A 56,941-nucleotide genomic window follows, 5' to 3' on the forward strand; every position below is an offset into this window, starting at 1 on the left:
GAGGTCTTCCCATGATCAACGTGACCAATCGTACCAATATTAACATGCGGTTTTGTTCGTTCAAACTTGCTCTTCGCCATTGCTATTAATCTCTTGTTTTATTCCCTAATTTTTATTAGCACCTAGGGACAGTTCTGCAAAACTTAAGTCTGACCAGACTGTAAACAGCCCAATCACCACAACTCTTAGACGGAAAACCCCACCAAATCTATAAATGGAATATCCTCCATCATACCTATTTGCCCAATCATCAACAACCATTTGGAGCGGGTAGCGGGAATCGAACCCGCATATTCAGCTTGGAAGGCTGCTGCTCTACCATTGAGCTATACCCGCATGACCCACGTACTAACTCTCCTTCGATGAATGGTGGAGGGGGTTGGATTCGAACCAACGTAGCATACGCAACGGATTTACAGTCCGCCCCCTTTAACCACTCGGGCACCCCTCCATTACACCGATAAAGTCGCGCAATGAGACATCACGACAACCATCTTGAATACCCATTCAATTCAATCTGATTGCGAAGTGGTTATGACGATTACTATTGTATCTGTCAACAGAATAAATACAATTCTGTACAAATTTCCTGCTCATAATTTTAAATTATAGATTTTTTCTCTCTATTTTTCTTATTAACACGTTATAAAGAAGCTATGAAAGAAAAAACATCACAAAATTCTCATTATGCTCGTTTGCGTCGCCGATATCGCGATACAAAAGGCTCTCCTTCTCGATCTTTTACACACCCAAAGAAGAAAGCTGCTTCTTTACAGCAAGAGATCATCCATCTTTATGGCATTCATTCTGTTCAGGCTGCTTTAGAAAACCCAAAAAGAATTTTAAAATGTCTTTACGTTACACAAAATGCCTTAAAACGATTAAATATATCCGAATCAGATTATCCTTGCTCTGTTACATTATGCACCCCCAAATATCTTGATTCGCTTGTTGGAAATGAGGCTGTTCATCAAGGTATTGTTTTGGAAACTCTCCCCCTCAAACCATGCAAACTGTCGGAACTAACCAATACTGATCTGGTCATTGTCATGGATCAAATTACCGATCCACATAATGTTGGTGCTATTATGCGCTCTGCAGTTGCATTGAAAGCTAAAGCACTTATTACAACTTGCCGTCACTCTCCCCACGAAAGCGGTGTTCTTGCGAAAGCGGCATCTGGAGCTCTGGAAATGATTCATTATATTACCGTACGAAACCTTGCTGAAGCTCTTCAAGAACTTCATCAAACAGGTTTTACAAGCTTTGGTCTCGATTCAGAAGGTGACCAACCTCTAGAAACAGCATTAACAGGGAATAAAATTGCTCTTGTTTTAGGAGCAGAAGGTAAAGGTTTACGTAAAAAAACACGCGAAACCGTTTGCGCTTTAACACGCCTTGACATGCCTGGAAATATTAAATCATTAAATGTTTCAAATGCAGCAACAATAGCTCTTTATGTGGCACATCAATATCTTAGATTCTAGTTTTTAATTTTTTGTGAAACATCAAAAAAACCAACCAACAAAAAACCCGCAAAAAACCCGCCAATATGAGCTTCCCATGCTATTGAGATGCCATTTTCTTCAAACAAAATAGAAGAAATACCTATGATCAAATCAGTCGTCAGCCATACACTCATATAAACAAGAACCCCCTTAGAACACAGAGCTTTTTTGACAGATAATAAAGATCCCAAAAGTTTTTCGTTCTGCACATTGACAGCTAGATTACCACTAGGAAAACCGTAACGTGCAATAGCCCCCATCATTCCAGATACGGCACCTGACGCCCCAATAAGTGATATGGTACTTTCTTGATGAAATGTAAAATAAGTCAAAACAGAAATAACTGCCGTTAACACCCAAAAAATTAAAAAACGTAAAACACCAAAATGCCTTGCTAAAGGAGAGCCGAAAACCAAAAGCCAAACCATATTAAGAGCAACATGTTTAAAACTACTATGCATAAATGAATAACTCACCATGGTATAACAAAATGCTACAGGATCCCTCTTAAACAATGCTGGTATAAATGAAAAAAACTCAAGGCTTTCAACATAAACCTGATGAGAAAAAAAATACTGAGAAATGCAATAAAGACAAAAACAAAATGCTATCAAAACAACTATAATAAATGGAACATTCAATAAGGGTTCTTTAGGTTGTTTCGGCAACCGGGAAACATCATTATGTTGGTGACTAGAAACTTTCATTGTATGAAATCTCGTATTTTTTAGAAAATGGGTTATTCTTTATACAAAATAAATATACCATTCCCAGTGATGCAGAATCTTCTCAACGCCTCTTCGAAGCCCTTTTTTAAATTTTCAATAGCTCTACATGAAAACACGTGTATTTTATACAAAAGATTTTAAAAAGCATGGATATCAAGAATATGATTTACAAACTTAGTGGTATCCTGCTTACTTAAATGTGAAGTTACCATGCAATATACAAGAACTTACGAATAGACAAACTCACTTATGAGGTGGTGTATAATAAAAATATATAAACATTATTTTCTTACTAGAAATATATTGATTATTGCATTTTTTAACCAAGCTATACTTCGATTGATAAACTTTAAAGAATCTTAAATCTCAATTTTTCCATTAATATGTCCTGCATTACTTCTACGCTTTGAACGAAAAACGACATCTCTATGAGAAAAAATACCAATACAGCGTTCTCTAGATATACTAATTGGTGTTTCATGATGAATTACTTACTTGATAGTCTGTTTCCTTCATACATGCAAAAGCGTCAGTTCATCTCTTTAACAAATATAAACAAGCCTTTCATTTCAACCTTTAACAGATATAATTCAAGAACTGTCTCTTATGAAACACTGAAAAAATATGTTGATTCTAATGATGCATCTTTGAATTTAAACAGTTCATGACAGAATTTTTTATTCCTTTCTTAGACAGTCTTATTGATACATCCGCCACTTGTAACGTGCAAGAGAATAGTCCGGATTAATTTAATATAAAAAATTTAAATGAGGCAATCATAGGAATTTGAACCTTCCTATTAAGTTGCAAAATGATAAAGGACCATTATAAACCAATGAATTATAAATAGATAACACACTAATTATTGAAGAGGACGATCTTGAGAATTCTGTTTGCAATCCTTTAACCACACATCATAAATAGGATGCTCAACAGCGTTCAAACCAGGACTATCTGCAAACATCCATCCTGTAAAAATACGCCGTATTTTTTTATCTAATGTTACTTCATTGACTTCAATAAAACCAGTTGTACGCGTGGGTTCATCTTTAGAGCTCGTATAACACGCACGTGGTGTTACCTGTAATGCGCCGTACTGATAAATTTTACCAAGAGTAACTTCAAAACGTGTGGTCCGTCCCGTGATTTTGTCAAGACCTGCAAAAACAGCAATTCCATTGCTAATACGCTCAGCCCGCACCCCATTATTTAAGGATAAAAACACTAAAATTCCCATAAAAAAAATATATATAAAATGCCTCACCCCTAACAATAAAAAAAATCTCATCATATCAAAATCAATCGCACCTTAAAAAATAATTCTTTTCATAACATAGAGTCAAATAAGACAAAAATACACACGCACATTAAAACATGTTATTTTTTAGGTGACCACGCATCATAATCTTCATGCACACAAGAACGCTCTCCATTGGAGGTGATAGCCCCCTTTGGTCGATAGCTCTCACTTGTTCCTGTCATATTTGCAACATGAGGCTTTTCCCATTCATAAGGATGATAATCCTCTTGTGTTGGTGGACACTCACAGCGATGATGAATCCAGCCGTGCCAACCTGGTGGAATAGTAGAGGCCTCAGAATAGTCTTTATAGATAACCCAACGGTGCGGATAACCATCCTTATGAAGTCCTCCTTCATAATATATATTTCCAAATTGATCTTCCCCTATCCGCTTACCTTTGCGCCATGTGAAAAAACGCGTACCAATGGTATTGCCATTCCACCATGTGAAGATTTGCTTAAAAAAACGAGCCATCTGCTATTCCATTCATTTAGTGCGTTCATGAAATTAATCGTTGGAATAAAATTATTAACGATTGAAATTAGCGAAAAAGTTACTAGTAAATTCAACTACAATTCCAATTGATAGGTTAACGTGCTATCCTTTAATTTCAAGAAGATATCATATGTATGGCTTCTTCTCCACCCCATAAAATTTAATCTATGCCAAGTTTCATCTTAACCAATTCATTAACAGCTTGGGGATTTGCCTTACCACCTGTTGCTTTCATTACCTGTCCAACAAACCAACCAGCTAAAGCAGGTTTGTGCTTTGCTTGCGCAACTTTATCAGAATTATTGGCAACGATCTCATCAACAGCTCTTTCAATAGCCTTTGTATCCGTTACCTGCTTCATATTTCGTTCTTCTACAATTTGGCGTGCATCTCCCCCCTCATTCCAAATAATCTCAAAAAGATCTTTGGCAATTTTTCCAGAAATAACTCCTTCTTTTATAAGATCAATAATGCTTCCCAATTGATTTGGCGATACTGGTGACTCTTCAATCTCACGATTATCTTTATTTAAAGCCCCTAAAAGGTCGTTAATCACCCAATTGGCAACTATTTTTCCATCACGCCCACGCGCTACTTCTTCAAAATAATCAGCAATAGCCTTTTCTGTCACAAGAATGGAAGCATCATACACTGTCAATCCCATTTCCTTAACAAAACGTGCTTTTATAGCGTCAGGCAACTCTGGTAAGTCTGCTGCCAAAGCATCCACAAATGCTTGATCAAATTCTAACGGTAAAAGATCAGGATCAGGAAAATAACGATAGTCATGCGCTTCTTCCTTTGAGCGCATAGAGCGCGTTTCACCTTTAGCGGCATCAAAAAGCCGAGTCTCTTGATCTATGACGCCTCCATCTTCTAAAATTGCAATCTGACGACGCGCTTCATATTCAATTGCTTGACCAATAAAGCGAATAGAATTAACGTTTTTAATTTCACAGCGCGTTCCAAAATCTTCACCAGGACGACGAACAGATACATTGACATCTGCACGCATAGAACCTTCATCCATATTGCCATCGCAAGTGCCCAAATAACGAACAATCGTACGCAATTTTGTCATATAGGCTTTGGCTTCATCTGATGAGCGCATATCAGGCTTGGAAACAATTTCCATAAGAGCAACACCAGAACGATTCAGATCTACAAAAGACATTGTTGGATGTTGATCGTGCATCGATTTTCCAGCATCCTGTTCAAGATGCAACCTCTCAATTCCCACTTCAATATCCTCAAATTGTCCATTCGAATCTGGACCAACAGATATAATAATCTTTCCCTCTCCTACAATGGGATAGCGAAATTGAGAAATCTGATACCCCTGCGGTAAATCTGGATAAAAATAGTTTTTGCGATCAAAAACAGATTTTAAATTAATATGCGCCTTTAATCCTAACCCCATTCGAACCGCTTGACGAACACATTCTTGATTAAGAACAGGCAACATACCTGGCATGGCTGCATCAATAAGTGATACATGATTGTTCGGCTCTGCACCAAATTTGGTTGATGCTCCTGAAAAAAGTTTCGAATTTGATATGATTTGCGCATGAACTTCCATGCCAATGATGACTTCCCAATCACCTGTAACTCCAGAAATAAAACGCTTAGAATCAGGAGTACGCGTATCAATGATGCTCATTGCCAATCCACTACCAATATTTTAAAATTCACTCATGGCTTATCTAAAACCATTCTCTCAGTGCAATCCTAGGATATAAATCTTACAACACAAGCCCGATTTTATCGGGCTTGTGTTGTTTGCATAAATATTAAGCTTTTTTAGGAGCCTTTTTCTTAGCTGGTTTTTTCTCTGTAGACGTTTCTTTCACTGCAGACTTTTTCTTTGCCGGCTTTTCTTCAGGGACATCTGATTCGTCATATTCTTTCATCAACTCTTCAACCGTCACTTCTTTATCTGTGACTTTTATCTGTGCTAATAAATGATCAATGACCTTTTCTTCAAAAATCGGAGCACGTAGATTTTCAATAGCTTCCGGAGTCTTACGGAAAAAATCCATAATCTCTTTCTCTTGTCCAGGATACTGGCGAACCTGATCAAAAACGGCTGCTTTTAGCTCATCTTCACTAACTTTAACACCAACCTTCATTCCAATTTCAGAAAGCACCAAACCAAGACGAACACGACGCTGCGCAAGGACACGATATTCCTCCCGTGCCTTTTCTTCTGTAATACCTTCATCTTCAAAACTGCGCCCAGCCTTTTTCAAATCATCATTAACCTGAGCCCATATATTGTTAAACTCAACCTCTAAAAGTTCTTCAGGAATCTCAAAATTATAATCAGCATCTAAAGCATCAAGAATTTGACGCTTAACTTTTTGACGTGTCACTGAACCATATTGGCTTTCAATCTGCCCACGAACGACCTCACGTAAGCGATCTAGAGACTCTAAACCAACTTTTTGCGCTGCTTCATCATCAATTTTTAATTCATCTGGTTTAAAGACAGCTTTGACAGTAATGTCAAACTCTGCTTCCCGTCCCGCCAAATGTGCCGCACTGTAATTATCAGGAAATTTAACAAAAATCGTTTTTACATCCCCAGCTTTCACACCAACCAATTGCTCTTCAAAACCAGGAATAAATTGTTTTGACCCAAGAATCAGTTGTGCATCACTATCTGCCCCGCCTTCAAATGGAATGCCTTCAAGCTTACCTTGATAATCTATAGTAATACGATCACCTTCTTCAGAATTCCCCTCTTTTAGGGAATAATTACGCGTAGAAGAAAGGACGCGATTGACTTGATCATCAATATCCTGTTCAGGAATAGTTGCAATTTCACGGATAACCTTAATATGTTCAAAATCTTTAATGTCAATTTTTGGTAAAACTTCATACTTTAAACTAAAAGTAAAATCAGCTTTGCCATCTAGAATTTTTTCATCTTCATCTATATCAATTTTTGGCTGCATCGCTGCACGTTCATTGCGGTCTGCTAAAATAGAACGGGGTGCATCACTGAGTATCTCATTGAGAATCTCAGCCATAAAGGATTTACCATACATTTTTCGCAAATGCCCACTAGGCACTTTACCGGGACGAAAACCATTAAGCTTGATTTTTCCCTTGGTATCATCCAATCGTTCATTCAACTTTTCTTCTAAATCTTTCGCTGGAACCACGATCTTAATTTCGCGCTTCAGTCCTTCATTAAGCGTCTCGGTAACCTGCATTAAACACCTTCATTTTTCTAAGGAGAGGGATCAACCCACTCTAATAATCATTACATTCTAACACTTCGAGTGTTACATTTACCATGAAGCGGAATTTCAGACACGTAGAAATCCGTAGCACTTAAGGGATTGCTTTGGTGCGGATGGAGGGACTCGAACCCCCACGGTCTCCCGCCAGAACCTAAATCTGGTGCGTCTACCAATTTCGCCACATCCGCTCAAACTTACAAGCTAATAACCTTATACAAGCGGCGTTTCTATACCATTAATTACAGAAAAAAAGCAAACAAATATATAAAAAAAACAAAATCTATGCTTTTCATACATAACTGCTTACGCTAAAAGTCAATTATGTTAAAGACATTTGATATCCCAATTCATATCATCGGTGGCGGTCTTGCGGGGTGTGAAGCAAGCTGGCAAATCGCTCAGTCAGGAATTTCTGTTGTTTTGCATGAAATGCGACCCGAAAAAAAATCAGATGCCCATAAAACCGATAAATTGGCAGAACTGGTTTGTTCAAATTCGTTTCGTTGCGATGATTCATTAACCAATGCCGTAGGGCTTTTACATGCTGAAATGCGATTAGCAAAATCGTTAATTATGAAAGCTGCTGATGCCAACAAAGTTCCCGCAGGTAGTGCTCTTGCTGTTGACCGTGATGGATTTTCAAAAACCGTTACGACAGCACTTGAAAATCACCCTCTTATAACAATCAAACGTGAAGAAGTTCAAGAAATTCCTAAAGCTTGGAAACATGTTGTCATTGCAACAGGACCCCTTACATCGCCTGCACTTGCTCAAAAATTACAAGCAATAACCGGTATAAAAGCTCTTTCTTTTTTTGATGCAATTGCGCCTATTATCCATACCGACAGTATTGATATCAACATTTGTTGGTATCAGTCTCGCTATGATAAAATTGGTCCTGAGGGAACAGGAAAAGATTATCTTAATTGTCCCCTCAACAAAGAACAATATGAAACATTCGTTGAAGAGTTAAAAAATGCTGAAAAAACAGAGTTTCGTGACTTTGAAAAAACGCCCTATTTTGATGGATGCCTCCCCATTGAAATTATGGCTGAGCGCGGACTTGAAACGTTAAGACATGGTCCTATGAAACCTATGGGCTTAACTAATGCCCATAACCCTACAGTTAAACCCTATGCTGTCGTTCAATTACGCCAAGATAATAAACTTGGAACGCTTTATAATATGGTCGGCTTTCAAACAAAACTGAAATATGGTGAACAAATTCGTATTTTTAGAATGATTCCAGGTCTTGAAAAAGCAGAGTTTGCGCGTCTTGGTGGTCTTCACCGCAATACCTACCTCAACTCGCCAATTATTCTTGATCAAACCCTTCGTTTAAAACAAAAAAAACAACTACGCTTTGCAGGGCAAATTACCGGATGTGAAGGTTATGTAGAATCAGCGGCAATAGGGCTTCTTGCTGGACGTTTTGCTGCTGCCGAATATCATCATATTTCCCCTTGCCTACCCCCACAAACTACAGCATTCGGAGCCCTTTTGAATCATATTACAGGGGGACACATCATAGATGAAAAAGCAGAAACACAATCTTTTCAGCCAATGAATATCAATTTCGGACTCTTTCCGCCTATTGCTTCTATTAAACATTCAGGAAAACGCTTACCAAGTAAAGAAAAAAAATTAGTAAAAAAACAAGCCATAACAGCGAGAGCTCTCAATGATTGTACTCAGTGGTTAGCAAATAAAGAATCAAAGAGCTCCTGTTTATAAAAAACATACGATTCGCCTCTCTCCTACTGAATAGATCTTTATGACTCTCGTGAAAAAATCATTCTAAAGCCTTTTAAAGACTGTCTCCCCCAATCAATAAATACTACCCTACGTTTCATCATTTATTCAATTATGTAGATGCTGTAAAATAACTTTTGGCTATAAAAAAACTTTACCGCTATCAACAATTTAATATGATTTAATGACTAAAAACAAAATAATTATATAAATATATTATGAATAATCAAAATAAATAAATGGAAAATACACAAGTAATACTGTACTATCTTTATTAATAGTTTTTATATTACGTAATGTATATTATTTTATAAGAGTAATTTTTCTGTTTTGTAACTTCCTCCCTCAAAATTTGTGATGTTCTCTCATTTTAACTCTTGTATGATGAAGGAAAAATACTTGCTTGCATATCACAAGTGAAATAAAGATATGGAAAAAATATTTGTAGGATAGAGCTGGAGCTATCTCTCCCCTCTCAAATGCCAAGAAAAATCCCAATATTAAAAACCAAATCTGAATATCATAAGATTCTTTCATTTCAGACTCTCTAATAAATCAATAAAAATTATCCTCTTGGTGCGTCACAAGAAAGGTTGGCGTATAAGAGTAAAAGAATAAAACTATCCCTTATGCACTCGTCTCAGATATCTGGGGCTAGTCGCAACATTATAGGAACTGAGAAAAATAGATAGCACGGTGGCACCAACATGTGCTTTTATTAAGCGTAAATGGTGATATATAATAACTTTTATGGACTTTACAGAGTTTTCCGCTTCATATTATTTACGGATCTTGTTTTGAAATAAATACCGTAACACTTCAGCGTAATAAAAGTTAATATTACATTTTATAAGCCATACCCGCGCTCAATTAATACAGTGCAATATTTTATTGAAAAGACTAAAACAATATATTTCCAGCAATACATGAAAATAAAAAGCATCGCAAGGATCTCAAAGTTTTATGTGAAAAACAAGCATAACACATGTGTTAAAAAAAAACCCGCTTATAAATAAATCGGGTTTTTTTAATGTAGCTTAAATTATTTTTTATTAACTGCTTCTTTAAGGCTTTTTCCTGCAGAAAATTTGGGTACAGAACGTGCTGGAATATCGATTTCAGCACCAGTTGAAGGATTACGCCCCTTTGTTGCAGCACGATGAGAAACTTCAAAAGTGCCAAAACCTGGAAGACGAACATCTCCCCCTGAAGCCAAAGCTTCTGTTACAGAAGCCATAAAAGCATCAACAACAGCACCAGCTTGCGCTTTCGAAACACCTGCCTTTTCAGCAACGGAGCTAACGAATTCACTTTTATTCATAAAATATTTCCTTTCCCTATATTACCTGAACATGACTTAATCATGTTATTGGTCAGTTTATTGAAAAGTACAGCAAACAGAAGTCTTATTTTTATCCAAAACATTGTTTTTTTAGCAATAATCACAGTTATTCACGGAATTTTTCACTTTTTCCAACAAAAAACAGAATAATAACCTCAACAACATCTTCTACCACCTAAAAAATGCCGTTATAAATGAGATAAGTGAATCAGTGCGCAATCTGTATTCCTTCACTATCACTGCTCTCTGACCGGATTGGCACAGCCCCTGTAGAGGGTTCTTTCCATTCAATAGTGTCTGGAAAACGAACCAAAGCGTGTTTCAAAACTTCACTCACATGATTTACCGGAATAATTTCCATATTATTTTTGACATCATCAGGAATATCAACCAAATCTTTTGCATTTTCTTCAGGAATAAGTACTTTTTTTATCCCTCCTCGAAGAGCTGCTAAGAGTTTTTCTTTTAATCCACCAATGGGTAAAACGCGTCCACGTAAAGTAATTTCACCAGTCATTGCAATATCTTTATGCACAGCTACTCCTGTAAGGACCGAAACAATTGCTGTCACCATTGCAATCCCAGCCGATGGGCCATCTTTTGGTGTCGCACCCTCTGGAACATGAACATGGATATCGCGTTTTTCAAAAAGTGGAGGTTCAATACCAAAATCAACAGCACGAGAACGTACATAAGATGCTGCCGCTGAAATGGACTCTTTCATAATATCACGTAAATTTCCAGTTACAGTCATCTTCCCTTTGCCGGGCATCATAACTCCTTCAATAGTCAATAACTCTCCACCGACTTCTGTCCACGCAAGACCTGTTACAACACCAACTTGATTTTCTCCTTCAATCTGATTGTAATGATAACGTTTAACACCCAAGAAATCATGAATATTACTTTCTGTAACTTTTACAGATTTTTGATGTGTTTTGAGAATTTTTGTAACGGATTTGCGGGAAATTTTCATGAGTTCACGTTCAAGGTTACGAACGCCTGCCTCACGTGTATAAAACTGAATAATTGACCTTAGTGCGCCATCAGAAATACTGAGTTCTTTTTTAGATAAACAGTGATCTTTTAGTGCCTTTGGTAAAAGATGCTGTTTAACAATTTCCATTTTCTCACATTCAGTATAACCAGCGATACGAATAATTTCCATACGATCCATTAACGGACCTGGAATATTAAGCGTATTGGCAGTTGTGATAAACATGACATCAGAAAGATCATATTCAACTTCCAAATAGTGATCAATGAATGTACCATTTTGTTCAGGATCAAGAACTTCTAATAAAGCGGATGAAGGATCACCACGAAAATCTTGGCCCATTTTATCAATTTCATCAAGCAAGAAAAGCGGATTAGATTTTTTTGCTTTTTTCATAGACTGGATAATTTTCCCAGGCATCGAGCCAATATATGTTCGGCGATGTCCACGAATTTCTGCTTCATCTCGGACACCTCCCAATGAGATACGAACATACTCACGTCCCGTTGCCTTTGCAATAGAGCGCGCTAATGATGTTTTCCCTACACCTGGAGGACCTAACAAACAAATAATGGGACCTTTTATCTTTGACGCGCGACTTTGTACAGCCAAATATTCAATAATTCGCTCCTTAACTTTTTCAAGACCAAAATGTTCATTATTCATGACCTTTTCAGCAAAATCTAAATTGTTTTTAATCTTAGATTTTTTACCCCAAGGCATTGCTAATAACCAATCAAGATAGTTACGTACAACTGTCGCTTCTGCAGACATAGGAGACATATTCCGTAATTTTCTCAATTCTGCTCCAGCTTTTTCCTGTGCTTCCTTGGATAGTTTTGTATTCTTGATACGTTCTTCTAATTCAGAGAGTTCATCTCGGCTATCATCACCTGCTCCTAACTCTTTTTGAATAGCCTTCATCTGCTCATTGAGATAATATTCTCGTTGGTTTTTTTCCATTTGCCGTTTAACATGCGAACGAATACGTTTTTCAACCTGCAAAACAGAAATTTCTCCTTCCATGAAGGACAAAACACGTTCAAGACGGGCCCGCACAGGTAAGAGCTCTAATATTTCCTGTTTTTCTGCCAGTTTAATCATCAAATGAGAAGCAATCGTATCGGCAAGCTTAGAAGGATTATCAAGCTGGCCAATCGCATTCACAACTTCAGGAGAGATTTTTTTATTAAGCTTTACATAGTTTTCAAAATAAGTAATCACTGACCTTGAAAGAGCTTCAATCTCAACATCACTCTCTCTAGGTTCTTCTGTAACAGTTGCAAAAGCCTGATGATAACCTTCACTTAAAGCAAATTGACTAATTTTTGCACGTGCAGTTCCTTCAACCAAAACCTTTACAGTACCATCAGGAAGCTTTAAAAGTTGAAGAATATTAGCAAATGTACCAATATGATAAATATCCTCTGATTTTGGATCGTCATCAGAAGCATTTTTTTGTGTCACCAATAGTATTTGCTTATCAACCGCCATCGTTTCTTCAAGAGCACGAATTGATTTTTCGCGGCCCACAAAAAGTGGAACAATCATATGGGGGAAGACAACAATATCACGAAGAGGTAAAACAGCATAAACCCCATCTCTTACTTCATCTGTCTTTTCATCAATATATTGCATAACTCTCCTTTCTGGAGCCTATGAGCTATCTACAACAATTAGCCCACCTTTAGAAAATCTCAGCTCTTCACTGTACATGAAGTGGTAATTACTCATACATAAATCAAGCATTATAATGATATTATTAGAAACACCTATCAAATACCGTTCACTACCACCTTTTATATTGTGCATCGCACAATGTCATGCTGATACATTTTCTTTATCTTCTGCACGTTCTGAGTAAATATAAAGAGGACGCGCTTTACCATCAACGACATCACTCGAAATAACCACTTTTTGAACGCCTTCAAGAGCCGGTAGCTCAAACATCGTCTCAAGAAGGATCTTCTCCATAATAGAACGTAAACCACGAGCACCAGTTTTACGTTCAATTGCTTTCTTTGCAATAACACGTAAAGCATCTTCATGAAATGCTAACTCAACATTCTCCATTTCAAAAAGACGCTGATATTGCTTTACTAACGCATTTTTAGGTTGGGATAAAATTTGCATGAGGGCGTTAACATCTAAATCCTCTAAGGTAGCGACTATAGGAAGCCGCCCAATAAATTCTGGTATTAAACCAAATTTAATAAGATCTTCAGGCTCTAAATCACGAAAAATTTCACCGACACAACGCTCATCCGGAGCCTTAACAGTCGCAGAAAAACCAATAGAAGTTTTTTCACCACGCCCTGAAATAATCCGTTCTAAACCTGCAAAAGCTCCCCCACAAATGAATAAGATGTTTGTGGTGTCAACCTGAAGAAACTCTTGTTGCGGATGCTTACGTCCACCTTGAGGAGGAACAGAAGCAATCGTTCCTTCCATAATTTTTAATAATGCTTGCTGAACTCCTTCCCCCGAAACATCTCTTGTAATAGAAGGATTGTCTGCTTTACGAGAAATCTTATCAACCTCATCAATATAAACAATACCACGCTGCGCACGTTCAACATTATAATCTGCTGCTTGAAGAAGCTTCAAAATAATATTTTCAACATCTTCTCCCACATAACCCGCTTCAGTCAAAGTGGTCGCATCCGCCATCGTAAAAGGCACATCAATAATACGTGCTAATGTTTGTGCAAGATAAGTTTTACCACAACCCGTTGGACCAACAAGAAGAATATTTGATTTAGCCAACTCAATATCATTGCTTTTAGACTGATGCGCCAACCGTTTATAATGATTATGAACAGCAACAGAAAGAACACGCTTTGCATGCTGCTGACCAATAACATAGTCATCAAGAACTGTTATAATTTCCTGTGGTGTAGGAACACCATCACGCACCTTAACCCCAGAAGACTTATTTTCTTCCCGAATAATATCCATGCAAAGCTCTACACATTCATCACAGATAAATACAGTAGGCCCCGCAATGAGCTTACGCACCTCATGCTGACTCTTGCCGCAGAACGAGCAATAGAGAGTATTTTTTGATTCGTTCCCGCTATTGCTAATTTTGCTCATTTTTCTTTCCTTTCACCACAATATATGAACACTTTGCCTTTTCAAAGGAAGCCTTTCATCATGAAAACTAAAAGACATATAGAAAACCATGCATGTCTCAATACTTTTAGGTGTTTCTCTTATTTTGCGATATTTTTTATAAAACTCTTTGATTTAAAGTAGCTGTTTTTTCTATAAAAATTCTTAATCTTTTTCTTCTTTTTCAGTTTCTGCACGGTATTGTATAACATCATCAACTAAGCCAAACGCTTTGGCTTCTTCTGCTGTCATAAAATGATCGCGATCGAGAGTTCTCTCTATAACCTCATAATCTTGACTCGTATGTTGAACATAAATTTCATTTAAACGCCGTTTCATCTTTATAATATCTTGCGCATGTCGCTCAATATCTGAAGCTTGACCTTGAAAACCACCAGATGGTTGATGCACCATAATACGTGCGTTTGGCAATGTAAAACGATGACCTTTTGCTCCAGCCGTTAACAATAAAGACCCCATAGATGCCGCTTGCCCCATGCAAAGCGTAGAAACAGGAGGGCGAATAAACTGCATAGTATCATAAATAGCCATACCAGATGTTACGACTCCACCTGGAGAATTAATATAAAGACTAATTTCTTTTTTAGGATTTTCCGCTTCCAAGAAAAGCAATTGTGCACAAACAAGCATTGCCATACCATCTTCAACAGGACCATTAATAAAAATAATCCGCTCCTTTAAAAGACGGGAAAAAATATCATAGGCCCGCTCACCACGATTGGTTTGTTCAATAACCATAGGAACAAGGCTTAATGCTGTTTTCATTGGATCACTCATATTTTTACTTTCCGTTCATATAACAACCGCTCTTTACACATTCAATGTTTTTATCCATATGTTAACATTACTCTCTTGTGCAAGCTACAATCAAGAGATTGTATAAGATAGATTAAAATCTCAATAGTTAAAATAGCAATAATAACTCTACCTAAACAAATGATGAACATCCAGAATGCGAGATACCGCCCAATGGTAAAAACTTCCTTCCTGAGGTCTTTTCGTAGTCTTTGTCTTTCTGTGAATATGAAAGCCTATCAAGCGTGAATCTGTAAGCGGCTTTACACCAAAAGCTGGTTCAAAAATACGTTCAGTTTTTCGCCCAGTCCAATAATAAAAAGTTTCCTTTTCCTTTGCTTCATGAAAAAAACCATATCGTTTTGCTAATCGTGAAATACCATCATTGCCAAATATTGTAACGCCAAGATTTCCCGGTAAAATCGGCATTTTTTTCCTCTTTAACCAGAACGGTCTCCAAACACGACGCTTAAACCCAAGCCAATGAGGAATAATTTCTGTGCCAGCCCAATAATCCTCAAATATTTTTATAATAGGGTTATTGGGCGGAAAATAAAGTGCAGAAACGCCTACTCTTGTATTATTTTTCTTGCCAACCAAACCTTATCCGCATCTGGATGAAATTGTTTAACAAGGTAAACATCTGTATCTAACCAAACACCTTGTTGATATTTCATCAGCATAACACGAAAAAAATCCGAGAACTGAACAATTGTACACCCTAGTTTATCATCAGAAAAATCGGGATCAAGGCGATAAATTGCTAAGCGTGGTAAAATTGATTCGGCTTCATGCAGCTCAACACCAGCAGGGAGATTATCTATTTTTTATCATAACTAAAAAGCTTAACGCGCTGTCCAGTTTTAACCATTGAGGACAAACAAAGCCTATCCACCAATCTTAATTGTCCACTATACCAAAAAGTACAAATATCCATAGATAATATATCAAAAATATTCTAAACTTACGCGAAAGAGTTGTTCAACATCACGAACCCTATCAGCAAGAGCAAAAATCACTATTCTATCACCAGACAAAATGCGCGTATCTGCCGAAAGCTGTATTATTGTCTTATTGCGATAAATTGCACCAATTCTCAAACCATCTGATAAATTGAGCTCTGATAATGACTTACCAACCAATGAAGATGTTTGCATCACTTCAGCTTCAATAATTTCTGCTCGGCCATTAAAAACTGAATGAACAGAACGAATACGCCCACGGCGCATTTGTTGCAAAATTCTCGATATTGTAACACTATGGGGATTAAGATATGCATCCACACCAACAGCACGACTAAATTCTTGATAGGCAACATTATTAATCAATACCATATTGGCTTTGCAGCCCAATCTTTTAGCAATAATAGCGCTTAAGAGATTAACCTGATCTTGATTGGTCAATGTAATCATTAAATCGGACTGATCAATTCCCGCATCTTGAAGAATCACTGGATCTAACACGTTACCGTATAAAACTGTTGTTTTTTCAAGCTGATCAGCAATTGTGAGGGCTCTTTCTCTATGCGCTTCTATAATCTTCAATTTTAATTTATGGAAACGCTTTTCAATAGCCTGTGCAACATAAAGGCCAATGTGACCACCCCCTGCAATAATCATGCGGTGGGCATCTTGTTCTTTATGACCAAAAAGCCCAACAGCACGACGCATCTGTTCACGAGAAACAACAAGATAGGTTATATCACCAACGCGTAATTGCGTTTCTGAATGTGCAACCAATAATTCCGCGCCACGTTTAATAGCAGTAACCGTCGTATGAAGATCTGGAAAAAGCTCTGTTAATTGACGCAAAGGTGTATTAATAACTGGACAATCTTCCATGCATTCCAAAGCTAGTGCCACAATATCATCATTACAAAAATAAAGAACATCTATTGCACCAGGTAAAGCAATACGGCGCAAAACCATTTCCCCAACTTCAACTTCTGGCGAAATAACCACATCAATGGGAATATTCTCTCTGGAAAAAAGCGTCTTATAACGTGGTTCTAAATAAGATTGTGAGCGAATACGAGCAATTTTTGTGGGCACATTAAATAATGAATGTGCTACTTGGCAAGCTACCATATTAACTTCATCAAACAAAGTGACAGCAATCAACATATCAGCTTTGTCTGCATCTGCAGCCAAAAGAACTTCAGGCCGTGAACCGTGACCAACAAAACCTCTCACATCCAATGTATCGCGAATCTTTTCAATTAATCTCGTTTCAATATCAATAACAGTAACATCGTGATTTTCAGCAGCAAGACGCTCTGCTATCCCATAACCAACCTGTCCTGCTCCACAAATAATAATACGCATCGCTTTAAGAAACTCCAAGCGCTTTAAGTTTACGGTGCAAAGCTGAACGCTCCATGCCTATAAATTCAGCAGTACGTGATATATTTCCACCCAAACGCCCAATCTGCGCCACTAAATATCTCTTTTCAAATAATTCTCGAGCTTCACGTAACGGCAAATCCATTATACTTTCATCTGAATCCATTTGAAGACGTGGCAAAGAATCACTTACTTCACTGGGAAGAAAGTCCGCTGTTATAGGACCATCACCATCCCGCACAAGAATAAGAAGACGCTCAATATTATTACGTAATTGCCGCACATTACCCGGCCAAGCGTGCGTTTGCAAAATAGCAATCACATCATCACTGATTGCACGCGGTTTAATCCCAACCTGCTGTGATATTGTTTTTACAAAATGATGTACAAGTTCTGGAATATCTTCACGACGCGCTGAAAGGGGCGGAACAACAATAGGAACAACGGAAAGACGGTGAAAAAGATCCTCCCTAAAGCGCCCATCAGAAATGAGGTTTTCAAGATTTTGCGCTGTCGAAGAAATGATACGGACATCCACCTTAACACGTTTTGTGCCGCCAATTCTCTCAAATGTTTGCCCCGTTAAAACTCGAAGAATCTTCCCTTGAGTCTCACGCGGCATGTCAGCAATTTCATCAAGATATAAGATACCGCCATGAGCTTCCTCTAAGGCACCAATTTTACGCTCTCTTCCCTCCATTTCGCTGCCAAACAGCTCTATTTCCATTCTTTCTGGAGTAATCGTTGCAGCATTTATTGTAACAAATGGCCCATTCGAACGCGTTGAGAGCGCATGAATAGTTCGTGCAACAGTCTCTTTTCCTGCCCCTGAAGGACCTGTTATCATGATGCGACTATTGGTTGGTGCTACTTTTTCTATGATTTGACGCAAATTTTTTATAACTGTCGATTTTCCGAGCAACTCTAATGTCTCGTTCGAACGCTTTCGCAATTCTAAAAGCTCACGTTTTAAATTTGAATTTTCAAGTGTTCTCTCTGCAACCAATACAAGTCTATCAGCTTTAAAAGGTTTTTCAATGAAATCATATGCTCCTCGCTTTATAGCGGAAACAGCCGTCTCAATATTACCATGACCAGAGATCATAACGACCGGAAGAGCCGGATATTGTGTTTTAATTTCATCAAGCAGTGCTAAACCATCGAGACGACTACCCTGTAGCCAAATATCCAAAAAAATGAGCTTTGGAATACGCTCACTAATTTGAGCCAATGCTTCATCAGAGTTACAAGCAACACGCGTTTCATAACCTTCATCATCTAAAATACCAGCAACAAGCTCACGAATATCTGCTTCATCATCAACAATCAAGATATCTGATACCATACTATTCCCCTATCTTATGATTTATGGCTTGTATAATATTACCCTGCTTACCCCCATCCGCTGGAAATATCAAACGGATCATCGCACCACGACCTTCATAAAAACTCTCCGGTGCATCATGAAGCTCCATGAAACCACCGTGATCTTCAATAACTTTGCGCACAATAGCTAACCCCAGCCCTGTTCCTTTTTCCCGCGTTGTTATATAGGGTTCTAATAACTTTTGTCTTTGCTCTTTAGGAAGTCCTTTTCCGTTATCAACAACATCCACAACCACCCATTCTTCCTGACGATAAGAACGGATAAGAATATGACCGTGAATATTTTCCTCTCGCATAACTGAATCTATGGATTCGCTCGCGTTTTTGATAACATTGCAAAAAGCCTGTACAATGAGACGGTTATCAAATGCACCCATAAGTGGTAGAGTTCCTAAATCTTGCTCAAAATGAATATCATGTCGCGTCACTTCTATCAAGAAACATGCTTCGCGCAACAATTCTCGTATATCTAAAATATGCATTTTTGGTTTGGGCATACGTGCAAAAGAGGAAAACTCATCAACCATACGCCCAATATCTCCAACCTGCCGAATAATTGTGTCAATACACCGCTCAAAGACCTCTCTATCTTGTGTAATAGCTTTGTTATAACGTTTACGAATGCGTTCAGCGGATAACTGAATAGGTGTAAGAGGATTTTTAATTTCGTGTGCAATACGCCGCGCAATATCCGCCCACGCCGCTGTACGTTGCGCTGCAACAAGGTCTGTAATATCATCAATTGTTAGAACCCAAGATTGCCCTTGTCCATCATCCTCCTCCATCGTAACTTGGACATTACAGACACGCTCTTTTCCTGCAACGTTTAAAGTGACCTGCTCACGATGGTTTTTACGATCCAATGAACGCACAAACTGAAAAACCTGCCAAATTTCAGCGCTTAAAGATAAAAGACTTTTTCCAACAACGTGCTCTGAGCGAATATCAAACATCGCTTCAATAGACCGATTGATAATGGTGATATCACCATTATCATCTATACCTGCTACTCCCGCTGTTACACCCGATAACACAGCTTCAGAAAAACGCCGTCTTTCATCAATTTGATCACGCACTGCAATCAATTCATTACGCCGACTTTTCAATTCACTGACCATGTAATTAAAAGTTTTGGATAATTGCCCAATATCACCATCTTTTGCTCGTACTGGCACGAAAATTTCCATATTTCCAGAAGCAACATCATCGGCAGCACTAATGAGAAGACGAATAGGACGTACTAAGCGATCAGCAACAGCAATAGCAGCCCAAATGGCTGATAAGAATAAACTAAAAAAAAGACACAAATAAAGCATACCAAATGCAATCTGTGTCAGCAGGCGATTTTCATTTAAATCACGATAACGATCTGTATTAACTTCTGTCAAACGCAAAGCAGATAAAACACCTTTATCAACGTCACGCACCAAATATAAAAATGTGTTTGGAATATTGGTAAATTTTAAAATAATACCAAAATAATCATGAACGCCTGGTTGAAAAGAAAAAGGTCTCGCACTGGTTGCACGTTCAATAAGATGGGAAGGAGGAATTGGCAGTTTATCTTCATCACCAAGAGCACTCGATACAAAAATAGCTCCGCTAGAACTTAACAAAAATGCACCACGCAAATTGCGTCCTAGAGCATGACGCGTCAATTGCATCCTATATTCAGCTGGATTACGTTCTAAGAGTTTTTTGTTATCAAGTGCAAATGCCATCGCGTAGGATAAATTTTTTAAATTTTGAAGCATTTCATCTGCATAAGCATTTGCTAAATCAATAGAAGAGCCCACAATTTGCCGCGTTGTTGTATCAAACCATCGATCAAGTCCCAAATTTAGTGCTGGACCCGATACAAGAGCTACAGCAACAGCTGGCATTGTCGCAACAAGTGCAAACAATGAAATAAGGCGCACATGAAGACGCGATCCTGCACGCCTTGAACGCCAAGCACGAATGATCGGTATCATCTCATAAAAAACGATGACAATAAGCCCTAAAACCCAAAAACTATTAATTCCTATAAGAATAAGGGTTACTGTTCTACTGGGAACAACAGGAGTTAATCCAATAAGAATAATAAATGAAACAGAGGCCGTAAGTAAAGCCAATACAATAATTGTAATCCCTAAAAAAATATATACCTTACTTAAACGATACAACTCATCGTTATAAGTATTTTTATCTATGTCTTGAAGATTCGTCACAGATGTTATATTCGTCATGAGCTTACATACCCTTATCCCATTATTCTCATATAACCTTTTGTAGCAAAAATTGACAATACTAATACTACATTTAAAATAGAGCAAATATAGTCAACGAGAAAAAACTTCTACATTTTGCAAAATATCTTTAAAATAGACTGTGTTCGACGATACTTTACGAAGGAAATGAGATGCGATTAACAAAACAAACAAATTATGCTCTTAGAATGCTCATGTATTGTGCAGATAATCAGGGAACTCTCAGTCGTGTTCCAGAAATCGCTAAAGCATATGCCGTTTCAGAGCTTTTTTTATTTAAAATCCTTCAGCTGCTTGTTCAAGCAGGTTTTATACAAACAGTGCGTGGACGCAATGGTGGAGTTAGATTGGCTAAACCCGCAGCAGAGATTTCAGTCGCGGATGTTGTGAAAGTAACAGAAGACAACTTTTCCCTCGCAGAATGCTTCGATACTGCAGAACCAACTTGCCCCTTGTTTGATTTTTGTGGTTTAAATACCGCACTTCAAAAAGCATTAAATGCTTTTTTTGAGGTATTATCCGTGATATCCCTTGCTGATCTACAACAACCATCCTTTCAAAATCATTTTAAAATTAATGACAAAAAAGCAAACTAAGATTATAATACAAGGAGATTAAGTATTTCTATTGCAGCAATAATATTAGCCGCTGGACGGGGTGAAAGAGCAGGATCTCCCCATAAAATTCCAAAACAATATCGGCTTCTAGGACAAAAGCCAATTATTTATCATACCGTGCATTGTTTTTTGCAGCATCCAGCTATCACAACAATTATTCTTGTTATTCATCCAGAAGATCGTCAAATCTGTGAACAAGCTATTGACGATTTTAAAGAGCGCCTTATTATCGTTGAAGGAGGCAATACACGTCAAATCTCTACCTTATATGGACTTCATGCACTCAAAAAATTTGCCCCCCAATATGTGCATATTCATGATGGTGCACGCCCTTTTATCGAAAACAAGCTTCTTAATAACATTCACAACACTATCACGCCTCAAGAAGGTGTTCTTCCTGTTCTGCCCATCTCTGATACCCTTAAACGTATAAATAATCAGCATATTTTAGAAACAATTCCCCGTACCCATCTTTATAGTGCACAAACTCCACAGTGTTTTCCCTTTGAACATATCTTAGCGGCCCATAAACAAGCAAAACAAGCTTGCAAACAAGAATTCACTGACGATTCTGCAATTGCCGAATGGTTTGGAATTCCTATGCGTGCCATTCCTGGGGATCCTAACAACATAAAAATTACATGGCATGAAGATTTTAATACTGCACATTTATATCTCCAAAAGAAAATGCAAATGTTTCCTGATATCCGCACCGGCAATGGTTATGATGTTCACTCTTTCGAGGATGGTGATTTTCTTATTTTATGTGGTATAAAAATCCCTTTTCATAAAAAATTAAATGGACACTCCGATGCGGATGTTGCTCTTCATGCGCTAACAGATGCCCTGCTCGCTACGCGAGGTGCTGGAGATATTGGCACACATTTCCCTCCCTCTGATCCTCAATGGAAAAATGTATCATCAGAAATTTTTCTCCGTCATGCTCTTGATATTATTAAACAAGCAGGTGGACGTATTGCCAATGTTGATATCACAATTATCGCTGAAAATCCTAAAATTGGTCCCTATCGTCATGCCATGACAGAAAATCTTATGACAATACTTTCAATGACACCTGATCGAATCTCTATCAAAGCAACAACAAATGAAAGGCTTGGATTTATTGGTCGTGGTGAAGGAATTGCTGCTCTTGCAACAGCGAGCGTTCTTTATTCAGGAGAACTTCCCCAATGACATATCTTTGTGAAAAACAAGCACATGAAGTCCTTAATACCTTTCGCCAAAAAGGTTTGCTGTTAACAACTGTAGAGTCTTGTACAGGGGGACTCATTGCTGCATGCCTCACAAATATAGCAGGATCATCAGATGTTCTCGATTGTGGATTTGTTGTTTATTCAAATGAATCTAAAACACGCCTTGTTGGCGTTTGTGCTGAACTTATAAAAACCTATGGTGCCGTTTCAAAAGAAGTTGCTCTTGCAATGGCTGAGGGTGGATTAAAACATTCACAAGCTGACATTGCAGTTTCTGTAACAGGAATTGCTGGTCCAGGAGGTGCAAGTCTTGATAAACCTGTAGGACTTGTGCATTGCGCAGTAGCTTATAAAAACCACTCCCCCCTGCACAAAGAAATGCACTTTGCTCATCTTAATCGCAATGCTATCCGCCATGCAACTGTTGAAAATGCTTTTAAAATGATTCTGGAATTGCTTCACTGAATTCCCCATACTAATTTCAAAATTCTTTATTCTCCATCGAGTCTATAATCGTCAACATCTTGAAAAAAATTTATTGTATCACAACTTGAAAATGAACGATCTGACTAGCGTAAAATTATCTCACTTTAGTCCTGTGTAGGTTGAATTAATCAAATTTATTCACTTACACGCCACAAGAGAAAAAACTGTATAAATAAAATGATTAATGAAAGGAAAACTTGTACCTCTCTCTCAAGTGCTAAGAGCTGGTACAACATCTTGAGAGATGGCAAATAAATGATACAGGAGAACTTCTTCATAAGTGTACAGATGTAGATTTTATATACTTTTACGAGAATCTATACTATTTATTATGAGCACTATTATGAAATGGGTATGACGCAAGCATGTTCTATTTGGGCGTTTTGTTTAACGAGTGTGCATCTATTAAAAAAGAGAGAAACAAAAGCATGAAGCTGTGCATCATCTTCATCATTTAAAATGATATTCCCTCAATATGCTTTTGAAAGCTGAATTAAAAACAAATAGTAAAGATGGAAACCGGTTTTCACCTTCACGCTGTTTAAGCAATACGTATTGTTAAAAAATAACAGAATAGACTATGTTACCGTAGAGCTATAAATCTGATGCGCACGCTTCTCAAAAGCCTCGGTAAATTTACGAAACGCAATATCAAACATTGAGCCCATCACTAATCCAAGCGTTTTACTTTTAAATTCATAATCAATAAAAAACTCTACATTACATGCATTGGTATTTTCAATATCATGAAAGGCCCAACGATTTTCAAGATATTTGAATGGACCATCAATATATTTAACTTCTATAAGACTTTTTTCCGGCTGAAGAAATACTTGAGTCGTAAAAGTTTCACGAATAATCTTATAGCCAACGGTCATATCCGCAAGAAGCAATATTTTTTTTCCATATTCTTTTCGAGAACGTATTATTAAAGACTCACACATTGGTAAAAATTCAGGATAACGCTCAATATCTGAAACCAGATCAAACATTTCACTGGCACTATGGGTGATCTGCCGATGTATTGTAAAAATCGGCATAATTATCTCTGTAAGGAAAATTTTTCATCACGCGCTTTTTGCAAAATGGCAAAATCATCTCCAGCATGATGAGATGAACGCGTTAGAGGATTGGAGGACATATGTAAAAATCCTTTTACTTTACCAATCTTGGCAAAAGACTCAAATTCTTCAGGAGGCACAAAACGAACAACTGGATGATGTTTTCGTGTAGGCTGCAAATATTGTCCAATTGTCATAAAGTCAACATCAGCAGCGCGCAAATCATCCATCAATTGCAAAACTTCATTTCGCTCCTCCCCGAGGCCAACCATAATTCCCGATTTTGTAAAAATTGTTGGATCAAGTTCTTTAACACGTTGTAACAAACGAATTGAATGAAAATAACGTGCCCCTGGACGGACCTTCAAATATTTAGAAGGAACTGTTTCTAAGTTATGATTAAAAACATCAGGCTTAGCAGCAACAACAACTTCTAAAGCGCCATCCTTATGACGAAAATCAGGTGTAAGAACTTCAATTGTTGTTTTAGGAGTTTTTTGACGAATCGCATAAATAACTTTTGCAAAATGCTCAGCACCACCATCAGCAAGATCATCACGATCAACAGATGTAATGACAACATGTTTTAATTCCATCCGTGCAACAGCATCAGCGACACGTTCTGGCTCATTATCATCAACGGCAAGTGGAATACCTGTTGCAACGTTACAAAAAGCACAAGCACGCGTACATATTTCACCTAAAATCATAAAGCTAGCATGCCTCTGGCTCCAACATTCGCCAATATTAGGACAACCAGCTTCTTCACATACAGTCACTAACTTATGCGTACGTACAATACCATGTGTTTCCTTATAAATTGGTGATGTTGGCGCTTTTACACGAATCCAATCTGGCTTTTTTTGAACGCTTGTATCAGGACGATGTGCCTTTTCAGGATGACGCAATCGTCTATTTGCAACTCTATCAACAACCGTAACCATTTAAGCCTTTGCCTTATAAATACGAAGTAACAATCAAAAATATAAAATTTTTCATACAATCCAGTCATCAAGCGTTTAAAACTTGACCATAAGCATCCAATACACTTTCTTTCATCATTTCCGATAAGGTCGGATGTGGAAAGACAGTATGCATTAATTCTTCTTCTGTTGTTTCAAGATTCATAGCAATAACAAAACCCTGTATCAATTCTGTTACCTCAGCCCCTACCATATGGGCCCCGAGAAGCTGTCCTGTTTTTTTATCAAAAATCGTTTTTACTAACCCCTGATCTTCACCCAAAGCAATCGCCTTACCATTCGCAGCAAAAGAATAACGACCAATACGTATATCATAACCTGCTTCTTTTGCAGCTGCTTCTGAAAGCCCTACAGAGGCAACCTGTGGTGTACAATATGTACACCCTGGAATTTTTCTTTTATCAAGCGGATGAGCGCTTTTCAAACCTGCAAGATGCTCAATACATATCACACCTTCTTCTTCTGCTTTATGGGCCAACATAGGAGGGCCTGCTACATCACCAATAGCATAAATACCTTCCACCCCCGTCCAACTCCATTCATCAGTTACAATGCAGCCGCGATCGGTTTTTATTCCCAAAGCTTCTAAACCAAGATTCTCAATATTACCTTGCACCCCAACAGCGGAAATCAACCGGTTAACAGTCATTGACTCTATTTTACCTTGAACATCAATATGTACACTTACAGAATCGGAAGATTTTTCAACCTTTGTTACTTTTGCTTGACGAAGAATGCGTAAACCTTTTTTCTCTAACTGTTTACGAGCAAACGTTGAAATTTCAATATCTTCAGCAGGCATGATATGGGGCATCATTTCAACAACAGTTACTATCGCCCCCATATCATGATAAAAAGAAGCAAATTCAATGCCAATAGCCCCAGACCCTATAACCAAAAGCGATTTTGGCATTGCTGGCGGTATCATAGCTTCAAAATAAGTCCAAATGAGTTTTCCATCTGGCTCAATACCAGGAAGGACACGAGGACGTGCGCCCGTTGCAATAATGATATGCTTTGCTTGATAAGTTCCCTCCCCTAACGTCCCTTTAGGGACTGGATTTTGCGGTTGCATAATCGGTTTGGAGGATGAAGAAACCATAATTTCCGCAGGAAGGCTTCCCTTTGCTTCTTTAGTAAGCTTTGCTTCACCCCAGATAATATCAATTTTGTTTTTTTTCATTAAAAAACCAACACCAGCATTTAAACGTGCTGAAACACCCCGTGAACGTGCCACAACATCTTTGATGTTTGCCTCAATTGAACCATTAATTTTTAATCCATAATTTGTCGCATGTTCAGCAAAATGTTTCATTTCCGCTGAACGTAGAAGGGCCTTTGTTGGAATACATCCCCAATTTAAACAGATCCCTCCCAAATGTTCACGTTCAACAATCGCAGTCTTAAAGCCACATTGTGCTGCACGAATTGCGGTTACATATCCGCCTGGACCTGATCCAATCACAATTACATCATAAAGATTTACCACAGTAATTCCTCCATGGATATATATAAAATGGATATGCATTTTTTGAACTTAAGTCTGTAAAACAACATGAGAGAATTATCTTATGTCTTTTGCTTTAAGCTTCACGCAAATGCTTTATCCAAACCAGAAATAGCAATAACATTGCTCTTTAAACTCTTTAAATTTGTTTCTATTCTCTTAACACGCTTTCTCACAATTTACGTGAAGAACTGTTAAACAGTTCAAACCAACATTGCTAATGGATTTTCAATCATCTTCTTAAAAGTCCGCGCGAGCTCTGCTGCTAAAGCACCATCGACAGCACGATGATCCGCAGAAAGCGTAACTGACATAACTGTCGCAACAACTAATGCACCATTTTTAACAACGGCGCGTTGCTCCCCTGCACCAATCGCAAAAATCGTCGCATGCGGTGGATTAAGAATAGCCGAAAAACTTTTTATACCATACATCCCCATATTTGATACAGCCGTTGTTCCACCCTGATATTCTTCCATTTTTAACTTGCCCTCGCGCGCACGCTTTGCAAAATCCTTCATCTCTTTGGAAATAAGTGATAACGGCTTTTCCTCTGCATGGCGAATAATCGGTGTAATTAATCCATTGGGAATAGAAACAGCAACCCCAACATCACAATGTTTATGATGAAGCATCCCGCCTTCAAGCCAAGAAACATTCGCATCAGGAACCGCTTTCAAAGAAAGTGCGACAGCTTTGATCACCATATCATTAACAGAAAGCTTATAAGTAGGCTGAGTTTCTTCCTGCCCCTTAACCATTGGAGCAGCAGCATTCAGTTGTGTACGCAGTGCTAATAGCGCATCAAGTTCACAATCTACCGTTACATAGAAATGTGGGACTCTCTGTTTTGATTCCACCAAACGTGTCGCGATTGTTTTACGCATATTATTATGGGGAGCGAAGCTATATTCATCCTCTTTGAAGAGTTTCAATATCTGTTTGTCCGAAGCACCTGTAGCTATTAGCTCCCCTATCGGTGATGAATAAGACACTTTAGACATATCGCTGCTCACAGCTTTTTCTACATCGCGCTTAATAATACGCCCATGCGGACCACTTCCAGAAATAAGGGATAAATCAAGACCTGCCTGAGATGCTAATCGCCGCGCTAAGGGAGAGGCAAAAAGACGAGCTTCCTTTTTATCTTGCTGTATTAATTGCCCAGTTGATGATTCATGAGACATTTTTATTCCCTTTGAGTCCGTCTGTTTCAGAGAATCTGTCTGTTTGATGCCCTCTGGTTTTTGTCTTGTAGAAGAAGAGATTTCTTCTGTAACTTTTGCAGCTTCAGCTAAATCTTCACCTTCTTCTGCTAAAACAACAATTAAAGCATTTACTTTAACGCCTTGTGTTCCAGCAGGAACAACAATTTTAGCAACCCTACCTTCATCAACGGCTTCGACTTCCATTGTCGCTTTATCTGTCTCAATCTCAGCAATAACATCACCAGAGGAAACCTTATCTCCCTCCTTAATATTCCATTTTGTTAAATTTCCCTCTTCCATCGTAGGGGAAAGCGCTGGCATTGTAATTTTAATGGGCATTATGCTTTCCTCCGTTATGCTCTGTATGTCACAGCCTTAACGGCCTCAATAATTTCAGCAGTATTAGGCAAAGCCAACTTCTCAAGATTAGCGGCATAAGGCATCGGAACATCTTTGCCAGAAATCGTAGCAATTGGCGCATCAAGATAGTCAAAAGCCTGCTGCATAACACGCGTTGCTATTTCAGTTCCCACAGATGACTGAGGAAATCCCTCTTCAATTGTTACCAAACGACCTGTTTTTTTAACTGACGAAAGAATTGTTGGAAAATCCATCGGGCGAATGGTTCGTAAATCAATCAATTCAACATCAATACCAAGTTTTTCAATTTCTGGTAACGCTTGAACAGCATAATGCATCCCAATTCCACATGCAACAATCGTCACATCTTGTCCAGACTTATGAATACGTGCCTTACCAATAGGCAAAAGAAAATCATCCAGTTGAGGAACATCAAATTGATGCCCATACAAAATCTCATTTTCAAGGAAAATAACAGGATTATCATCACGAATAGCAGCTTTCAGCAAACCTTTTGCATCTGCAGCACTATAAGGCATGACAACTTTCAGACCTGGTACATGACTATACCATGCAGCATAACATTGAGAATGTTGAGCACCAACACGGGCAGCCGCGCCATTGGGACCTCGGAAAACCATAGGAGCGGTCATTTGTCCACCAGACATATAACGTGTTTTGGCTGCTGAGTTAATAATTTGGTCCATCGCCTGCATCGCAAAATTAAATGTCATAAACTCAACAATGGGACGTAACCCACCAAAAGCAGCCCCAACAGCCAGCCCAGCAAAGCCGTGCTCTGTAATTGGGGTATCAATAACTCGGCGTTCTCCGAATTCTTCCAACAAACCTTGACTAACCTTATAGGCACCTTGATATTGCGCGACCTCTTCCCCCATGAGAAAAACTTTTTCATCACGCCGCATTTCCTCAGCCAAAGCCTGATTAAGCGCTTCACGTACTGTCATCGTAACCATTTGGGTTCCCGCTGGAATATCAAAATCAGGAGATGTATCAAAAGTAGGAGCAGCCTGCGGAACTGACAAAGGTAGAGAAAGAGGAAATTCCTTAGGTTTTTGTGCTGTATCGGTAGGTTGCAAAATATCCTCAACACGCTCACCTTCTTCTAACAAAACCGCAATAACAGTGTTAACCTTTACACCTTCAGACCCTTCAGGCACAAAAATCTTACCAAGAGTACCTTCATCAACGGCCTCTACTTCCATTGTAGCCTTATCCGTTTCAATTTCAGCAATAACATCGCCAGAGCTAACCTTATCACCTTCTTTCTTGAGCCATTTAGACAGTTTACCTTCTTCCATAGTTGGTGAAAGCGCCGGCATCAAAATATCAATAGACATACTTGCTTCCCTCGCATCAAACTAAAATATCAGTATAGAGCTCAGAAGCATCTGGCTCTTGATCACTTTGTGCAAAATCTACCGCATCAGCAACAATTGCACGGACCTCTTTCTCAATAGATTTTAAATCGTCTTCGCTCGCCCAATTTTTTTTAAGAATCCGACTTTTTACTTGATCAATCGGATCGTGCTCCTCTTTTATTTTTTGGACTTCTTCCTTTGAACGATATTTTGCTGGGTCAGACATGGAATGACCACGATAGCGATAGGTCTGCATATCAAGAATGATCGGTCCTTTACCTGAGCGTGCCCAAGAAATTGCTTCATCAGCAGCTCCTTTTACTGATCGAACATCCATACCATCAACAACAATACCTGGAATTTCAAAAGAAAGACCACGTCGGGAAAAATCAGTTTCTGCAGATGCACGTGAAACTGACGTTCCCATAGCATACTGATTGTTTTCAATAATATAAACAACAGGAAGCTTCCAAAGTGAAGCCATATTAAAACTCTCGTAAACCTGCCCCTGATTTGCAGCACCATCACCAAAATAAACCAATGTCACATTATCTTTACCAAGGTACTGATTCGAAAATGCCAAACCTGAACCAATGGGAACCTGCGCACCAACAATACCATGTCCCCCATAAAAGTTCTTTTCTTTAGAGAACATATGCATCGAGCCACCTTTCCCTTTAGAAAAGCCCCCTTGACGTCCCGTTAATTCTGCCATAACACCACGCGGACTCATCCCAACCGCTAACATATGTCCATGATCACGGTAAGACGTAATAACCTGATCACCTTCTTTTGCCGCTTTCAATGTTCCTATAACAACGGCTTCCTGACCAATATAAAGGTGACAAAATCCCCCTATAAGCCCCATACCATAAAGTTGTCCTGCTTTTTCTTCAAAACGGCGAATTAAAAGCATTTCACGATAAGCATCAATTTCTTCTTCTTTTGTAAAATCTGCTATTGGTGCTTTCTTTGTGGTGCTTGATAATGCAGTGCGCGCCGCCGACGCAGAATTTTTTTTAAGTCGTTCTGCCATATTAAACTCCCTTTTATGATTATTTAGGAATAACCTTTACGAACAAAAGTTACAAGCCTTATCAATCGGCTTAAACAATATCATTGCTGATTGTTGTTTAAATTAAGCGATTTTTCATTTACCTTTAGTATCATTTCAAGGTATTAAGATTGTCAGTTCATTTGACTTAGAGAAGTTCAAGTTCTTTCGGACATACTCATCCAACATATCTTTTTCTATATGCCCGTTGCGTAAAAGAGAAATACGCTTTTCCATGAATATCCGCTCAGCTTCTATTTTATGAAGCTCCTTTTCTAATTCGCTAATATGCTGATTAACTTCACTGCGTGAATACAATCCATACTCACCATGATAAATGTGATAACTGAAATAGCTTAAGACTCCCACCGTCATAAGAGGTAGTACAAAGCGTACTTTGATTGATCGACGTTTCTGCTTTGTCCACATAAAATAGCACAGTCTTTACAGCACAAATTTCTTAATATTTTGCCCAACTATGCATGATTTTGATTAATACCTCATTACCAAATCTACACTAAATAATTTGTTATTTTCAATTTATCCCCCTTAATACAATCAAAGTAAGCTGAATGACCTACTTTTTATATTATAAATATTGGATATCCTCTAATTTGTAGCTTTTTCCTAAAATTTCCTATTAAAATAAAGATAAAATCAACGGTATCCCCTATGCTTGGTGGTTTTTTCCTAACCAATTCCAATCCTCAAATTGATAACGCTTATCATCACCTCCCAAAACGAGATAACCCCCTTGATTTTGAACCATAATTTCACCCTTCATCCTTACCCACGCTCCTTATGTGTTATTCATAAAGAGATTATTTCTAATTTGATAATATGCGGATTAACCTCACGGTGTAAATACAATTTATAGCAGCCGTAATAAACGTGAAATTAGGATAGTTTGGAGCCTCCAATAATCTAATGCTATCCACTGCTATAAGCAGAAAAACAATGCACGCCTTAATTAATTTGCGTCTTTGCTTTACCCGTATAAAATAGCATTGTCTTTTTCAATACTTTTACTTAGCTGTACATGTTTTTTAATATCTCATATTAAATAAATATAGTACAATAATTTTGCATGATGCAACTTAATTATTTATAAAAATAAAAAGCGAACTGAATTACTTTCTCTTTATTATAAAATTTTTAAAAATCTGTAATCTGATTCCCATCTTTATCCGTAAATCTTCCTCCAAGAATGACTATAAAATCAACAACTGCCCAAATTCCGGTAATTATCAATCCAAACAATGATAAAGATAGAACCAGCATTAAAGCACCAGTCCTAACTTTACCAACCATAAAACGATGGACACCAAAGATACCTGCACACCAACAAAGGAGTGCGAACATTATCTTTGAGTTCTCTGTACCTGGTCTCAACAATGGAAAAACAGAACTGACACCCCCCCCTTCACAGACAAAATCAACAGCATTACCAATCCTTGGTGGATTCTTTCCCAACCAATCCCAAGTCGCAAACTGATAACGTTTACCATCATCACCCGAAACGAGATAAGTTCCTTGATCTTGACTAATAATTATACCTCTCATCTTAATCCCTATAAATTTAAATACTTAAAAATTATTGCGTATATGCCTTTGATAAGAAATCTCAATTTCATAATCTAAATGATTGTATACTTTCATATTTTTTGCTCACAACTATACACGATATAAATCACCAGCATAATGTGCTTGGGCTCCTAGCATTTCCTCAATACGGATAAGTTGATTGTATTTTGCTAATCTATCCGAACGTGCAAGAGAACCTGTTTTAATTTGTCCACAATTCGTTGCAACAGCAAGATCTGCAATGAAAGAATCCTCTGTCTCGCCTGAACGATGAGATATAATGGCACGATAACCTGCTTTATGTGCTACCTCTACAGCATCAAGTGTTTCACTCAATGTACCAATTTGATTAACTTTTATGAGAATAGAATTGCCTACCTCCATTTTGATACCATCACGCAAACGTGCTGAATTCGTTACAAACAAATCATCGCCAACAAGCTGACATTTTTCTCCCATTGTGTCAGTAAGTAGCTTCCAACCTTCCCAATCATCCTCTGCCATTCCATCTTCAATTGTAATAATAGGATAATTTTTCACAAGCTGCGCTAAATAATCTACCTGCTCTTGGGTGTCACGGCATTTCCCCTCACCTTTATAAAAATACGAACCATTTTTATAAAATTCGGTTGAAGCACAGTCTAAACCAATGGCAATTTGTTCACCTGGTTTATAGCCACATATCATGATAGATTCCATAATAAAATCAATTGCTTGATCAGCACTTTTAAATTGAGGAGCAAAACCACCTTCATCACCAACATTGGTATTATAACCCGCATCTTTTAAACGCTTTTTCAATGCATGGAAAATCTCAGCGCCATAACGGATCGCTTCTCTTATAGTAGGAGCTCCTATAGGAATAATCATAAACTCTTGAAAATCAATCAAATTATCAGCATGAACGCCACCATTAATAATATTCATCATGGGGGTTGGAAGAATATGCGCTTGTGTACCACCAATATAACGATACAAAGGTAAATTTAATGAATCCGCAGCTGCTTTTGCAACAGCTAATGAAACACCAAGAAGTGCATTGGCACCAAGACGGGCTTTGTTTGGCGTTCCATCCAAAGCAATCATTGCTTGATCAATAGCAATTTGATTTGTTGCATCCCGCCCACCAAGTTCTTCAAGAATTTCGCCATTAACTGCAGCAACCGCTTTTTCAACACCTTTCCCTTGATAGCGCAAACCACCATCACGAAGCTCTATAGCCTCGTATGCTCCTGTTGAAGCTCCCGAAGGAACCAGAGCGCGACCAAAAGCTCCATTCTCCAAATGAACATCAACTTCTACCGTTGGATTACCACGGCTATCAAGAACTTCACGCCCAATGATATCGACAATTATAGTCATATGTGTTTCCTTATCCAATAAAAGTCTCGATTCATTTATAATGCCCTATTAATGAAATATTTTTTCTCTTCTCAACTCAACTTTTTTGACAGATAATCAAATTCCATTAAAGTCTCAAGCAATCTTTGTAAATCATCAACTTTAACCATATTGGGTCCATCAGAAGGTGCATTATCTGGATCTTGATGTGTTTCTAAAAAAATACCAGCTACCCCAACAGAAACAGCTGCACGCGCTAAAATTTCAACAAATTGACGCTGTCCACCAGATGAAGCCCCCTGCCCCCCAGGTTCTTGAACAGAATGCGTTGCATCAAAAATAACAGGAGCTCCAAATGAACGTAAAATAGGCAACGAACGCATATCAGAAATAAGTCGGTTGTAACCAAATGACGTGCCTCGCTCACAAAGCATAACATTCGGATTACCACTGTAAACAACCTTTTTTAAAACATTCTCCATATCCCACGGCGCTAAAAACTGACCTTTTTTAATGTTAATAACACATTCTGTTTTGGCGGCTGCTACCAAAAGATCTGTTTGACGACATAAAAAAGCCGGTATTTGTAAAATATCAACTGTAGAAGAAACAATTGTACATTGCTCTTCTGTATGCACATCAGTTAATATGGGACAATCAAACTCTTTTTTTAAATCAGAAAAAATAGCCATTGCTTTTTCAAGACCAATGCCACGTGCCGCATTCAAAGAGGTTCTGTTGGCTTTATCGTAACTTGATTTATAAACAAACCTGATACCAAGCTGATCGGTAATTGTTTTAATACGACCAGCCATTTCAAAAGCATGATCACGACTTTCCATCTGACACGGCCCTGCAATTAATGAAAGAGGCATTTCATTTGAAAAAATCATATTTCCAACTTTCACACGTGCATTTGGTTTAGTCATTTTATCCCTCAAAAGCAAAGTAATCCAATTTACGCATTAAACTAATCGACTTTGTTCTACAGCGGCTTCAATAAAAGAAGAAAAAAGCGGATGTGGATCGAAAGGACGAGATTTTAATTCTGGATGATATTGAACACCAATAAACCATGGATGATCTACATATTCTATCGTTTCTGGTAAAATACCATCAGGAGACATCCCAGAAAAAATCAAACCACACTGTTCTAACTTATCCTTATAATCAATATTGACCTCATAACGATGACGATGTCGCTCGACAATCTTGGTCATCCCATAAATTTGAGCAATATGACTCGCTTCTTTTAATTCAGCAGCAAAAGCACCAAGGCGCATTGAACCGCCGAGAGCACCATTTCTTGTACGTTTTTCAAGAACGTCTCCTTTAAGCCATTCTGTCATTAAACCTACAATTGGATTGTCTGTTTCGCAAAACTCACTTGATGAAGCATTCTCAATCTGTGCAATATTGCGCGCAGCTTCTATACAAGCTAATTGCATCCCAAAACAAATCCCTAAAAATGGAACTTTACGCTCTCGCGCAAATTGAATTGCTCGAATCTTCCCTTCTGCCCCTCGTGCCCCAAAAGCACCTGGAACCAAAATTCCATGGGCTTTTTGTAAAGCTGAAACAGAATCTTCTTTTTCAAAAAGCTCCGAATCAATCCACTCAATATTAACCTTCACTCTATTCGCTAAACCACCATGTGCAATCGCTTCAATAAGAGATTTATAAGCATCCTTTAAGCCCGTATATTTTCCTACAACAGCAATCGTAACTTCTCCTTCAGGATGGTGAATACGATGCGTAATATCTTCCCAACGATCCATCTTTGGGGAAGGTGCCGAATCGATTCCAAAAGCGCAAAGAACTTCAGAGTCCAAACCCTCCTTATGGTATGCCATAGGAACATCATAAATTGTTGGCATATCTAATGCCTGAATGACTGCATTGGAGCGAACATTGCAAAAAAGTGATAATTTGCACCGTTCTGTTTCTGGAATAGATCGATCTGCACGTACAAGCAAAATATCAGGAGAAATACCAACTGCTTGCAATTCTTTGACAGAATGTTGTGTTGGTTTCGTTTTTAATTCACCTGCTGAAGGAATATAAGGCATTAATGTGAGATGGACATAAACGACATTTTGTCTCGGTAGCTCATTGCGAAGCTGACGAATCGCTTCTAGAAAAGGCATTGCTTCAATATCACCAACCGTTCCACCTATCTCACACAAAACAAAATCAAATTCTTCATTTTCCATCGTAATGAATCTCTTAATTTCATCTGTAACATGAGGAATAACTTGGACTGTTGCCCCCAAATAATCACCACGCCGCTCTCGTTCAATGATATTGCGATAAATACGCCCTGTTGTAATATTATCTTGGCTATTTGCAGAACGCCCAGTAAAACGCTCATAATGACCAAGATCAAGATCCGTTTCTGCACCATCATCGGTCACAAATACTTCGCCATGTTGATAAGGTGACATCGTACCTGGATCAACATTTAAATAAGGATCAAGTTTGCGAAGACGTACGCGATAGCCACGAGCCTGTAATAACGCTGCTAACGCCGCCGCTGCGATGCCTTTTCCAAGGGAAGAAACCACACCACCAGTAATAAAAACATAACGTGCCATGGGCTTATGGTGATAAGCAATTTATAATGATTTTTCCAGCAAAAAATGCAAAAAGAAACAATTTTTCTTCTAAAATAAAAAAGGCGAAAAAAATCACCTTTTTTAAAAAGTCTATGTTTTCTTAAAAAACTATTTTGTACTGTTATCCGGAACTGTATTTTCAAAAACCTGAGGAACTGGACTTTCTGCTTCAGGATTTGTGGACTGTTTCTGTTCCTGCGGAGAATTCGAAGTGCCTCCTAGCTGTTCAAGAATAGAAGGGGAAGACTCACCATCTGATGATGGGACTGATCCTGAGTCTTTATTGGTAGAATTCTGCTCTGAATTAACCGGTATACGCTTTAAAATATCAGAACTAGAATTTGATATATTACTCACCACGGTAAGTCCAATAGACACAACAAAAAAACAACAGGCTAAAATAGCAGTCAAACGTGTTAAAGGATTTTGAGATCCACGAGTTTTCATCAACCCTGAGCTATTACTCACACCTAACCCACCACCTTCTGAAGGTTGAATTAATATAATACCAACCAAAGTAATCACAATCAAAAAATGAATAACTATAAGTACTGTTTGCATAAACCCTGCTCTTCAAATAACTCTTTAATAGCTATTTACACATAAATAACGCACAATCCAAGGGGAAACTCAAATTTCTCTGCTATAGTTTACGACAAACATCGCAAATTGTTAAAAAATCAATCGCTTTTAAGCTTGCTCCACCTATCAAAGCACCATTAACATGAGCAATGCTTAAAAGCTCAAATGCATTGGATGGCTTTACGGATCCACCATAAAGCAAACGTATCTTATTACCTTCATCACCAAAACGAGAGCGCACCCTATCACGAATGAAATGATGTACTTTTGCAATATCTTCTGGAGTCGCTGTATTGCCGGTGCCTATCGCCCAAACTGGTTCATAAGCGATAATGGTATTCTCTGCTGTTGCATCATCTGGGAGAGATTCTTCAAGCTGCTGCGTGAGAATATCCAGTACTTTATTATTATTACGCTCCTCCAATGTTTCACCAATACATACAAGAGCCACAAGACCTGCTCGCCACGCAGCTTGCACTTTGGCACAGACAATCGCATCATTTTCCTGGTACACTGTACGACGTTCTGAATGCCCAATAATAACATGACTTGCTCCTGCTTCTTTAAGCATAAAAGCTGAAATATCTCCAGTATAAGGACCATGATCATCAAAGTGACAATTTTGTCCTCCCAAAAGGAGATTTTCACCATTCAGCGTATTAGAAGCACGCGATAAAAGCGTTGCTGGAACACAAATTAGGGCTTCAAATAGATGACCTAGATCAGAGCTAACGCCTGTAGCAATAGCACGTAACTCTCCAAGCGATTCACTCGTTCCATTCATTTTCCAATTTCCAGCAAGAAAAGGCCGAATATTTGGAGACATATTTTCACCTCAAGAGCTTTTACAATACATTGTTTATCTGTAGTTACCAAATTATAAAATGAAAGCAAGTCTTTAAAGCTTGCATCTTTCATCTCTTTATTGCAAATTCCATTACAGCTTTGATAATAACTCACATTAAAAATGGACTTGAACAATGCTTGACATCATAAGAAATGCTACAAATTCTTGGATTTTTAGAATTTTCCTTGCTATTTTACTCTTATGCTTCATTCTTTTATGGGGGGTACCGCAGTTACACAAAAAAAGTGAAAGAGATCTTATTACTTCTGGAAAGTCCACAGTAACTGTCGATGATTATCGTCTTGCACTCGCCGATCAAAGCGCACGTTTAGCATATGCTGCTCATCTTGGACGAATGTTTACAACAAATGAAATGCAGCAATACCAAATTCCTGCTTTTGTATTTAATCAATTACAACAAAATGTACTGCTTGATGAACAAGCACGTAAAATGAAAATAAGTCTTTCAAAAGATACAATAGCTCATACGATTGGTTCTGATAAGATGTTCCAGGTAAATGGCACTTTTGATAAAAACTTGTTTTATAACTATCTTCAGCATTTACGTATTAGTGAAAGTGCTTTTCTTAATTATTACACCAAACAAGAAAAGCGTAATCAGCTGATTGCTGCTTTACTTTCTGATATGAAGGCACCAAATCTCTTTTATAAAGCACTTGCTCTTTATCAAGGAGAAATGCGTATTGCTGATTATCTCGTTATTGATCTAAAAGAAAAGAAAACAATTGCTGATCCTGATTACGAAACATTACAAAAATGGTTTGAAACACATCAAAGTCAATTTCGTGCTCCAGAATACCGTACTGTCTCTTTGCTATCTATGGAACTTAATGATTTTGTAAAACCTAAAGATATCTCAACAGATGAGGCGAAAGCCTATTATACACAAAATGCTTCACGTTTTGTAACGCCTGAAAAGCGTACATTCGAAGAACTGCGATTCCCCTCACGCGAAGAAGCCGATAATGCAGCAAAAAAAATAGCTGACGGATTGAGTTTTGATGAACTGGTAAAAGCTGAAAAAAAGACTCTTAATGACATAAAAAAAGGTCCTCTCGCAGAAAACGAACTTCCTAATCATCTGACATCTGAAATTTTTGAACTTCAACAAGGCCAAGTCAGTCCTGTGATAAATGACTTACAGGGACCTGTTCTCATTCGCGTTACGCATATTGAACCTTCAAGCTCTCTTCCTTTTGAAAGTGTAGAAGAAAATATTCGCCAAATACTTGCCAAAAATCGTGCTACTGATGATATCCGTAACAATTATGCTGCCATTGAAAATGCTCGTTTTGAGGGTGCTTCTCTCAAAGAGTTAGCTGACCAATACAAGTTATCTTTGCGCACAATTACTATTGATAAAACGGGAAAAACGCTTGAAGGTGCAATACTCACGGATTTACCTCAAAAAGATATTTTACTGAATGCCATCTATCAATCAAACGAAGGAGTCGATCTTGATCCTCTCTCTTTTCAAAATGGTGGATATCTCTGGTACAAGGTCGATAAAATTATTCCTTCCCGTGATAAGACACTTGAAGAGGCTAAGCTAGATGTTCTTTCTCAATGGAAAAATGAGGAAATCCAACGTCTTCTTGATGAAAAAGCCCAAAATGCTCTCAAACAGCTCACGGAAGGAAAAAGTCTTGTTGCTCTTGCTCATACCCTTGGTGTTACAAAACAAACAACACCAACCCTCCGGCGTCAAGACTCATCTGAAACCCTTGGCGTTGAAGGCATTAAAGCATTATTTTCCGCTCCCAAAGGTCATTATGGCATCATAAAAGGTCCGGTTGCAACAAACCGTATCATTTATCAAATAAAGACTGTAACCATGCCTAAAGATATCACGTCTCATACTCTTTCAACTGAGGTCCGCGCCAATATAGATATGATGATAAGAGAAGATCTCAAGCTAGAAATGCTACAAGTTGCCAATAAAGAACATCCTTTGGAAATTAATAGCACAAATTATAATCAGATCTTTAACACTCTCCAATAAAAAGATTGTGCATAATTTTAAGAACTTATTGATAAAGTTTTCATCAGCTCTTCGTCTATAGTTGAAGAGGTAAGACGGGTTTCTTGTCTGCATATCTTAGGATCAGCGTTTGTATAATGATTCATTTTCTCGCAAAACAGTGCATGTATGGATTTGCGAGAAAATAGTCAATGGAATGTAGAATCGTTTTTGCAATGCATTAAAAAACATTATCCATCCAAAGGTTGTAAAGGTTGCCGCCCATTAAGCTATAAATATCATCCCTATCGTCATTCATTCATAGCTTATCATATTGCTACTCTTAATATTCATTCATAGGGAGCGTATTGCTTCTTCCTTAAATGATTTCATTTACACACCCAACTTATAATAGATAAAAAAACTATTTTTAAAATTCATTATAAAAATGGAGAAATCTTTTTCTATTCAAGACTCTCATTCAATATGAGAAAAAACGAATTATCATTATAAATCAATATATTCATCAATCATAACAGTCATCAATTATGATGTTATAATTTCTCAAAAATAAGAGTTTTTTATAGACTTATAGACTGCTAAGATAACTTCTCTCATAAAATAGAAATTTTATTTCATGTTTTTCTTTCTCTGCATCTCACCCATCCAATACACTGAATAAAACATATTACTGATGAAGAAATACAGCGTATTTTCAAGATCATAAAATTTCTTATTCTTTTGCGTTCATAACAACCAAAACATCAACATTTTTATAACAAAAAAAATGGTTTGGAATCACAATAGCTCCTTTATCTTCATATGAGAAAATCAGTCTACATGTTACGCATTCCAACATAGTAATATTCTTTTACAATATCTTTGGAAAATTGCCGCTTATTGCTGCCCTTGTTATCAACCAATAGCGATACATCAATGGCAAAGTTGCGCTCTCTTGAAAAATTGCTGCCCCCAGCTGTATAGCTTTTTGAAGAGAAGCCGGTACAATGACCAATGGAAGAAAAGCTGGCTTAAGAACTCTCGGTAAAATACAAGAATACTCGTAAAATTGGGTATAATGATCGCGCGATAATGCTACCATAGCTTCAACAATACAACCCTTTTGTTGATCACTGAGACGATGAGATTCCAAAGCTTCCCTATTCACTCCTACAGCCTTTAATATATCAGTGGGTAAATAATATTGATATCGTGATTGCATGAATGATAAAAGACGCAATACACCGCTTAATCCTTGAGAAATCCCTCCGTGTTCATAGATATCTGTAAACTCTTGTGCAGTTTCAGGATCTAATATCTGACAAGAAAGCTGTAAAATTATGCCTGCTGTCTCACCACAATAATGCTCTAGATCATGAAGTGTTTCTATTGGATTGTGATAAAGATCTAAAATTTGCGCATCACAATAACGTAAAAAAGCTGCCTTAGGTAAATTAAAAAGAGTGATTGCTTTTAATAAATCATTCAAAATCGGATTGTTTCCACTCGTTTGCATTTCACCATGAGCAATAGCATCATACCACCAACGTAACCGTATTTCTCCTATGAGTGGATCATGTACACTTTCGCGGATACGAGAAACTTCAGCATTAAATACATAAAGAGCAGCCAATGCTTGGCGCTTTTTTTTAGGTGCAAATAAAACCGATATATAGCGATCACGATCTATGGTACGTAAAATATCAAGACAATAAGGAAGAGAGCCTATCATTCTATGAACCTATTAACGTCCCTTTTTTAGCAATTAAATTAATACCCTCTTTTTATTCATATTAAAAAATGAAGGATAAGCAAATACAGTTCAGAAAATAAGATTTTTAAATGTGTCTCTTAACTGTATTATGAATTAAAATTTCTTTTCTAGTCCCTTTTCGTTTTAGAAAGAAAAAAATTAAATAAATAATTTTTCTGATAAAACTTATCTTATCGGACTTCAAGTTTTCATTTGCAATAAAAAAGCTAAAAACCAATCGTAACATGCATAGTAAAACTTGAACAACAAACAACGCAAAACACTTTTTCAGTGGATAGATGACAATGTTATTTTATAAAAAATGCACTGATCACAAAAACTTTATCAATCATTGACCTCCTCCCCATCCTAAAAGACAAAGGTTCTTACCAACACCAATTTGTAAAAAATCCAATTGCTCTCGGTGCATTTCTGTTACTATAAACGCATTGATTTATAATGATAATTTTGTGTTTTGTATGTTAAATTAGAATCCCAAATATCGTAGATATGCTTTCATTTCAAACCAATTCCATGTTACATCAATAAAAACTATTCCCTTGCACGTCACAAGCGGAACTGGCTTGTAGGTAAAAACTGTATAAGAAAGAATTAAAATGCCTCTTATGAACTGTCTTAAGTGCCAAGAGCTGATCACTCATGTGATTCATTAGGAACTATGAGCAAACTTTGTCCTGAATACTTGCTTCTGTATTTAAAAACACTTAATGTGTTAAGTTATGTATATTCTATACCCTTATATCACCGCCTTAAACGACAGTATTTTACAGCGCAGAAAATAATCACACAAGTCTTTCATGCTAGACCAGAGCCTTTGTTTTATTAAACAATACTCTATTCTACCGCAAATAATAACGCCGCAACAGCGCGATCTTCAGCCAATAAAACATTAAATGTACGCACCGCCGCTCCCGTACTCATTGTATCTGATGAAATACGTTTTTCCCATAAAAGCACCCGTAACTCTTCAGGTAATCGTAATAATTCAATTCCAGTACCTATTAATAAAACTTCGATTTCAGAAGCTTCTTCTAAAATACGAGATATATCCTCTTGAGTGGGAATAGGTCCTGCCATGTCAATGCCATAAATACCTGATGGTACACAAACAATAGAACCTCTATGAGACATATCAGCAAAACGAAATCCACCATTTCCATAAGCATCAATAGGTGCGCGACTTGGAAAATGTGCTTCACGAATTTGAATTGCATCGAACATGAACAAGCACCCTTTATTTTTGAATAATCCAATTGTCTTTGCTACTTCTCACCATAAAATTAAAGGAAGGCTGATACAAACATTGATATCTTAACCATAGCCTAGTATTGAAGTGGAAATTTTATATAAAACCCTAATCTTCTCATACAACAAGTATATGAAAATTCGATAATAAACCGCAATCAAAAGCTATACCTGCTTAAATAAATCTATCTTTTAAAAAGTTTTCTCAGCTTATTTACTCGCAAATTTCTTTTTATAGAAACAATGATCTTGTTTTAAAAACAGAAAAAATTGCGTAATATTCCATAAATAAAACAACTATTTTAATCATCTAAAGAAAACAAAAACTCCATTTTCTGTAGCCACTATAAAAGCCCCTTTTTCAATGAAATTGTCTTGATCTTGCCAAGCTTTTTATAAAAATGCTTAAAAAATGTAATAAACTGCCATTACACCTTAAGATGCATTTTCCTTTGATATAGCTTTTTTCTCTTTAGAGATACTCATATCTTCTTTCGTTGTCGTTTTAGATTTAGACTTTTGTGGTCTTTTTGCTTTAGCATTAAGTTTTGATTTTTTTTCTGCAATCGGCTCACCTTTAACGCGCACATCAGCTAATGTTGAGCGAATAACACGAATATTCATACTCTCACCAATTTCAACCTCTAATTCACCACTCTCGTCGTGAACCTTCGTAACCTTGCCGATAATACCACCACCCGTTATAACTGTATCACCACGACGTACTGCATTAAGCATTTCTTGGCGTTTTTTCATTTGGGCACGCTGTGGACGAATGATAAAAAAATACATAATTGCAAAAATTAAAATGAATGGGACAGCGCTAGCAAATGAAATTCCACCGGAAACATCGCCTGCAACTTGAGCATAAGCGTTCGTAATAAACATTTTTATCTCCTATAGTTAAACCTCAGGTATTTCCCACTCTATTAAAATGAAATTCCGATACAGAAAAAATTCCTAAAGAATTTATCATAAAAAGCAATAACTACATAATCTAATCACAGCTTTACAAAAATACAATAAATCCTTAAGAGGCAGAATACCAAAATACAATGAGAAAAATCTTAAAAAATAGATTCACTTTCCCCTATTGTATATCCTACAATACAAATCTTTTCACTAACTCAATAAATTATACAAGATAATTTTTCTAATGAACAAACTTAATTTATATAGATAATTTATCGTTTTTGATATCAAATGACAGATCTAAATACAATAAAACGCTCTCATTTCAAACCTTCTGAATTAATCAAAACGATTTTCTTGCACGTCACACATATTAAATGAGCCTGTAGATAAAAACTTTTTAAGAAAGGCGTGAAAATATCTTTTTCATGCTTCTCTCAAATGCAAGAGCAATTGAAACACTCAAAGCTGACAAATAGTATGATACTATTGTCTTACACTTTCATAAATACAAAAATGGTAATATTTACCGACCCCAACGAACTACTTTTCTAAAACCAATGATTTTTTGCTGTAATGTCATTGATTTAAGAAAATCAATTATTTTTCATGAATTTTCTATAAACTGTAAGACTATTCAAATGTAAACGTCATCAATAAATTAGTTTTCTAAATATTTAAGGGGATCAACAGGTAATGAATTCTTACGCATCTCAAAATAGACACGTGGCGTTTTAACATTTCCTGAAACACCAGATTTAGCAATCTCATCACCGCGCCTTATCCTTTGTCCTTTGTTAACAACAAGCTTACTATTACATCCATAAATAGTGATAATATCATTTTCATGTCGAATCATCACAACATTACCAAGCTCTTTTAGTCCATCTCCCGCATAAATAACCACACCATTTTCTGCCGCCTTTACCGAAGACCCTTCAGGCACTGCAATATCTATTCCTCGATTCATTACTGTTCCCTTTTTTTGACCGAACTGGCTTAATAAACGCCCTCGTACTGGCCAACGCATCTTAGAAATTCCTGTGGCTTGCGGAGTCGTCATATTATCTGTATTCGTAACAGTACTTGACAAACCAGTCTCATGTTTCAATTGCGTCATCTGTTTAGAAAAATTTTTCTCAGAACTTGATTTGTTCATCTTTGCAGAGGGTGGCGTTGTTACAGGAGCTTTATATATAGGAGAGGACTTCTTGTTTTTTATAGAGGACATCACAGACTGGGATGCAGATTCTGTTGTTGACACTGCCCAATCGTTATTATTGTGTGCATTTGAAGCTGCTAATGTACGCCTGCTTGGAACAACAAGGACCTGACCGATATAAATGGAATTGCTGTTTATACCATTTGCTAATTTTAATGCCTTAACACTAATCCCTACTTGTCGTGCAATACTGAGCAGTGTATCTCCACTCTGGACAATATAAGAATTCCGCCGAAAAATAGGAGATTTATCCATTTGTGAACGAGAAAGTGTTCCAAGATTACGTGGAGGGGAGCCCATAACGCGACCATCAGAAGAAGTTATCCTATCTTGATGTGGAAAATTATAGGGAGAATTGTCATCTCCCCACGAATCATCACCTGATTCCACAGGTGGCAATTCAGTGCTTTGTATCATACCACTACCGTATGATAGCATTCGCGGGTCTGTATACATAGTGCTTGATATATTTGATTGAGATGATACCGTACGATGAGAGAACGTATTGGAAAAACGCTGTGTACCAGAACTACAACCAGCAACAATAGTTACCACCGCTAACAAAGTTATTCTCTGAAAATTATGCTGGAAAATATTATCCAAAGCTTTTAGACACATCGTTTTGCTCACTCATCAATAATCAACTCAATCCATTAAAGCTTTTTTAAATTACCGAAGAGTTAAAATGAGATGTTTTATTCATAAATATCTTTATATAAGATTAAAATGAATTTAACGTAGACAATTTGCAGAAACTTCTTAGCTTTTAAAAATTAAAGTATCTCCGCAATGCCTTTAATAAAAGGTTGGTAACGCACTTGGAACAGTTCTAAACACTCAAATCGACCACCAATTTTTGTATAGCGCGTCACTGTTTGTACCCCTTCGTCAGGTCCTATCGCCTGAATGAGAATTCCATTTTCAGCTAAAAGTTCTAAAAATTCCTTTGGTTCATCAAAACGTGATGGCCAAATAAGAATGCGATCAAATGATCCTAAGCCTGTCACGCTATGACTTCCATCAATCTGCCGTATAACAATATTTTCAATTCCTAAAGTTTGAAATTTTTGGCGTGCTAAATCAACAAGCGTTTTATAACGATCAATCGTTGTCACACGGTCACTCAGACATGCCATAAGAGCAGTACAAAAACCAGATCCTGTACCAATTTCTAAGACACGATGCCTTTTTTTTAACGATAATGCCGAAAGAATTAAGAGTTGTTCTTCCAAACGTTCCATATATTCACCACACTCAAGGGGAATAACTTTATTATCATAAGCACTATTGAACCAAGGAGCAGCAACAAACTGTTGACGCGGAATTTTCTCTAATGCCGAAAAAAATCGCACGTCATCAATGCCTTTGCTACGCATTTTCAGTACAAGAGCGGCTAACTCCTCACGAAATTGTAAAATACCCTTTTGCCCCATAGTATCATTCAATCTCCAATGGAGGTACACTTTTATCACACTGACAAACTGCTTCTTTTAAAATGGCAAAAACTTGCGTCTGTGTATCATCACCTCTTGGCAATAAACGCATATTGTCTCTCCTTTCGTAAAATTAAGCAGTAATACAGCGCATGCCTCCCATATAAGGTTGTAAAACATCTGGAATAATAATTGATCCATCAGCCTGTTGATAATTTTCAAGTACGGCAATAAGACAACGTCCAACAGCCGTACCAGAACCATTAAGGCTATGAACAAAATGCAATTTTTTATCGCCGTCTTTACGATAGCGCGCATTCATACGACGACCTTGAAAATCTCCACAAACTGAACAGCTAGAAATTTCACGATAACATTCTTGACCAGGAAGCCAAACCTCAATGTCATAGGTTTTACGCGCTGCAAACCCCATATCACCCGTAGAAAGAACCACTGTGCGAAAAGGCAAACCAAGCCGTTTTAATATATCTTCTGCACATTCCGTCATACGTTCCAATTCAATTAAAGACTGCTCTTCACTGGTAATCGAGACCATTTCAACTTTCCAAAATTGATGCTGACGTAACATACCGCGCGTATCACGACCGGCTGCTCCCGCCTCTGAACGAAAACAGGGAGATAAAGAAGAAAATCGCAGTGGTAAATCTGATATTTCAAGAATTTCATCGTTGACCAAATTGGTTAATGGCACTTCTGCTGTGGAAATAAGCCATCGACCATCTGTTGTACGAAAAAGGTCTTCAGCAAATTTCGGTAATTGTGCTGCTCCGTAAACAATCTCATCACGAACAAGAAGAGGTGTTGAGACTTCTGTGTAACCATTCTCATTGACATGCACATCAAGCATAAATTGGCCTAATGCTCGTTCTAGCCGTGCTAACGCCCCTGAAAGTACTGTAAAACGTGTTCCAGACAAACGACTAGCTCGTTCAAAATTCATCTGTTTGAGATCTTGACCAAGATCAAAATGTTCCTTTGGTGTAAAATTAAATGTTGGAGGTGTACCAAAATGTCGAATGACGACATTATCACTTTCATCTTTACCTTCTGGAACATCATCTAATGGAATATTTGGAAGTGCTGAAAGAAGTTTCTCAAGACTCTCCGTCAGTTGTTTTTCTTCCACTGTTGCAGAGGAAAGAAAAGCTTTAATCTCTTCAACTTCAGCTCTAAGACGTTCAGCCATTTGCTGATCAGATACAGCCAAAGCCTGTCCTATTTCCTTTGAAACAGCATTGCGACGTTCCTGCGCCAATTGCACCTTAGCAATATGCGACCGACGTGCAAGATCAAGTTGTATTAACCTTTCAGCTTGTGGCTCAAGACCTCTACTTACGAGTGCTTTATCTAATTTCTCAGGATTGTCACGAATCCACTTAATATCAAGCATAAAAATTCCTCATTTATATTGTTTTTATTCATTCCTTATCGCATAAGATTATACACTTTTCTTAAGCGGATTTTCTTCTCTTTTCTATACTGTAAGCAATTAAAATTGAAATCTCGTAAAGTGCTATCGTTGGTAAAGCCACTGCAAACATCGTAAAAAAATCCGACGGCGTTATGATTGCCGCAATGATAAAAGAGAGCAAAATAGTCCATTTTCGTTTAGAAACCAAATCATGAGACGTTAAAAATCCAATTTTTGTTAAAAGACTGATGACAAGAGGTAATTGAAAAATCAAACCAAAAATTAGGATAAATGATGTCATAAAGCCCAAATAATCAGAAATACGCACTATAAACTCTATTTTTAAATGAACATCTGGAAGAAATTGTTGAGAAAGGCTAAACCATAGTATTATTGGCGCTAATAGACCATAAACAAACGCTCCCCCAATACAAAATAAAATAGGCCCCCCAATGAGAAATGGTAAAAAAGCCATCCGCTCATTTTTATAAAGCCCTGGTGCAATAAAACTATAAAACTGAAAAGCCGTATAGGGAAAAGATAAAATAATTCCCCCAAAAGCAGAAAGTTTCATCTTCGTTAAAAAAGTTTCCCATACTTGCGTTGATTGCAAACGAATACCCTCAGGGTTACCCCCTGCTATTTTCATTGCCCACTGATATGGCCATAGTAAAAAATTTAAGATATAATCTTTAACAAGAAAACACATCATAAAAGCGATCATAAATGCAACCAAAGCAGAAATAATTCGCTGACGAAGTTCAATTAAATGTTCTAAAAGTGGAGTCATATTAGCATCAACTTCATCTTTTTTTACATTCATGACACATCTTCTTTTTTTTATCTTTAGGAGAAACAAAAATGTTTTCAGAATGATGAGAAGCTATAGAAACTGTCATATCTTTCTTGATTACCTTTTGATCACATTCCAAAATTTCTTTATCTTTTTTAAATTTATGATGTGTTTCCTTAACATCCCAATTATCGTGGATATCCTCTAATATATTTTGAGTGGGATCAAAAGTTTCTGCCAACTTCTTGCTTGAATCGCTAATATCCGAACATACTTTTTGCAAATCATCGCGCTCGATTTGTCTTATTGCATCATCAAACTGATGACGAAGTTCATTTGCTGTTGAATACACATACGCTCTTATCTTTGCTACTGTCTTTAATATTTTAGGTAAATCTTTTGGTCCAACGACAATGATGAGAACAAGTAAGATTACGATAAACTCTGGTCCGTCAATCCCAAACATCTCTTAATTCGACTTTCTCATCAAAAAATATTGCACAATGATGATTGCGTTTTTGTTACTGTTTTTTAGCAACAGATGTTTTGCTTTTTTTAGAAGCAGAAGAAACCTTTCTGCGCGCTGTTGCATGTTTTACCGATAACGGCTGAGATTGTTGAGATTCTACATCAATCATTTGGGAACTAGGAGCCATTTCAACTTTATCCTCAATGCTATCATCTTCTTCCTTCATATTTTTTTTGAAGGCTTTAATTCCTTTAGCAACATCGCCCATTAATTCAGAAATTTTACCGCGACCGAAAAGCACAAAGATAATCAATAAAATTATAATTAAATGCGTTGGTGAAAAAATATTACCCATTATTCTCTCTAACTTTATGCTTTTAAATTTGATTTCATTTATTCATGCTTCCTCTGAAGAATGTATCAAATATAATATCTTACTTATATATTTTCTTCTTAACTTAAAAGCAATTACACGCTTTTATTGCAAAAAGAACTTTTTATCCTCTCATCCTTTTTTAGCGTATTATAACACAAACCATTCAAAAATGATAAACCACTTCATACAAAGTTCAAAACACTTAAAAACTTTTCTAAAATAACTTCATCTGATCTCTTAGGTTACTCATCTTCCTGTAAATACTATAGCCAATGTCTTTCCTTTTAAACAATGTTGTACGTATCATTACAAACATTTCCGCCAAATTATCCTTTACTGATAAAAATCATAACATGCTGTAAAACATTTTACGTGTTCAATTAAAAAAATCAGAAAGAAAAATCTCTAAAAAACTTTCTTAACACATCATCGGTCTCTTCAAAAACGATCATCTTACGCACAACATTTATTCTTTGCGTTGGGGTAGGAATTTTATCATCCATTATTCCATATACAATACGAAATATGAGCCATCATCGTATTTAATTAACTATCTGTCGTGTAAATAAAAACTATTAGCGGAAAGAGTAAAAATGTACTTTATGAACCAACTCAAGTGCCAAAAGGTATGGCAATACTGCTAAAAAATAAAAAAGGTACCAGCTTGTGCCTTTATTCAGTAAAATACCTCCATATAACCAGCTCTCTAAGCCACGGCATGCTCTAACTATTACAAGTCTCCGGATTCTGGGCATGCGTTCTCATAATATCATGTGTTTAACCTATCTCAGTATTGAAACCAGAATGGGCATTAATAGAAAATTATATTCAATCAAAAGCATGGAATCGAAGCATAATTCATGTAAAAAGAATTTCTTATCCTCGCCTTTTTTATAAGATTTCCTTATAAAGCCGCTCGATAATACAGTGTTAGAGATAAATAAACCTATTTACTTTAGTTTAAAATTCTCATTTTATTGAAATAGCTTGCAGAGTGCATATCAATTTTCAAAAGTTTTATTTTAGCGTCATACACAATAACCTAGCCATTTAGCGTGTATAATGTAAAGCTTTGGCTCCGCTTAAAGCAATGAGATTCATTCATACTTTTACAAAAATCTATCACTATAACACCAGCACTTTATTGCTCTCTCCATAATTTTACGCTCGCTAAAAAACTGATCAATGTAACAATGTTTTTATCAAGCATTTGAAATTCTTTAATCTTTAAACAAGCAAATTTATGAATGAATTTGAAAGATACCCTTCAATTTTTCAACAAACTTCACTAATATTCTCGTTAATTGAGTGTTTTTTATAGTTTTCCTAAAAGAGTCCGCGATCATAAAAAATTCTCTTACAACATAAATATCTCTATTGAAATGTTTGATCTCTTCTTGTCTATCTTTCATATAAAAAAATTAAAATTTTAACGATTAATCTCATTATATAAAAATAGCTCTGTGAATAAATGCTCCCATAACATTAATATTTTTTCTGTAGTGTATAATTGGGGGGTGAGGGCATTGTTTGATTTCTACAAGAGTATTTTTATGGATATCAATTCTATTATTCTATGCTAATAATCCGGTACAGTTATACATAATGATAGAGTTTACTCCATGAATTATCGGCATATTTATCATGCTGGCAATTTTGCTGATGTTTTTAAACACATTATTGTCACTCGCATTGTAGAATATCTCAAACGCAAAGAAAAAGCTTTTCGCGTTATAGATACGCATGCTGGAATCGGTATTTATGACCTTTCTTCTTTAGAAGCACATAAAACAGGAGAGTGGCGCGAAGGTGTCCAACGACTTTTTTCAACTCCTATCCCAGAAGATTTAAAAACACTCCTTTGTCCATGGTGTGACATCATTGATGCCCTCAATAAAGGGGAAAAAGAAATTGTATTTTATCCTGGATCTCCTGTTCTTATTCGTCAATTATTACGGAAACAAGATCGCCTCACCGCAATAGAATTGCACAATGAAGATTATCATATTTTAGCAAAAAACTTTGCAGGAGATTATCAGACAAAAGTTCTGCATTTAGATGGTTGGCTTTCCTTAAATGCTCATGTACCACCAAAAGAAAAACGTGGGTTTATCCTTGTTGACCCTCCCTTTGAAAAAGCTGGTGAGTTTTCCCGCCTTATTGAGGGATTAACGAAAGCCTATCGTCGCTTTTCTGGAGGGATCTACGCTTTATGGTATCCTGTTAAATATGACAAAGAAATTGAAAGTTTTCTTCACGCGCTTTATCAAACCGGAATTCCTAAGATTCTACAGCTTGAAATGCGTATCCGAAAAAGTTCAAGTCCACCGACAATGAATGGAAGTGGTATGATTATTATTAACCCTCCCTACCTTTTGGAAGAAGAAATGAAAAAACTCAGCCCCTTTCTTATCAACCGTCTTGGACAAGATGAAAATGCCAAAATAACTCATAAGTGGCTTCAAAAAGAACATCTATTATTTTAGATCTTTCTCTGATATTTTTCCTAAATCAAATATCATGTTGTAAGATATAAAGACTTTGAATGATAAAGTTCTTTGAATAATACCAACATATTATAGTAGTAAGCTAATAACGATCAGCGTGAATTATTTTTTTAGAAAGCCTATCCTCTTAATCATTATGGATTTCTTATTTCAATCATTTTAATGGATAAATTAGGCAAATTCATAAAGCTGTTTTAGAATAACAACTCTCATATTTTTTATGAAAGATCGGCTCTCTAAAATCATACTCTTATGTTATAAGATATTATTTATAGAAAAAAATTATAAAGACATGAATAATCATTATTTAATAAAAAAGAATATTTCATATATTAAACAAACAACATATTCGTAATAAACGGAATGGTCCTGAAAAATAATACAAATTATCCGCAAAATGAACGGGAAAATCTTTCTTTTCTCTCTAATATTACATGGCATAATGCCAATCAAAGCAATGAGAAAGATCAATTCCAGGGTATCAAGTTCATACAAGAGTTTGTTAGACACCTTCCGCATAAGCCTGGGGTTTACCGGATGATTGGTGAAAATGGTGATATTCTTTATGTTGGCAAAGCCCGTAATCTCAAAAAACGTGTTTCAAACTATACACGTGAACAAGGACACAATAATCGTATTACCCGCATGATTCGTGCAACATATCATATGGAATTTATCGTCACCCATACAGAAACAGAAGCACTCCTTTTAGAAGCCAATCTCATCAAAAGATTGCATCCACATTTTAATGTACTCCTGCGTGATGATAAAAGTTTCCCTTATATTATGATTACAGATGATCATCGAGTGCCTGCACTTTACAAACATCGTGGTGCTCGAACACGAAAAGCTCACTATTTTGGTCCTTTTGCTTCTGCTGGTGCAGTGACACAAACAGTTCATGTTTTACAACGCGCCTTTTTATTACGAACCTGTACTGATTCAGTTTTTGAAAACCGTACACGCCCCTGTTTGCTTTATCAAATTAAGCGATGTTCTGCACCTTGTACTCATGAAATTAGTGACAGTGATTATAAAGAACTGGTGAAAGGAGCAAAAGCGTTCCTTTCGGGAAAAGATCAATCTATTAAAAGCGATATGGTTCAAGCTATGCATAAAGCCGCAGAAAATCTTGATTTTGAACAAGCAGCTTCCTATCGTGACCGCTTATCAGCCCTTTCTCACATACAAAGCCATCAAGGTATTAATCCTCAAACGATAAAAGAAGCGGATGTATTTGCAATTGCGCAAAAAGAAGGAATGACTTGTATTCAAGTGTTCTTTTTTCGCATGGGGCAAAATTGGGGAAACCGTGCCTATTTTCCTAAAGCAGATCCCTCTTTTTCCCGCACTGAAATTTTAGCGAGTTTTCTTGCCCAATTTTACGATAATAAACCACTTCCCAAAAGTATCCTTTTATCTGAAGAAATTGAAGAAAAAGCACTTCTTACAGAAGCATTTAGTCTCAAAGCAAACCACAAAGTATCCCTCTCTTTACCCAAACAAGGTGAACGGAAAACTCTTGTTAATCGTGCCTATCTCAATGCTCATGAAGCACTTGAACATAAGCTTTCTGAAACAGCCACCCATACAAAATTGCTTCAAGGTCTTGCTAAAACATTCCAACTACCTTTTCCTCCACGCCGGATAGAAGTCTATGACAATTCTCATATCATGGGAACAAATGCTGTAGGGGCTATGATTGTTGCTGGTCAAATGGGATTTATTAAAAATCAATATCGAAAATTCAACATTCGCTCAACAGATATCACGCCTGGCGATGATTTTGGCATGATGAAAGAAGTGATTAAACGAAGATTTTCACGCCTTATCAAAGAGTATGATCTGCCAAATAGAAGTCATGACATAAAAGATGATGATCTTTTTCCCATTTGGCCTGACCTTATCTTAATCGATGGTGGTGAAGGACAAATCAACAGCGTACATGAAATACTTGCTGAGTTACAATTAAATGATCTCTTCACAGTTGTTGGAATCGCCAAAGGTGTTGACCGTCATGCGGGACGTGAAAGATTTTTTATAAAAGGTATTTCCCCCTTTACACTTCCTCCACGTGATCCTATCCTCTATTTTTTGCAACGTCTGCGTGATGAAGCACACCGTTTTGCGATTGGAACTCATAGGATAAAACGAAAAAAAGCAACATTCAAAAACCCACTTGATGAAATCGAAAATATCGGTCCGACAAGAAAGCGTGCGTTGCTTCATCATTTTGGAAGTGCCAAAGTTGTTGCTAGTGCCTCATTTGAAGATTTAAAAAAAGTTACGGGAATCTCTATGACAATTGCACAAAAAATTCATAACCATTTTCATGAAAAATAGGCTTGTTTCATAACCTTCGCCTTGTTACGTTTAGGAAATATATTCTCTTTCACAAGAATTAAAAATGGCTCCATGAAAAATCATACTTTTTCTTTTCCAAATATTTTAACTTATGCACGAATTGTTGCAGTCCCAATGGTTGTTGCATGCTTTTTTTTAGAAGGGCGACTACAATCAAGTGATATCACTCGCTGGATTGCTGTTTCCATTTTTATCGTTGCATCCATTACTGACTTTCTTGACGGTTACCTTGCTCGTATTTGGGAACAAACATCCAATATTGGTCGCATGTTAGATCCAATCGCCGATAAACTTCTCGTCTCTGCTTGTCTTCTCTTGCTTGCCGCAGACAGTACCATCGCTGGGTGGACACTATGGGCAGCTATTATCATTCTTTGCAGAGAAATTCTTGTATCAGGATTACGTGAATATTTGGCTGAGTTAAAAGTTAGTGTTCCTGTCTCTCGTCTTGCAAAATGGAAAACTTTTGTACAGATGATCGCTATTGTATTTCTTTTAGCTGGACCAGCCGGTAATAAAATTTTCCCTTACACAGTAGAGTTTGGCATTACTATGCTGTGGATTTCTGCCCTCCTTACATTGTGGACAGGGTGGGATTATTTTCGTGCAGGTTTAAAACACGTTATCCTATGAATAGTATGGAATTTTATAATGATGATTTATCTTTTTGTACTTAAATAAGAGATGAGAATAGCATAAGATTGATTTATTTTAAATCTATTAATGATAAATCAATAAAACACTTTTTTGCACATTTCAGAAAACAGTAAATAGGCTTTATATTTTCGTAAAAGCAGCTGCAATATTAAAAGCTAAAAAAACGATTAATGCTCCATATGCTTTCAAAAAAATCTATAATCTCATAAGCAAAAAACCGAAATATAGTGTTTCGGATTTTTGCTTCTTATATACGCTTTATTATTATAAACGCTTTATTAACCAACAATTTCTACCTCAGAAAACCAAAAGGCGATTTCTGTTTTTGCCGTTTCAGCACTATCGGATCCATGGACAGAATTTTCGCCAATCGATAAAGCATGAACCTTACGAATTGTCCCTTCTTCTGCATCACTAGGATTCGTAGCCCCCATTACTTCACGGTTTTTAGCTATTGCATTTTCACCTTCCAAAACTTGTACAACGGTTGGACCAGAAGACATGAATTCAACCAATTCACTAAAAAAAGGACGTTCTTTATGAACAGCATAAAATTTTTCAGCCTCACGTCTGCTCATCCAGACACGTTTAGACGCAATAACACGTAGCTCCGCATCCTCAAGCATTTTAGTAATTGCGCCAGTCAAATTACGACGGGTTGCGTCTGGTTTAATCATCGAAAAAGTACGCTCTAAAGCCATTTAACCACCTTTATTTCATTTATAATATTCTCTAGCCATTTCTATAGCGAGCAAGGAGCCCTTTGCCAAGTGACTCTGCAAAAATCTACACAAATTCTCAAAAACATAGAATAAATTATAAAGAAAACTTTAATACAAATACCTGCAATTGCTTATCCCATCATAAAGATGCGCTACCGAATCTCAATAAATATTGAATCTTCTTTCATAATCTTAAATGCTTCCTATCAAAATTATCATTGAAATCAATCAAAAAATAACCATATAATTAGAAACTATAGCGTACACCTAAAATACCCTGAAGGGACTGTTTTGTTTTACGCCCTTTAATATAATGTGCCTCACCATATAACTTTAACTTCTCACTCACTAAACTGCTTAAACCTATTCCTAATTTACCTGCATTCCCCGATAAGTCAGTGGTAAATGGATGGCGTTGATTAATTAACGTTTGATTGTCATCTTTATTCTCACGCAACCATGCTGCTGTAATATACGCAAGCGATGAGGAATCTATGTGAGAACCAAATTCATATCCTAAAGATAAGCCAACCTCACTGCGTAATGAAGTGAATGGACGCATGTCACCTGTCATGTCATTCGATAACTTGATTTCTTTACCCTCAACTTGTAACCATGTAAATTGTCCATAAGGCTGTAACCAACTGTTCTTTGACGTCTTAAGTCGATAACCAGCTTCAAAGGAAGTTCCCAATGCCCTNCAAGGTATGATTGTCATCTTTATTCTCACGCAACCATGCTGCTGTAATATACGCAAGTGATGAGGAATCTATGCGAGAACCAAATTCATATCCTAAAGATAAGCCAACCTCACTGCGTAATGAAGTGAATGGACGCATGTCACCTGTCATGCCATTCGATAACTTGATTTCTTTACCCTCAACTTGTAACCATGTAAATTGTCCATAAGGCTGTAACCAACTGTTCTTTGACG

Annotated in this window: 45 protein-coding genes, 3 tRNA genes and 3 pseudogenes; 9 read left to right on the forward strand and 42 right to left on the reverse strand. The window is 37.1% G+C overall.

Translation table 11 applies throughout. The features are described from left to right. From ACFIJW_RS01695 to ACFIJW_RS01705, 3 genes and pseudogenes are all read right to left on the reverse strand, one after another. A pseudogene (locus ACFIJW_RS01695) lies at positions 1-80 on the reverse strand (elongation factor Tu); the annotation flags it as partial. Between the two features lie 182 nt (positions 81-262). Further along, positions 263-336: transfer RNA gene (locus ACFIJW_RS01700), tRNA-Gly, on the reverse strand. A 31-nt stretch (positions 337-367) separates the two neighbouring features. Then, positions 368-451, reverse strand: a tRNA-Tyr gene (locus ACFIJW_RS01705). 205 nt (positions 452-656) lie between these two features. On the opposite strand from ACFIJW_RS01705, the gene ACFIJW_RS01710 reads away from it, so the two are divergent. Then, positions 657-1,487 (forward strand): TrmH family RNA methyltransferase, encoded by an 831-nt coding sequence (locus tag ACFIJW_RS01710; protein WP_375633060.1) that lies wholly within the window; start codon positions 657-659, stop codon positions 1,485-1,487. On the opposite strand, the gene ACFIJW_RS01715 is transcribed toward ACFIJW_RS01710, so the two are convergent. From ACFIJW_RS01715 to ACFIJW_RS01740, 6 genes are all read right to left on the reverse strand, one after another. Beyond that, positions 1,484-2,215: a rhomboid family intramembrane serine protease gene (locus ACFIJW_RS01715; RefSeq protein WP_375633062.1), complete on the reverse strand. Its 732-nt coding sequence runs from the start codon at positions 2,213-2,215 to the stop codon at positions 1,484-1,486. The genes ACFIJW_RS01710 and ACFIJW_RS01715 overlap by 4 nt on opposite strands. 883 nt (positions 2,216-3,098) lie before the next feature. After that, positions 3,099-3,524: a DUF2155 domain-containing protein gene (locus ACFIJW_RS01720; RefSeq protein WP_375633117.1), complete on the reverse strand. Its 426-nt coding sequence runs from the start codon at positions 3,522-3,524 to the stop codon at positions 3,099-3,101. An 89-nt stretch (positions 3,525-3,613) separates the two neighbouring features. Next, entirely contained in the window at positions 3,614-4,012 is a 399-nt protein-coding gene (locus tag ACFIJW_RS01725) for an NADH:ubiquinone oxidoreductase subunit NDUFA12 (RefSeq protein WP_375633064.1), read from the reverse strand. 181 nt (positions 4,013-4,193) lie between these two features. After that, positions 4,194-5,693, reverse strand: coding sequence for an Asp-tRNA(Asn)/Glu-tRNA(Gln) amidotransferase subunit GatB (gene gatB, locus ACFIJW_RS01730; protein ID WP_375633066.1), 1,500 nt, complete (start codon positions 5,691-5,693; stop codon positions 4,194-4,196). 130 nt (positions 5,694-5,823) lie between these two features. Next, positions 5,824-7,251, reverse strand: coding sequence for a trigger factor (gene tig / locus ACFIJW_RS01735; protein ID WP_375633068.1), 1,428 nt, complete (start codon positions 7,249-7,251; stop codon positions 5,824-5,826). A gap of 135 nt (positions 7,252-7,386) precedes the next feature. Further along, positions 7,387-7,469, reverse strand: a tRNA-Leu gene (locus ACFIJW_RS01740). Between the two features lie 133 nt (positions 7,470-7,602). On the opposite strand from ACFIJW_RS01740, the gene trmFO reads away from it, so the two are divergent. Continuing rightward, on the forward strand, positions 7,603-9,015 hold the full coding sequence (gene trmFO / locus ACFIJW_RS01745) for a methylenetetrahydrofolate--tRNA-(uracil(54)-C(5))-methyltransferase (FADH(2)-oxidizing) TrmFO (protein ID WP_375633070.1): 1,413 nt from the start codon (positions 7,603-7,605) through the stop codon (positions 9,013-9,015). 1,060 nt (positions 9,016-10,075) lie between these two features. Here the strand turns inward: trmFO and ACFIJW_RS01750 are convergent. From ACFIJW_RS01750 to ACFIJW_RS01785, 8 genes and pseudogenes are all read right to left on the reverse strand, one after another. Then, on the reverse strand, positions 10,076-10,354 hold the full coding sequence (locus tag ACFIJW_RS01750) for an HU family DNA-binding protein (RefSeq protein WP_375611283.1): 279 nt from the start codon (positions 10,352-10,354) through the stop codon (positions 10,076-10,078). A gap of 229 nt (positions 10,355-10,583) precedes the next feature. Then, positions 10,584-13,010: an endopeptidase La gene (lon, locus tag ACFIJW_RS01755; protein ID WP_375612894.1), complete on the reverse strand. Its 2,427-nt coding sequence runs from the start codon at positions 13,008-13,010 to the stop codon at positions 10,584-10,586. 183 nt (positions 13,011-13,193) lie between these two features. Continuing rightward, on the reverse strand, positions 13,194-14,468 hold the full coding sequence (gene clpX, locus ACFIJW_RS01760; protein ID WP_273723371.1) for an ATP-dependent Clp protease ATP-binding subunit ClpX: 1,275 nt from the start codon (positions 14,466-14,468) through the stop codon (positions 13,194-13,196). 183 nt (positions 14,469-14,651) lie between these two features. Next, positions 14,652-15,284, reverse strand: a complete 633-nt coding sequence (clpP, locus tag ACFIJW_RS01765; protein WP_375611281.1) for an ATP-dependent Clp endopeptidase proteolytic subunit ClpP — start codon at positions 15,282-15,284, stop codon at positions 14,652-14,654. Positions 15,285-15,431: 147 nt separating this feature from the next. Continuing rightward, positions 15,432-16,239: pseudogene (locus ACFIJW_RS01770) on the reverse strand (hypothetical protein). A 10-nt stretch (positions 16,240-16,249) separates the two neighbouring features. Beyond that, a complete protein-coding gene (trkA, locus tag ACFIJW_RS01775; RefSeq protein WP_375611279.1) occupies positions 16,250-17,626 on the reverse strand; it encodes a Trk system potassium transporter TrkA in 1,377 nt (458 codons plus the stop codon). A gap of 4 nt (positions 17,627-17,630) precedes the next feature. Then, entirely contained in the window at positions 17,631-18,989 is a 1,359-nt protein-coding gene (locus tag ACFIJW_RS01780; RefSeq protein WP_375617700.1) for a sigma-54-dependent transcriptional regulator, read from the reverse strand. A 1-nt stretch (position 18,990) separates the two neighbouring features. Further along, positions 18,991-21,258, reverse strand: coding sequence for an ATP-binding protein (locus ACFIJW_RS01785; RefSeq protein ID WP_375631782.1), 2,268 nt, complete (start codon positions 21,256-21,258; stop codon positions 18,991-18,993). Positions 21,259-21,431: 173 nt separating this feature from the next. Between ACFIJW_RS01785 and rirA the strand changes: the two genes are divergently transcribed. The 3 genes from rirA to ACFIJW_RS01800 are packed head-to-tail and all read left to right on the forward strand — an operon-like array spanning position 21,432 to position 23,575. Next, positions 21,432-21,875, forward strand: coding sequence for an iron-responsive transcriptional regulator RirA (gene rirA / locus ACFIJW_RS01790; RefSeq protein WP_375611276.1), 444 nt, complete (start codon positions 21,432-21,434; stop codon positions 21,873-21,875). A gap of 24 nt (positions 21,876-21,899) precedes the next feature. Then, the gene (locus ACFIJW_RS01795) at positions 21,900-23,090 is read left to right on the forward strand and encodes a bifunctional 2-C-methyl-D-erythritol 4-phosphate cytidylyltransferase/2-C-methyl-D-erythritol 2,4-cyclodiphosphate synthase (RefSeq protein WP_375633118.1); all 1,191 of its coding nucleotides are present in this window, start codon (positions 21,900-21,902) and stop codon (positions 23,088-23,090) included. Further along, positions 23,087-23,575, forward strand: a complete 489-nt coding sequence (locus ACFIJW_RS01800) for a CinA family protein (protein WP_375628982.1) — start codon at positions 23,087-23,089, stop codon at positions 23,573-23,575. The genes ACFIJW_RS01795 and ACFIJW_RS01800 overlap by 4 nt, the downstream gene beginning before the upstream one ends. Positions 23,576-24,174: 599 nt before the next feature. On the opposite strand, the gene ACFIJW_RS01805 is transcribed toward ACFIJW_RS01800, so the two are convergent. From ACFIJW_RS01805 to tpiA, 13 genes are all read right to left on the reverse strand, one after another. Next, entirely contained in the window at positions 24,175-24,636 is a 462-nt protein-coding gene (locus ACFIJW_RS01805; RefSeq protein WP_375633073.1) for a type II toxin-antitoxin system RatA family toxin, read from the reverse strand. A 2-nt stretch (positions 24,637-24,638) separates the two neighbouring features. Then, on the reverse strand, positions 24,639-25,601 hold the full coding sequence (gene lipA / locus ACFIJW_RS01810) for a lipoyl synthase (RefSeq protein WP_375633075.1): 963 nt from the start codon (positions 25,599-25,601) through the stop codon (positions 24,639-24,641). A 67-nt stretch (positions 25,602-25,668) separates the two neighbouring features. Next, complete coding sequence (lpdA, locus tag ACFIJW_RS01815) at positions 25,669-27,129, reverse strand: dihydrolipoyl dehydrogenase (RefSeq protein ID WP_375633077.1); 1,461 nt, start codon at positions 27,127-27,129, stop codon at positions 25,669-25,671. A gap of 221 nt (positions 27,130-27,350) precedes the next feature. Beyond that, entirely contained in the window at positions 27,351-28,694 is a 1,344-nt protein-coding gene (locus ACFIJW_RS01820; RefSeq protein ID WP_375633079.1) for a pyruvate dehydrogenase complex dihydrolipoamide acetyltransferase, read from the reverse strand. 14 nt (positions 28,695-28,708) lie between these two features. After that, entirely contained in the window at positions 28,709-30,076 is a 1,368-nt protein-coding gene (locus tag ACFIJW_RS01825) for a pyruvate dehydrogenase complex E1 component subunit beta (protein ID WP_375633081.1), read from the reverse strand. 16 nt (positions 30,077-30,092) lie between these two features. Beyond that, positions 30,093-31,133 carry a pyruvate dehydrogenase (acetyl-transferring) E1 component subunit alpha gene (gene pdhA / locus ACFIJW_RS01830; RefSeq protein ID WP_273791144.1) on the reverse strand — a complete coding sequence of 347 codons (1,041 nt, stop codon included), beginning with the start codon at positions 31,131-31,133 and terminating at the stop codon, positions 30,093-30,095. A gap of 135 nt (positions 31,134-31,268) precedes the next feature. Continuing rightward, positions 31,269-31,580: a septum formation initiator family protein gene (locus ACFIJW_RS01835; RefSeq protein WP_375617692.1), complete on the reverse strand. Its 312-nt coding sequence runs from the start codon at positions 31,578-31,580 to the stop codon at positions 31,269-31,271. Between the two features lie 726 nt (positions 31,581-32,306). After that, positions 32,307-32,714, reverse strand: coding sequence for a TM2 domain-containing protein (locus ACFIJW_RS01840; protein ID WP_375633083.1), 408 nt, complete (start codon positions 32,712-32,714; stop codon positions 32,307-32,309). A 111-nt stretch (positions 32,715-32,825) separates the two neighbouring features. Continuing rightward, a complete protein-coding gene (gene eno / locus ACFIJW_RS01845; RefSeq protein WP_375633085.1) occupies positions 32,826-34,097 on the reverse strand; it encodes a phosphopyruvate hydratase in 1,272 nt (423 codons plus the stop codon). A 71-nt stretch (positions 34,098-34,168) separates the two neighbouring features. Next, complete coding sequence (kdsA, locus tag ACFIJW_RS01850; protein WP_375633087.1) at positions 34,169-35,005, reverse strand: 3-deoxy-8-phosphooctulonate synthase; 837 nt, start codon at positions 35,003-35,005, stop codon at positions 34,169-34,171. Between the two features lie 36 nt (positions 35,006-35,041). Beyond that, positions 35,042-36,670, reverse strand: a complete 1,629-nt coding sequence (locus ACFIJW_RS01855) for a CTP synthase (protein ID WP_375633089.1) — start codon at positions 36,668-36,670, stop codon at positions 35,042-35,044. Between the two features lie 129 nt (positions 36,671-36,799). Beyond that, a complete protein-coding gene (secG, locus tag ACFIJW_RS01860) occupies positions 36,800-37,252 on the reverse strand; it encodes a preprotein translocase subunit SecG (protein WP_375633091.1) in 453 nt (150 codons plus the stop codon). An 82-nt stretch (positions 37,253-37,334) separates the two neighbouring features. Next, positions 37,335-38,099: a triose-phosphate isomerase gene (tpiA, locus tag ACFIJW_RS01865; RefSeq protein ID WP_375620758.1), complete on the reverse strand. Its 765-nt coding sequence runs from the start codon at positions 38,097-38,099 to the stop codon at positions 37,335-37,337. Between the two features lie 154 nt (positions 38,100-38,253). Here tpiA and ACFIJW_RS01870 point away from each other — a divergent pair, with 154 nt between their 5' ends. Further along, positions 38,254-40,143: a peptidyl-prolyl cis-trans isomerase gene (locus tag ACFIJW_RS01870; protein ID WP_375633093.1), complete on the forward strand. Its 1,890-nt coding sequence runs from the start codon at positions 38,254-38,256 to the stop codon at positions 40,141-40,143. 829 nt (positions 40,144-40,972) lie between these two features. Here the strand turns inward: ACFIJW_RS01870 and ACFIJW_RS01875 are convergent. The 9 genes from ACFIJW_RS01875 to tatA all read right to left on the reverse strand — a co-directional run bounded on the left by ACFIJW_RS01875 (position 40,973) and on the right by tatA (position 49,736). Beyond that, positions 40,973-41,833 carry a phytoene/squalene synthase family protein gene (locus tag ACFIJW_RS01875; RefSeq protein ID WP_375633095.1) on the reverse strand — a complete coding sequence of 287 codons (861 nt, stop codon included), beginning with the start codon at positions 41,831-41,833 and terminating at the stop codon, positions 40,973-40,975. Between the two features lie 876 nt (positions 41,834-42,709). After that, positions 42,710-43,096 (reverse strand): Mth938-like domain-containing protein, encoded by a 387-nt coding sequence (locus ACFIJW_RS01880; RefSeq protein WP_375633097.1) that lies wholly within the window; start codon positions 43,094-43,096, stop codon positions 42,710-42,712. Positions 43,097-43,555: 459 nt separating this feature from the next. Further along, positions 43,556-44,008 (reverse strand): preprotein translocase subunit YajC, encoded by a 453-nt coding sequence (yajC, locus tag ACFIJW_RS01885; RefSeq protein WP_375633099.1) that lies wholly within the window; start codon positions 44,006-44,008, stop codon positions 43,556-43,558. Positions 44,009-44,693: 685 nt separating this feature from the next. Then, a complete protein-coding gene (locus tag ACFIJW_RS01890) occupies positions 44,694-45,872 on the reverse strand; it encodes a peptidoglycan DD-metalloendopeptidase family protein (RefSeq protein ID WP_375633101.1) in 1,179 nt (392 codons plus the stop codon). A 155-nt stretch (positions 45,873-46,027) separates the two neighbouring features. Next, positions 46,028-46,687 (reverse strand): protein-L-isoaspartate(D-aspartate) O-methyltransferase, encoded by a 660-nt coding sequence (locus ACFIJW_RS01895; RefSeq protein ID WP_375633103.1) that lies wholly within the window; start codon positions 46,685-46,687, stop codon positions 46,028-46,030. A 133-nt stretch (positions 46,688-46,820) separates the two neighbouring features. Next, complete coding sequence (serS, locus tag ACFIJW_RS01900) at positions 46,821-48,098, reverse strand: serine--tRNA ligase (protein ID WP_375633105.1); 1,278 nt, start codon at positions 48,096-48,098, stop codon at positions 46,821-46,823. A 61-nt stretch (positions 48,099-48,159) separates the two neighbouring features. Continuing rightward, entirely contained in the window at positions 48,160-48,942 is a 783-nt protein-coding gene (gene tatC, locus ACFIJW_RS01905; RefSeq protein WP_375633107.1) for a twin-arginine translocase subunit TatC, read from the reverse strand. Next, positions 48,923-49,378, reverse strand: a complete 456-nt coding sequence (locus ACFIJW_RS01910) for a twin-arginine translocase subunit TatB (RefSeq protein WP_375633109.1) — start codon at positions 49,376-49,378, stop codon at positions 48,923-48,925. The genes tatC and ACFIJW_RS01910 overlap by 20 nt, the downstream gene beginning before the upstream one ends. Positions 49,379-49,433: 55 nt before the next feature. Then, complete coding sequence (gene tatA, locus ACFIJW_RS01915) at positions 49,434-49,736, reverse strand: twin-arginine translocase TatA/TatE family subunit (protein WP_375633111.1); 303 nt, start codon at positions 49,734-49,736, stop codon at positions 49,434-49,436. A 1,643-nt stretch (positions 49,737-51,379) separates the two neighbouring features. Here tatA and ACFIJW_RS01920 point away from each other — a divergent pair. The 3 genes from ACFIJW_RS01920 to pgsA all read left to right on the forward strand — a co-directional run bounded on the left by ACFIJW_RS01920 (position 51,380) and on the right by pgsA (position 55,261). Beyond that, the gene (locus tag ACFIJW_RS01920) at positions 51,380-52,243 is read left to right on the forward strand and encodes a 23S rRNA (adenine(2030)-N(6))-methyltransferase RlmJ (RefSeq protein WP_375633113.1); all 864 of its coding nucleotides are present in this window, start codon (positions 51,380-51,382) and stop codon (positions 52,241-52,243) included. Between the two features lie 384 nt (positions 52,244-52,627). Continuing rightward, entirely contained in the window at positions 52,628-54,607 is a 1,980-nt protein-coding gene (gene uvrC / locus ACFIJW_RS01925) for an excinuclease ABC subunit UvrC (protein ID WP_375633114.1), read from the forward strand. Between the two features lie 72 nt (positions 54,608-54,679). Then, positions 54,680-55,261 carry a CDP-diacylglycerol--glycerol-3-phosphate 3-phosphatidyltransferase gene (pgsA, locus tag ACFIJW_RS01930; protein WP_273723320.1) on the forward strand — a complete coding sequence of 194 codons (582 nt, stop codon included), beginning with the start codon at positions 54,680-54,682 and terminating at the stop codon, positions 55,259-55,261. Positions 55,262-55,563: 302 nt separating this feature from the next. On the opposite strand, the gene ndk is transcribed toward pgsA, so the two are convergent. The 3 genes and pseudogenes from ndk to ACFIJW_RS01945 form a co-directional block, all read right to left on the reverse strand. Continuing rightward, positions 55,564-55,986, reverse strand: coding sequence for a nucleoside-diphosphate kinase (ndk, locus tag ACFIJW_RS01935; protein ID WP_375633115.1), 423 nt, complete (start codon positions 55,984-55,986; stop codon positions 55,564-55,566). A gap of 268 nt (positions 55,987-56,254) precedes the next feature. Further along, positions 56,255-56,704: pseudogene (locus ACFIJW_RS01940) on the reverse strand (autotransporter outer membrane beta-barrel domain-containing protein); the annotation flags it as partial. Then, positions 56,685-56,941: autotransporter outer membrane beta-barrel domain-containing protein (locus ACFIJW_RS01945; protein ID WP_375633116.1), on the reverse strand; the 257-nt coding region annotated here is incomplete at its 5' end. The gene ACFIJW_RS01945 and the pseudogene ACFIJW_RS01940, both read right to left, overlap by 20 nt.

This window comes from Bartonella sp. MM97QHHN (assembly GCF_042194285.1).
In the GTDB taxonomy this organism is placed as follows: Bacteria; Pseudomonadota; Alphaproteobacteria; order Rhizobiales; family Rhizobiaceae; genus Bartonella.

What these genes read in the sequence shown, in the direction of transcription:
- ACFIJW_RS01710 (WP_375633060.1), top strand. Translation starts at nt 657, where the DNA reads ATGAAAGAAAAAACATCACAAAATTCTCATTATGCTCGTTTGCGTCGC.
- ACFIJW_RS01715 (WP_375633062.1), bottom strand. Translation starts at nt 2,215, where the DNA reads ATGAAAGTTTCTAGTCACCAACATAATGATGTTTCCCGGTTGCCGAAA.
- ACFIJW_RS01720 (WP_375633117.1), bottom strand. Translation starts at nt 3,524, where the DNA reads ATGAGATTTTTTTTATTGTTAGGGGTGAGGCATTTTATATATATTTTT.
- ACFIJW_RS01725 (WP_375633064.1), bottom strand. Translation starts at nt 4,012, where the DNA reads ATGGCTCGTTTTTTTAAGCAAATCTTCACATGGTGGAATGGCAATACC.
- gatB (WP_375633066.1), bottom strand. Translation starts at nt 5,693, where the DNA reads ATGAGCATCATTGATACGCGTACTCCTGATTCTAAGCGTTTTATTTCT.
- tig (WP_375633068.1), bottom strand. Translation starts at nt 7,251, where the DNA reads ATGCAGGTTACCGAGACGCTTAATGAAGGACTGAAGCGCGAAATTAAG.
- trmFO (WP_375633070.1), top strand. Translation starts at nt 7,603, where the DNA reads ATGTTAAAGACATTTGATATCCCAATTCATATCATCGGTGGCGGTCTT.
- ACFIJW_RS01750 (WP_375611283.1), bottom strand. Translation starts at nt 10,354, where the DNA reads ATGAATAAAAGTGAATTCGTTAGCTCCGTTGCTGAAAAGGCAGGTGTT.
- lon (WP_375612894.1), bottom strand. Translation starts at nt 13,010, where the DNA reads ATGCAATATATTGATGAAAAGACAGATGAAGTAAGAGATGGGGTTTAT.
- clpX (WP_273723371.1), bottom strand. Translation starts at nt 14,468, where the DNA reads ATGAGCAAAATTAGCAATAGCGGGAACGAATCAAAAAATACTCTCTAT.
- clpP (WP_375611281.1), bottom strand. Translation starts at nt 15,284, where the DNA reads ATGAGTGATCCAATGAAAACAGCATTAAGCCTTGTTCCTATGGTTATT.
- trkA (WP_375611279.1), bottom strand. Translation starts at nt 17,626, where the DNA reads ATGCGTATTATTATTTGTGGAGCAGGACAGGTTGGTTATGGGATAGCA.
- ACFIJW_RS01780 (WP_375617700.1), bottom strand. Translation starts at nt 18,989, where the DNA reads ATGGTATCAGATATCTTGATTGTTGATGATGAAGCAGATATTCGTGAG.
- ACFIJW_RS01785 (WP_375631782.1), bottom strand. Translation starts at nt 21,258, where the DNA reads ATGACGAATATAACATCTGTGACGAATCTTCAAGACATAGATAAAAAT.
- rirA (WP_375611276.1), top strand. Translation starts at nt 21,432, where the DNA reads ATGCGATTAACAAAACAAACAAATTATGCTCTTAGAATGCTCATGTAT.
- ACFIJW_RS01800 (WP_375628982.1), top strand. Translation starts at nt 23,087, where the DNA reads ATGACATATCTTTGTGAAAAACAAGCACATGAAGTCCTTAATACCTTT.
- ACFIJW_RS01805 (WP_375633073.1), bottom strand. Translation starts at nt 24,636, where the DNA reads ATGCCGATTTTTACAATACATCGGCAGATCACCCATAGTGCCAGTGAA.
- lipA (WP_375633075.1), bottom strand. Translation starts at nt 25,601, where the DNA reads ATGGTTACGGTTGTTGATAGAGTTGCAAATAGACGATTGCGTCATCCT.
- ACFIJW_RS01820 (WP_375633079.1), bottom strand. Translation starts at nt 28,694, where the DNA reads ATGCCCATTAAAATTACAATGCCAGCGCTTTCCCCTACGATGGAAGAG.
- ACFIJW_RS01825 (WP_375633081.1), bottom strand. Translation starts at nt 30,076, where the DNA reads ATGTCTATTGATATTTTGATGCCGGCGCTTTCACCAACTATGGAAGAA.
- pdhA (WP_273791144.1), bottom strand. Translation starts at nt 31,133, where the DNA reads ATGGCAGAACGACTTAAAAAAAATTCTGCGTCGGCGGCGCGCACTGCA.
- ACFIJW_RS01835 (WP_375617692.1), bottom strand. Translation starts at nt 31,580, where the DNA reads ATGTGGACAAAGCAGAAACGTCGATCAATCAAAGTACGCTTTGTACTA.
- ACFIJW_RS01840 (WP_375633083.1), bottom strand. Translation starts at nt 32,714, where the DNA reads ATGAGAGGTATAATTATTAGTCAAGATCAAGGAACTTATCTCGTTTCG.
- eno (WP_375633085.1), bottom strand. Translation starts at nt 34,097, where the DNA reads ATGACTATAATTGTCGATATCATTGGGCGTGAAGTTCTTGATAGCCGT.
- kdsA (WP_375633087.1), bottom strand. Translation starts at nt 35,005, where the DNA reads ATGACTAAACCAAATGCACGTGTGAAAGTTGGAAATATGATTTTTTCA.
- ACFIJW_RS01855 (WP_375633089.1), bottom strand. Translation starts at nt 36,670, where the DNA reads ATGGCACGTTATGTTTTTATTACTGGTGGTGTGGTTTCTTCCCTTGGA.
- secG (WP_375633091.1), bottom strand. Translation starts at nt 37,252, where the DNA reads ATGCAAACAGTACTTATAGTTATTCATTTTTTGATTGTGATTACTTTG.
- tpiA (WP_375620758.1), bottom strand. Translation starts at nt 38,099, where the DNA reads ATGTCTCCAAATATTCGGCCTTTTCTTGCTGGAAATTGGAAAATGAAT.
- ACFIJW_RS01870 (WP_375633093.1), top strand. Translation starts at nt 38,254, where the DNA reads ATGCTTGACATCATAAGAAATGCTACAAATTCTTGGATTTTTAGAATT.
- ACFIJW_RS01875 (WP_375633095.1), bottom strand. Translation starts at nt 41,833, where the DNA reads ATGATAGGCTCTCTTCCTTATTGTCTTGATATTTTACGTACCATAGAT.
- ACFIJW_RS01880 (WP_375633097.1), bottom strand. Translation starts at nt 43,096, where the DNA reads ATGTTCGATGCAATTCAAATTCGTGAAGCACATTTTCCAAGTCGCGCA.
- yajC (WP_375633099.1), bottom strand. Translation starts at nt 44,008, where the DNA reads ATGTTTATTACGAACGCTTATGCTCAAGTTGCAGGCGATGTTTCCGGT.
- ACFIJW_RS01890 (WP_375633101.1), bottom strand. Translation starts at nt 45,872, where the DNA reads ATGTGTCTAAAAGCTTTGGATAATATTTTCCAGCATAATTTTCAGAGA.
- ACFIJW_RS01895 (WP_375633103.1), bottom strand. Translation starts at nt 46,687, where the DNA reads ATGGGGCAAAAGGGTATTTTACAATTTCGTGAGGAGTTAGCCGCTCTT.
- serS (WP_375633105.1), bottom strand. Translation starts at nt 48,098, where the DNA reads ATGCTTGATATTAAGTGGATTCGTGACAATCCTGAGAAATTAGATAAA.
- tatC (WP_375633107.1), bottom strand. Translation starts at nt 48,942, where the DNA reads ATGAATGTAAAAAAAGATGAAGTTGATGCTAATATGACTCCACTTTTA.
- ACFIJW_RS01910 (WP_375633109.1), bottom strand. Translation starts at nt 49,378, where the DNA reads ATGTTTGGGATTGACGGACCAGAGTTTATCGTAATCTTACTTGTTCTC.
- tatA (WP_375633111.1), bottom strand. Translation starts at nt 49,736, where the DNA reads ATGGGTAATATTTTTTCACCAACGCATTTAATTATAATTTTATTGATT.
- ACFIJW_RS01920 (WP_375633113.1), top strand. Translation starts at nt 51,380, where the DNA reads ATGAATTATCGGCATATTTATCATGCTGGCAATTTTGCTGATGTTTTT.
- uvrC (WP_375633114.1), top strand. Translation starts at nt 52,628, where the DNA reads ATGGTCCTGAAAAATAATACAAATTATCCGCAAAATGAACGGGAAAAT.
- pgsA (WP_273723320.1), top strand. Translation starts at nt 54,680, where the DNA reads ATGAAAAATCATACTTTTTCTTTTCCAAATATTTTAACTTATGCACGA.
- ndk (WP_375633115.1), bottom strand. Translation starts at nt 55,986, where the DNA reads ATGGCTTTAGAGCGTACTTTTTCGATGATTAAACCAGACGCAACCCGT.